The organism is Geothrix sp. 21YS21S-2 (assembly GCF_030846775.1).
GTDB lineage: Bacteria > Acidobacteriota > Holophagae > Holophagales > Holophagaceae > Mesoterricola.
Genome location: NZ_CP132910.1, coordinates 443914 through 501584, shown reverse-complemented (window position 1 = coordinate 501584; position 57671 = coordinate 443914). Strand labels below are relative to the sequence as shown.

50 protein-coding genes (2 of these 50 only partly in view) are annotated in these 57671 nt (G+C 60.5%); 29 read left to right on the top strand and 21 right to left on the bottom strand.

All coding sequences use genetic code 11. The features are described 5' to 3' along the window. On the bottom strand, positions 1–208 hold the 5' end (the start) of the coding sequence (locus RAH40_RS02245; protein ID WP_306600440.1) for a SpoIIE family protein phosphatase. The gene continues 1082 nt to the left of window position 1, outside the view; 208 of the gene's 1290 nt are visible here — the first part of the coding sequence; its start codon is at positions 206–208; the stop codon falls past the left edge of the window. 3 nt (positions 209–211) lie between these two features. Continuing rightward, positions 212–2221: an ATP-binding protein gene (locus tag RAH40_RS02240; protein ID WP_306600439.1), complete on the bottom strand. Its 2010-nt coding sequence runs from the start codon at positions 2219–2221 to the stop codon at positions 212–214. A 207-nt stretch (positions 2222–2428) separates the two neighbouring features. On the opposite strand from RAH40_RS02240, the gene RAH40_RS02235 reads away from it, so the two are divergent. Next, positions 2429–2809: a hypothetical protein gene (locus tag RAH40_RS02235; protein WP_306600438.1), complete on the top strand. Its 381-nt coding sequence runs from the start codon at positions 2429–2431 to the stop codon at positions 2807–2809. Here RAH40_RS02235 and RAH40_RS02230 read toward each other — a convergent pair. Continuing rightward, positions 2766–3056 carry a hypothetical protein gene (locus RAH40_RS02230; protein ID WP_306600437.1) on the bottom strand — a complete coding sequence of 97 codons (291 nt, stop codon included), beginning with the start codon at positions 3054–3056 and terminating at the stop codon, positions 2766–2768. The two genes, RAH40_RS02235 and RAH40_RS02230, sit on opposite strands and share 44 nt — an antisense overlap. Continuing rightward, entirely contained in the window at positions 3056–3250 is a 195-nt protein-coding gene (locus tag RAH40_RS02225; protein WP_306600436.1) for a hypothetical protein, read from the bottom strand. Before RAH40_RS02225 ends, RAH40_RS02230 begins: the two co-directional genes overlap by 1 nt. A gap of 216 nt (positions 3251–3466) precedes the next feature. Between RAH40_RS02225 and RAH40_RS02220 the strand changes: the two genes are divergently transcribed. From RAH40_RS02220 to RAH40_RS02195, 6 genes are all read left to right on the top strand, one after another. After that, complete coding sequence (locus RAH40_RS02220) at positions 3467–4129, top strand: GNAT family N-acetyltransferase (RefSeq protein WP_306600435.1); 663 nt, start codon at positions 3467–3469, stop codon at positions 4127–4129. After that, positions 4129–5088, top strand: a complete 960-nt coding sequence (locus RAH40_RS02215) for a nitrilase-related carbon-nitrogen hydrolase (RefSeq protein ID WP_306600433.1) — start codon at positions 4129–4131, stop codon at positions 5086–5088. The genes RAH40_RS02220 and RAH40_RS02215 overlap by 1 nt, the downstream gene beginning before the upstream one ends. Positions 5089–5195: 107 nt before the next feature. Next, on the top strand, positions 5196–7298 hold the full coding sequence (gene ppk1, locus RAH40_RS02210) for a polyphosphate kinase 1 (RefSeq protein ID WP_306600432.1): 2103 nt from the start codon (positions 5196–5198) through the stop codon (positions 7296–7298). Positions 7299–7576: 278 nt separating this feature from the next. Then, entirely contained in the window at positions 7577–7846 is a 270-nt protein-coding gene (locus tag RAH40_RS02205; protein WP_306598849.1) for a transposase, read from the top strand. Beyond that, entirely contained in the window at positions 7840–8829 is a 990-nt protein-coding gene (locus RAH40_RS02200; protein ID WP_306598848.1) for an IS3 family transposase, read from the top strand. The genes RAH40_RS02205 and RAH40_RS02200 overlap by 7 nt, the downstream gene beginning before the upstream one ends. Continuing rightward, on the top strand, positions 8826–10076 hold the full coding sequence (locus RAH40_RS02195; protein WP_306600431.1) for a porin: 1251 nt from the start codon (positions 8826–8828) through the stop codon (positions 10074–10076). Before RAH40_RS02200 ends, RAH40_RS02195 begins: the two co-directional genes overlap by 4 nt. 78 nt (positions 10077–10154) lie before the next feature. Here RAH40_RS02195 and RAH40_RS02190 read toward each other — a convergent pair whose 3' ends face one another. Then, entirely contained in the window at positions 10155–10322 is a 168-nt protein-coding gene (locus RAH40_RS02190; protein ID WP_306600430.1) for a hypothetical protein, read from the bottom strand. 420 nt (positions 10323–10742) lie between these two features. Between RAH40_RS02190 and RAH40_RS23005 the strand changes: the two genes are divergently transcribed. Next, the gene (locus RAH40_RS23005) at positions 10743–10961 is read left to right on the top strand and encodes a methyl-accepting chemotaxis protein (protein WP_373432544.1); all 219 of its coding nucleotides are present in this window, start codon (positions 10743–10745) and stop codon (positions 10959–10961) included. A 169-nt stretch (positions 10962–11130) separates the two neighbouring features. Here the strand turns inward: RAH40_RS23005 and RAH40_RS02185 are convergent, their stop codons facing one another. The 4 genes from RAH40_RS02185 to RAH40_RS02170 form a co-directional block, all read right to left on the bottom strand. Then, a complete protein-coding gene (locus RAH40_RS02185) occupies positions 11131–11379 on the bottom strand; it encodes a hypothetical protein (protein WP_306600429.1) in 249 nt (82 codons plus the stop codon). A 345-nt stretch (positions 11380–11724) separates the two neighbouring features. Continuing rightward, the gene (locus tag RAH40_RS02180; RefSeq protein WP_306600427.1) at positions 11725–12306 is read right to left on the bottom strand and encodes a DUF4337 domain-containing protein; all 582 of its coding nucleotides are present in this window, start codon (positions 12304–12306) and stop codon (positions 11725–11727) included. Positions 12307–12354: 48 nt separating this feature from the next. Next, positions 12355–12819, bottom strand: a complete 465-nt coding sequence (locus RAH40_RS02175) for a hypothetical protein (RefSeq protein WP_306600426.1) — start codon at positions 12817–12819, stop codon at positions 12355–12357. A gap of 320 nt (positions 12820–13139) precedes the next feature. Further along, positions 13140–15752 (bottom strand): ATP-binding protein, encoded by a 2613-nt coding sequence (locus RAH40_RS02170; protein ID WP_306600425.1) that lies wholly within the window; start codon positions 15750–15752, stop codon positions 13140–13142. 579 nt (positions 15753–16331) lie between these two features. Between RAH40_RS02170 and RAH40_RS02165 the strand changes: the two genes are divergently transcribed. Continuing rightward, the gene (locus RAH40_RS02165) at positions 16332–16604 is read left to right on the top strand and encodes a hypothetical protein (protein ID WP_306600424.1); all 273 of its coding nucleotides are present in this window, start codon (positions 16332–16334) and stop codon (positions 16602–16604) included. Positions 16605–16747: 143 nt separating this feature from the next. Here RAH40_RS02165 and RAH40_RS02160 read toward each other — a convergent pair whose 3' ends face one another. The 3 genes from RAH40_RS02160 to RAH40_RS02150 all read right to left on the bottom strand — a co-directional run bounded on the left by RAH40_RS02160 (position 16748) and on the right by RAH40_RS02150 (position 19478). Then, positions 16748–18106 carry a site-specific integrase gene (locus RAH40_RS02160; RefSeq protein WP_306600423.1) on the bottom strand — a complete coding sequence of 453 codons (1359 nt, stop codon included), beginning with the start codon at positions 18104–18106 and terminating at the stop codon, positions 16748–16750. A 325-nt stretch (positions 18107–18431) separates the two neighbouring features. Further along, positions 18432–18881 carry a putative zinc-binding protein gene (locus RAH40_RS02155; protein ID WP_306600422.1) on the bottom strand — a complete coding sequence of 150 codons (450 nt, stop codon included), beginning with the start codon at positions 18879–18881 and terminating at the stop codon, positions 18432–18434. Between the two features lie 57 nt (positions 18882–18938). After that, positions 18939–19478, bottom strand: a complete 540-nt coding sequence (locus RAH40_RS02150) for an RNA polymerase sigma factor (protein WP_306600420.1) — start codon at positions 19476–19478, stop codon at positions 18939–18941. 1199 nt (positions 19479–20677) lie between these two features. On the opposite strand from RAH40_RS02150, the gene RAH40_RS02145 reads away from it, so the two are divergent. Continuing rightward, on the top strand, positions 20678–23125 hold the full coding sequence (locus RAH40_RS02145; protein ID WP_306600419.1) for a hypothetical protein: 2448 nt from the start codon (positions 20678–20680) through the stop codon (positions 23123–23125). A gap of 1319 nt (positions 23126–24444) precedes the next feature. Here the strand turns inward: RAH40_RS02145 and RAH40_RS02140 are convergent. After that, positions 24445–25530 (bottom strand): beta-propeller fold lactonase family protein, encoded by a 1086-nt coding sequence (locus RAH40_RS02140; protein ID WP_306600417.1) that lies wholly within the window; start codon positions 25528–25530, stop codon positions 24445–24447. A gap of 386 nt (positions 25531–25916) precedes the next feature. On the opposite strand from RAH40_RS02140, the gene RAH40_RS02135 reads away from it, so the two are divergent. Further along, complete coding sequence (locus tag RAH40_RS02135; protein ID WP_306600416.1) at positions 25917–26666, top strand: CPBP family intramembrane glutamic endopeptidase; 750 nt, start codon at positions 25917–25919, stop codon at positions 26664–26666. 60 nt (positions 26667–26726) lie between these two features. Here the strand turns inward: RAH40_RS02135 and RAH40_RS02130 are convergent, their stop codons facing one another. From RAH40_RS02130 to RAH40_RS02120, 3 genes are all read right to left on the bottom strand, one after another. Next, positions 26727–28682: a methyl-accepting chemotaxis protein gene (locus tag RAH40_RS02130; protein ID WP_306600415.1), complete on the bottom strand. Its 1956-nt coding sequence runs from the start codon at positions 28680–28682 to the stop codon at positions 26727–26729. A 628-nt stretch (positions 28683–29310) separates the two neighbouring features. After that, the gene (locus tag RAH40_RS02125) at positions 29311–31407 is read right to left on the bottom strand and encodes a xanthine dehydrogenase family protein molybdopterin-binding subunit (RefSeq protein WP_306600414.1); all 2097 of its coding nucleotides are present in this window, start codon (positions 31405–31407) and stop codon (positions 29311–29313) included. Then, positions 31404–31880: a (2Fe-2S)-binding protein gene (locus RAH40_RS02120; protein WP_306600413.1), complete on the bottom strand. Its 477-nt coding sequence runs from the start codon at positions 31878–31880 to the stop codon at positions 31404–31406. Before RAH40_RS02120 ends, RAH40_RS02125 begins: the two co-directional genes overlap by 4 nt. A 774-nt stretch (positions 31881–32654) precedes the next feature. Between RAH40_RS02120 and RAH40_RS02115 the strand changes: the two genes are divergently transcribed. Further along, positions 32655–33926 carry an NAD(P)/FAD-dependent oxidoreductase gene (locus tag RAH40_RS02115; protein WP_306600411.1) on the top strand — a complete coding sequence of 424 codons (1272 nt, stop codon included), beginning with the start codon at positions 32655–32657 and terminating at the stop codon, positions 33924–33926. Between the two features lie 405 nt (positions 33927–34331). Further along, entirely contained in the window at positions 34332–34790 is a 459-nt protein-coding gene (locus RAH40_RS02110; protein WP_306600410.1) for a hypothetical protein, read from the top strand. Between the two features lie 1497 nt (positions 34791–36287). Here the strand turns inward: RAH40_RS02110 and RAH40_RS02105 are convergent. Genes RAH40_RS02105 through RAH40_RS02095 form a run of 3 tightly spaced genes read right to left on the bottom strand, consistent with a single transcriptional unit; the run spans position 36288 to position 38249 of the window. After that, complete coding sequence (locus RAH40_RS02105; protein ID WP_306598848.1) at positions 36288–37277, bottom strand: IS3 family transposase; 990 nt, start codon at positions 37275–37277, stop codon at positions 36288–36290. After that, the gene (locus RAH40_RS02100; protein ID WP_306598849.1) at positions 37271–37540 is read right to left on the bottom strand and encodes a transposase; all 270 of its coding nucleotides are present in this window, start codon (positions 37538–37540) and stop codon (positions 37271–37273) included. Before RAH40_RS02100 ends, RAH40_RS02105 begins: the two co-directional genes overlap by 7 nt. A gap of 28 nt (positions 37541–37568) precedes the next feature. Next, complete coding sequence (locus RAH40_RS02095) at positions 37569–38249, bottom strand: transposase (protein ID WP_306600409.1); 681 nt, start codon at positions 38247–38249, stop codon at positions 37569–37571. 484 nt (positions 38250–38733) lie between these two features. Here RAH40_RS02095 and RAH40_RS02090 point away from each other — a divergent pair, with 484 nt between their 5' ends. From RAH40_RS02090 to RAH40_RS02070, 6 genes are all read left to right on the top strand, one after another. Next, positions 38734–39183 carry a hypothetical protein gene (locus RAH40_RS02090; protein WP_306600407.1) on the top strand — a complete coding sequence of 150 codons (450 nt, stop codon included), beginning with the start codon at positions 38734–38736 and terminating at the stop codon, positions 39181–39183. A gap of 1587 nt (positions 39184–40770) precedes the next feature. Next, a complete protein-coding gene (locus RAH40_RS02085; protein WP_306600406.1) occupies positions 40771–41262 on the top strand; it encodes a hypothetical protein in 492 nt (163 codons plus the stop codon). 799 nt (positions 41263–42061) lie between these two features. After that, entirely contained in the window at positions 42062–42604 is a 543-nt protein-coding gene (locus tag RAH40_RS02080) for a hypothetical protein (RefSeq protein ID WP_306600405.1), read from the top strand. A 2063-nt stretch (positions 42605–44667) separates the two neighbouring features. Then, complete coding sequence (locus RAH40_RS02075; RefSeq protein WP_306600404.1) at positions 44668–46068, top strand: IS701 family transposase; 1401 nt, start codon at positions 44668–44670, stop codon at positions 46066–46068. 408 nt (positions 46069–46476) lie between these two features. Further along, positions 46477–46776 carry a BrnT family toxin gene (locus RAH40_RS23000; RefSeq protein ID WP_373432543.1) on the top strand — a complete coding sequence of 100 codons (300 nt, stop codon included), beginning with the start codon at positions 46477–46479 and terminating at the stop codon, positions 46774–46776. Next, positions 46773–47006 (top strand): BrnA antitoxin family protein, encoded by a 234-nt coding sequence (locus RAH40_RS02070; RefSeq protein ID WP_306600403.1) that lies wholly within the window; start codon positions 46773–46775, stop codon positions 47004–47006. The genes RAH40_RS23000 and RAH40_RS02070 overlap by 4 nt, the downstream gene beginning before the upstream one ends. A 511-nt stretch (positions 47007–47517) precedes the next feature. Here RAH40_RS02070 and istB read toward each other — a convergent pair. Both istB and RAH40_RS02060 read right to left on the bottom strand, forming a co-directional pair. Further along, positions 47518–48294: an IS21-like element helper ATPase IstB gene (gene istB / locus RAH40_RS02065; protein ID WP_306599086.1), complete on the bottom strand. Its 777-nt coding sequence runs from the start codon at positions 48292–48294 to the stop codon at positions 47518–47520. Next, positions 48291–49712: a hypothetical protein gene (locus tag RAH40_RS02060; RefSeq protein ID WP_306599087.1), complete on the bottom strand. Its 1422-nt coding sequence runs from the start codon at positions 49710–49712 to the stop codon at positions 48291–48293. The genes istB and RAH40_RS02060 overlap by 4 nt, the downstream gene beginning before the upstream one ends. A 513-nt stretch (positions 49713–50225) precedes the next feature. Between RAH40_RS02060 and RAH40_RS22995 the strand changes: the two genes are divergently transcribed. The 10 genes from RAH40_RS22995 to RAH40_RS02015 form a co-directional block, all read left to right on the top strand. Next, positions 50226–50510, top strand: a complete 285-nt coding sequence (locus RAH40_RS22995) for a PF20097 family protein (protein WP_373432542.1) — start codon at positions 50226–50228, stop codon at positions 50508–50510. Between the two features lie 2137 nt (positions 50511–52647). Beyond that, positions 52648–52980, top strand: coding sequence for a hypothetical protein (locus RAH40_RS02055; RefSeq protein WP_306600402.1), 333 nt, complete (start codon positions 52648–52650; stop codon positions 52978–52980). Between the two features lie 27 nt (positions 52981–53007). Further along, positions 53008–53304 carry a hypothetical protein gene (locus RAH40_RS02050; protein WP_306600400.1) on the top strand — a complete coding sequence of 99 codons (297 nt, stop codon included), beginning with the start codon at positions 53008–53010 and terminating at the stop codon, positions 53302–53304. Positions 53305–53506: 202 nt separating this feature from the next. Beyond that, positions 53507–53824 (top strand): hypothetical protein, encoded by a 318-nt coding sequence (locus RAH40_RS02045; RefSeq protein ID WP_306600399.1) that lies wholly within the window; start codon positions 53507–53509, stop codon positions 53822–53824. A gap of 204 nt (positions 53825–54028) precedes the next feature. Continuing rightward, the gene (locus RAH40_RS02040; RefSeq protein WP_306600397.1) at positions 54029–54490 is read left to right on the top strand and encodes a hypothetical protein; all 462 of its coding nucleotides are present in this window, start codon (positions 54029–54031) and stop codon (positions 54488–54490) included. Positions 54491–54608: 118 nt separating this feature from the next. Next, positions 54609–55172, top strand: a complete 564-nt coding sequence (locus RAH40_RS02035; RefSeq protein ID WP_306600396.1) for a VOC family protein — start codon at positions 54609–54611, stop codon at positions 55170–55172. Between the two features lie 247 nt (positions 55173–55419). Then, positions 55420–55938 carry an O-acetyl-ADP-ribose deacetylase gene (locus RAH40_RS02030; protein ID WP_306600395.1) on the top strand — a complete coding sequence of 173 codons (519 nt, stop codon included), beginning with the start codon at positions 55420–55422 and terminating at the stop codon, positions 55936–55938. A 123-nt stretch (positions 55939–56061) separates the two neighbouring features. Further along, positions 56062–56676: a hypothetical protein gene (locus tag RAH40_RS02025; RefSeq protein ID WP_306600393.1), complete on the top strand. Its 615-nt coding sequence runs from the start codon at positions 56062–56064 to the stop codon at positions 56674–56676. Positions 56677–57074: 398 nt separating this feature from the next. Next, positions 57075–57545, top strand: a complete 471-nt coding sequence (locus tag RAH40_RS02020) for a (2Fe-2S)-binding protein (protein WP_306600392.1) — start codon at positions 57075–57077, stop codon at positions 57543–57545. Then, positions 57542–57671, top strand: the start of a protein-coding gene (locus tag RAH40_RS02015) for a xanthine dehydrogenase family protein molybdopterin-binding subunit (protein ID WP_306600390.1). Its footprint extends 2009 nt past the window's final position; 130 of the gene's 2139 nt are visible here — the first part of the coding sequence; the start codon lies at positions 57542–57544; its stop codon lies beyond the right edge, outside the window. The genes RAH40_RS02020 and RAH40_RS02015 overlap by 4 nt, the downstream gene beginning before the upstream one ends.

The window sequence follows — 57671 nt, the reverse complement described above, 5'->3', positions numbered from 1 at the left end:
GGTTCTGTTCGTTGACGACAGCCACCACCTCCAGGTCCGGGTGGCCGGCCAGGAACACGCGAACTTCTTCGTTGGTGGTATCCAACTGGACCACAGGCCGTTCATGCAAGAGGTCCCGGGCCTGGTTGACGATGTCGATCGAGCGGTCCTCCAGGGTCGAAGCCAGGGACCTGGCCAGCATTGCGTGCAGTTGTTCCATCTTGGCCATGATCTAGCTCCGGGGGGACGTTGTCAGGGTTGGCTGGAGCAGGTCCCGGCACTGGGCCAGGAGTTCCTGGGGTGTAAAGGGCTTGCGGAGCACTGGAACTTCGAGTTCCAGGAGATCCTGGTCCAGGACGGCGCTGCCAGGGTCCCCAGTGATCACCAGCACCCGGCTGACCAGGGACGGGCGGAAGTCGCGGACCCAGTTCAGGATGGCGAACCCGTCGAGGCCGGGCATCCGAAGGTCCGTGATGATCAGGTCGAAGGAGGCGGTTTCCATCCGGTGGATGGCCTCCCGTCCGTCATGTACGCGTTCGACGCGCCATCCAAGAAAGCTTCGGAGCAACTCCTGCACCAAACTCGTGATGTACTCTTCATCATCGATGACCAGCACGTTGACGTCGGTACCCTTGGCCGGCTCTGGAGGCCTTGTGGCATGAGGATCAACCTTGCGGGTGGCTTCCAGGGATTCCGGGACGGTCTTTGGGTCGGAAGGCGCGAGGGGAAGCAGGACTTTGAATTCCGTTCCTTCCCCCTGGATGCTGTTCACCGAGATCTCTCCCCAGTGCTGCCGGACAATGCCAAGGCAGACGCTAAGTCCCAATCCGGTTCCCCGCTCCGAGCTCTTGGTGGTGTAGAAGGGATCGAAGATCCGGTTTAGTTTATCCGGGGGAATGCCATGACCCGTGTCCCGCACGGAAACGGCCGCCCACCCTCCCGGGACGGTTTCAACGCTGACCGTGAGGTCCTTGCGGCTCGAATGATCCATCGCATCCACCGCATTGATCAGGATATTTACGAATACCTGTTTGATCTGGGGCGCATCGGCCAGAATCCGGAGCCCCTCTTCAGGCAGGGTGAGATCAAGCTTGACGTCCGCTCCCCGGATCCTGAAGCGCATGATCGAGACCACTTCATCGAGGATGCCGTGGAGGTCCACAGGGTGGAGTTCCATGGTGGCCGGTCGGGACAGTTGGAGGAGCTGCCGGATGATGCGCACGCACTCCTGGGCGCTCCGCGTGATGGCGCCGCAGTAGTTCTCCAGGACATCCTGGCCTTCCAGGGCCCGCAACCGGACTTCCAGAAGCTCGGCGAACCCGAGTACCGGAGAAAGCTTGTTGTTCAACTCATGGGCGATGCCCCCAACCAGGGATTCCATCAGCGCAGCCTTGTCCTGGATGGCGAGTTTGCGTTCAACCACGCGCTGTTCGGTTATGTCGTGGAAGATGGTGCAGATCTGACCGGTCTCACGCACCAGGGAGGTATATAGCTTGAAAAGGCGTTCCCCTGGTCCCGGGAAGTTGATCGGGAACTCGTTGGCATGGTTGGCGGGAAGCATGGCGCCGGATTCGTGGAGACTGAGCAGTTCGAGGAAGGAACTGCGATGGTTCGGGGGAATCAAGTCGGCCAGGTTCAAACCTGGAGTGCCTGTTTCGGGCCTTGTCCCCAGGAGTTCCTGCAGTTTGCCGTTGTAGGCCTCGATCCGTCCGTCCCGCTGCAGAAGGGCGACTCCGACAGGGCTGTTCTGGAAGAGTGTCTCGTAGCGTCCCTGTGATTGGCGCAACTGGTGGACGCTCCGGAATAGATCCTGATTTCTCAGGAGAAGTTCCTGCCGCTGAGTCTCCGCGAGATTGAACTGTTCGGCGATAACCGAGGACTGCGCCCGGACCAGGGACGGCACCGGAATGATTCCGAGGAACCGCCGGTCCAGGTCCACCACGGGCACATCGTGGTAGAAGGCGTCCCCCGTCCGGCACAAGGCCGCTTCAAGCACGTCCATCAGGTTCATCGTCGAGGTTGCCACAAGGCTCTCAGGGAGCATGTGGTCCTGGATTGAATGCCGGCTGTGAAGGGTGAACCCGAAGCGGGTTCCAAGGAGGAAGCCCAGATGTCCACGGGAAATGAGGCCGATGTACGTCCCACCGTCAACCACGGCGGCAAAGTCCTGGGCATGATCCCGGAACCAGCCATAAGCTTGTTCGACGGTAAGGCCCATCGGGATGGATTCCTGATGGTCCACCAGGGAAACCCAATCCACTCGGCTCGGTGGATCCCCGGGGCGGGCTGAAACCAGGATTTCTCGTCTCTGCATTCAAGCATTTTCGTAGGGGAATTATTACGGAGATGCTTGATCAGGTTACGTTTATGTAAACGTTTTTAGGCTCCCTGGAATCACCCCACCGGGAGCCGGGTGTAAAATGGTTGTTGCAGTGCCTGAGGAGTCACCATGGAAATCGTCGCCGAGAGTTCCGTCATCCTGGTCCATCCTTCTGGAGAACGTGAGCCGGTCTCGATCCGGATCGGGAAACCCTACCGGGTAAACGATCATGAATGGGCCTGCCCGGTCAAAGCGCCGGCCCTTCAGATCGGCAACCATGATCTCCGGGGTTCGGATTCCTTTCATGCCCTCATGGTCGCCCAAGGTTTCCTGAGGCAGACCATGCAGATGAAGGTGGAAAGCGGCCTCACTTTCATGGACCCGGAGGATGGCTCGGTCGTGGACGTACCGTTCCTCTTCGGTTCAAGCGCCTCCACGCGGCGCAGGTCCCCGAGGACCCGGGGATTCAAACCGTCATCGGAGATTCCACCGGGGCCTGCTCAGCCGTAGCCGAGGAAGAACCTTCCGGGGCGGACTCGTCCGGGGTCCCGGCAGGCTCCGGCCTTCCGGGGAGAAAGGAATCGAGCGCCAGGTTGACGATGTCCGTGTACTTCAGAGGCGAGGAGACGCGCTCCGGCCCGTCGTTGTAGGCCTTCATGTAGCCGTCCAGCATCCTCCTCACTCCGGGGGCGATTTCGGTGACGACGCGTTTGGCTTGGGGTTTCTTCTTGGCTGCCACCTTCCGCTTGCCGGCCATCAGACGACCCTCCCGGAAAGGTAGTGCACAAGTGCCTGATTGATCACGTGGGCAGGCTTGAGTTTCGGGGTCAAACGGCCCGGGTCCTCGTTGTAGGCCTTGAGGAAGGCCTCCAGCCTGGCCCAGTTGGCCTTGGGGATCTCCACGTGGAGCTTCCCCGGTTTCTTCTTGCTGCTCTTCTCAAGTTTGGCCATTGGGTCCCTCCGCAGCACCAGCTATGGTTCAAATTAGATGGACCCGCACGTTTGTCAAACATTTTGTGCAATTAAAAATTGCAAACTTCGCAACCGGATCTTGCCGACAACGCCATCGACCCCAGTTGGCGACCGGGCCCGCCTGTTCCACGCCTGTCACACCGAAATCACCTTCGCCTCGTAGGCTTTGGAATCGTCCCCCCTGGAGGACCCGGCATGAACGTCGCACTGAAAGACAGAACCTTGGTCATGAAGCCCCTGCCGCAAGGCTGGGTCCTCCGGCCCCGCCGGGTGGACGACATCCCGGCGGTGGTGGAGCTGATGAAGCGCGTCTACATCCAGCCCCATGGGCCCGAGGCCGTGTGGCCGGCGGAAACCCTCCTCGAACATGCCAGGCATTTCCCCGAGGGGCAGTTCTCGATCCTTACCAGCCAGGGAAGGCTGGTCGCGGACGCCACCTCCATGATGGTATCTTCCGCAAAAGCCCTGACTCCCCACCGCTGGTCCGAGGTCACCGGGAAGGGGACGCTCTCCACCCACGACCCGGACGGCGACGCCTTCTATGGGGTGGATCTGGCCGTGGACCCCGAGTTCCAGGGGTTGGGACTGGCCCGCCAGCTCTATTCAGCCCGCATTACCATGGCCCTCCGCATGGGTTGCCGGCGCTTTGTCGCGGGGGCCCGGATTCCCGGCTACCACCTTGCGACCGACCTGCTCACCCCGGAAGGCTACCTCAAGCTGGTTGAAAGGCGGCTCATCTTCGACCCGACCCTCTCCACCCAACTCCGCCTGGGGTTCACCTTGCGCGGGCTCCTGCCAGACTATATCTCCGATCCGGAAAGCCGGAACTGCGCAGCCTTGATCGTGATGGAATTCTGATGCGGTTCTCCGCTCCCACTCCCGTCATGTCCAGGCCGGTGCGGGTCTGCGCGGTCCAGTATGCCCTGCGGTCCATCTCGAACTTCGAGGACTTCGCGCGGCACGTGGAATCCTACGTGGACGTAGGTGACGACTACGACGCCGACCTCATCGTCTTCCCCGAGCTGCTCGGGGCCCAGCTCCTGGGGCTCACCAGCGGGGAGGGTGAACCCGCGGAGGTGATGCGCAGGCTGGCCGAAGAGCAGGCCGGGGCCTTCGACGCCCTGTTCTGCCGGCTTGCCAACGAATACGAGCGGATCATCGTCGCAGGAACCATGCCCCGACTGGACGGAGCCCGCCTCCTGAACGTCTCCTCCATCTATTTCCCGGGCTACGACCCCCTTCATCAGGCCAAGCTCCATTTGACGCCGGCGGAGCGAACCTTGTGGAACTTCTCCCCAGGCCGGGATCTGCTGGTGGTCGACTCGGATTTCGGAAAATTCGCCGTGGCCGTCTGCTACGACGTGCAGTTCCCGGAACTGGCGAAGATCCTATGCAATCACCACGGCGTGCAATTGATCGTAGTGCCGTACATGACCGATGACCGGCGCGGCAGTTGCCGGGTCGGCACGTGCGCCCGGGCCAGAGCCATCGAGAACCAGATCTATACGGTCACCGCCGGCATGGTGGGAAGCCTGCCGCTCGTCACCTATTTCACCAGCCAGTACGCCCAGAGCGGAATGTACACCCCATCCGATTTTGCCTTTCCCGTGGACGGCATCGCCACGGAGGCGGCCGCCAATGTCGGCCAGGTGATCGTCGCCGACCTCGATCTGTCGATGCTGGACCGGGCCCGGCAGCACGGCAGCGTACAGACCTTCCGTGACAGCCAGAACGACACGCTCCATACCCGCTTCGACGGCGAGGTCCGGACCGTGAGCCGCCGCGTGGGTTTCAGGCTCACCCACGGAACCTCGTGAAACCACCCCCCGGGGGCCGCTGGACCCAACGACGACTTCCCGTCCTCCCCTTCGGGAGGGGCGGTTTGGTCCGCAGGAATGGGGCCAGGCGAGGCATACTCAAATACATGGATAAACATGTTCCTGGACCGGACGACCTCCTCAACCGGGAGCTGAGCTGGCTGGCGTACAACGAAAGGGTCCTGGAAGAAGCCGAGGACCCCTCCGTGCCCCTCCTGGAACGCGTGAAGTTCCTCGCCATTGTTTCATCCAACTGGGACGAATTTTTCATGGTTCGGGTGGCCGGAATTTATCGTCAGATCGATGCCGGAGTGACCCAGCCGGGCCCTGACGGACTGGCGCCACGTCAATTGCTGGACGCAGTGGCGAAGCGGATCCACATTCTGGCTTCCCGTCAGCATCGGGTTCTGCACCAGTCCATTGAACCCGCCATGAACGCGGAAGGCATCGCCATCCTCAAACCCGGGGATCTGGACCCGGCGCAAACGGAATTCCTCCAGGCTTACTTCGAACACAACCTCCTGCCCCTCATCTCCCCCCTGGCGGTGGACACGGGCCATCCCTTCCCCCGCCTTGGCAATCGGGTTCTGGTCCTCATGGCGGAACTGGAAGCTTCGGCCTACGCGGGCAAGGCACCCTTCCCCGCGTCCAGCCTTTCGATCATCCATGTGCCCACAACGCTGTCCACCCGTTTCCTTCGCGTCCCCTCTGCCAGGGGCACCCATGCTTTCGTGATGCTGGAGGATGTGGTCCGGATGAACTTGAAGCACGTCTTCCAGGGTTATGAAATCAGGAATTGCCACGCCCTTAGGGTCACCCGGGATTCGGATCTCCCCGTGGAGGAGAGCAGCGGTGAAGATCTCATGGATACGGTGGAGGAATTTCTTCGAAGCCGCCGAAGGGGCGCCGTGGTGCGCCTCCAGTACGAGGCAGGCCTGAGCCCGGGGCTCCTGAAGCTGCTCATCGACGAACTGGAACTGGCCCCAGAGGATTTGTACCCCACGGAGGGATTCGCGGCCTTCTCGGACCTGATGCAGCTCTATGCCCAACTGGATCTGCCCCACCTCAAGGACCTCGCCACCCCGCCACGGCCGGTGCCCCAGATCGAGGCTGTGCCATCCCTTTTCGAAGCCATCAGCCGGAATGACATCCTGCTCCTTCACCCCTACCAGAGCTTCGACGACAGCGTGGTGCGCTTCATCCGCGAGGCTGCGAATGACCCAAAGGTCCTTGCGATCAAGATCACGCTCTACAGGATCACGGAATCCAGCCCCATCGCCGTGGCTCTCGAACTGGCGGCTGAGCGCGGCAAACAGGTCGCGGCCATCATCGAACTCCGGGCCCGGTTCGACGAGGAAGGGAATATCGCCTGGGCCCGGCGCCTGGAAAAGGCGGGGGCCCACGTGGTCTATGGGATGCCCCGGTTCAAGATCCACGGAAAGGCCTGTCTGGTCATCCGCCAGGAAGCCACCGGGATGCGACGCTATTGCCACCTCTCGACGGGCAACTACAACGAGAAGACCTCGAGGTTGTATTGCGACCTGGGCCTGCTCACGGCGCGCCCGGAATTCGGGGAGGATCTTTCCAATCTTTTCAATCTGCTCACGGGTTATGCCCGCCTTCCGGAATGCCACCGGCTTCTCATCGCCCCCCAAGGACTTCGCCAGGGAATCTGGAACCGGATCCAGCGGGAACGGGACCATGCCCGGAATGGGCGTGAGGCCAGGATGATCCTCAAGATGAATGCCCTTGTGGATCCGGCGATGATCCAGGGCCTGTATGAGGCGAGCCGGGACGGTGTGAAGGTCGATCTGCTCGTGAGGGGTACCTGTTGCCTCCGGCCGGGCGTACCTGGCCTCTCCGAGAACATCCGCGCCATTTCCATCATCGACCGGTTCCTGGAGCACGCGTGCGTGTACCACTTCCAGAACGGCGGAGCCTCCGAAACCTTGCTCTCCTCCGGGGACCTGATGACCCGGAACCTGGACAACCGGGTGGAGATCGCCTTTCCCCTAGTGGATGCCGCCCTGGCATCCCAGGTGGTGGAAATGCTGGAGGACCAACTTCACGACACACTCAAGGGCCGTGCCCTGGGAAGGGATGGCAGCGTGATCGGCCGGGGCCTCGACACCACCTGGCCCCCCTTCCGGAGCCAGGCGCACATCTATGCCAAGGGGCGAACGGCCTCGGCGGCCCTTCGACGATCCTGAAACGGCTGGAGACGGCGACAGCAAGGGCACCGGAGAACCTTAACGGCGAATGAGCCAAGCAGGCACAGCGTCTTAACATCGGCCTGGGAATCTTACGATACCGACATTCGGTATTGGAGATTCAATGAAGAGACTCACTTCCCTGGCGTCCCTGGCTCTGCTTATCGCATCCGTCCCCCTGACCGCCCAGACCCCCACCGTGGGCGGCCTGTGGCCTTTCCCCAAATCTGAGTACCAAATGAAACGTTAGGGCTCATCCTGAACGAGGAGAACCCTGAATGCGCAAGCCCAAGCTCACCGACGAGCAGATCGTCGCCCTTCTGCGTGAGGCAGAACGAGGCGAAAACACCATCACCGAGCTTTGCAAAAAGGCCGGCGTCTCCGAGGTGACCTTCTACCGGTGGCGGAACAAGTTCTCCGGGAACACCGTGCAGGACGTCCGGAAGCTCAAGCAGTTGGAGAAGGACAACGCTCGCCTCCTGCGGCTCCTTGGGCAGCGGGACGTCGAGATCGACGCCATGAAGGAACTGCTCGCAAAAAAATGGTGAGCGCTCCTCAGAAACGCGAGGGGGTAAGGCTCTTGAAGGCTGAAGGGATTTCGGAGCGCAGGATCGCTGTGCTTCTGGGCATCACAAGGACTGGGCAGCGCTACCAAGCCCGGCCCAAGCCCCAGGACCACCAGGCTGACCTGATCAAGGCCCTGAGCGCCGAACACCCTCGCTACGGGCAGAACCGCGTCTGGGCCCTGCTCCGGCGCAGCGGCGTCGTCATCAACATCAAAGCCGTGAACCGCATCTGGCAGAAGTACGGCCTTCAGGTTTCTCGGCGGCCAAGGCGGAAGAAAATCAGGACCGGGGACAGCGTTCCTCGGAAGGCCGAGTTCATCAACCATGTCTGGACCTACGACTTCGTCTTCGACTGGTCGTTCAATGGCGTCTCCTTGAAGTTCCTGACCTTGGAAGACGAGTTCACTCGGGAGTCGCTGGCCATCGAGGTTGGGCACACCTTCAATTCCCTTCAGGTCCGTGGCGTGCTGGCCCGGGTCTTCCAGGAGCGCGGCGTACCCAAGTTCTTGCGCAGCGACAACGGCTCAGAGTTCATCGCCATCGACCTGAAATTATGGATCGGGGACCTGGGCATCGACACTCACCTCATCGACCCCGGCAAGCCCTGGCAGAACGGCTACGCCGAGAGCTTCAACGCCAGGTTCCGGGACGAATGCCTTAACCAGGAAACCTTCCACGGCGTGCGGGAGGCCGCCGTCATCATCAAGGCCTTCAGCAAGCGATACAACGAGTGCCACCCGCATTCCAGCCTCGGATTCTATACGCCCAGGGAGTTTGCCCGGCTTTCCAAGTCGGGGGCTCTGCCCCCGGACCCCCGGGATTTACCGCCTTGGGGCCTACCCGCGGTCAGCAAGAGGACCGCACGCGGCCCCCTTGCTCCTGCAGTGCAGGCCCCTGGGATGGCGCTCGAGTCGGATCCCTCCGGCGCTCTATCCTCCACCCAGGCAGCGGAGAAGGTATCATGAACCCGACCAAGCCTGCGGCTTGGCGGTCTTTTTGCCCCCAATTTAACCGAGGACTAACCTTCCACTTGGTTCTCAATTTGGGGAAAGGCCACCTGGTCCAGGTCTGGTACACGCAGATGATGGACAGCAACCTCCGCCTGAACAGCGTGGCCAACTACTACAACCTTCGCAGCGAATTCAAGGAGAATGGCTTCAACCTCCGCCGCACGGAGCTAAGCATCAAGGGGCCGATCCTCCCCGGGGTCGAGTACCAGGTGATGATCGATCCGTCGATCAACACCACGTCCGCGAACGCCACCAACAGCAACGCGTCCTACAATCCCACCGTTCTGCAGGATGTCTTCATCACCTACAGCTTCATGGGTGTTCAAGCCAAGGTGGGCCAGTTCAAGACGCTTCAGACTTATGAAGGTAACATCAGCTCCTCCGAACTGCTCTTCGCGGAACGCAGCCAACTGGGTCGTGTGTTCGGAGACAAGCGCGATCGGGGCCTGGTGCTGGCCGTGCCCTTCGGCGATGCCAAGGGCTTCGGAGGCAAGTTCTCCGCCGGCGCTTTCAACGGCGTATCCGACCTGGCTTCGGGCAAGGCCGGGGACACCAACGCGGGAAAGGACCTCGTCCTCCGCGCTGACTTCAATGTGGGCGCCAGCCATGCCTTCGGCGCCTACACCCTCCAAGGTTCCACGGATCAGACGGACAAGGGCGCCCTCCTGGGCAAGACGTTCTCGGGCGTCGCCGTTCCCACCAACGCCCTGGTCCTGGACAACAAGGACAAGACGACCAACATGGGGGCGTATTATACGTTCAAGTCCGGTGGCCTTCAGGTCTCGGCCGAATACATCACGGGCCTCCTGGGCCGTCGCTCTCCCAGCGTGGGCGCTCAGGCGGGCGTAGCCGGCCGTGAGCACTTGGATCAGAAGTTCGCCGGCTACTACGTCACCACGGGTTACACCTTCGGCCCTCATACGCTTCTGGCACGCTACGACCTGATGAACTACAACAGCGGCGACCAGTGGTACACGGCTGCCAGTCCCTACATCTCCACGGCCACCGACTACAGCCCCAAATTCACCGAGACCACAATCGGTTACACCTATGCGTTCAGTCCCGCCAAAGTTAAAGCCGCAAACCTGAAGCTGAATTACATCCTCCGCAGCAAGAACTTCCTCAAGCCCAACGCCGCGGCGGGCCAGACCTCCGAGCAGGGCGGGGATACGCTGATCGCCGCCTTCCAGGTGGCCTTCTAACCTGAATGACCAAGATAGAAAAGGGGCCGGCGAAAGCTGGCCCTTTTCTGTCCGTTCCACGTCCCAATTCCAGGGTGCCTAACGAAGGAACACGTGACCCTGGGGGTCGATCGCGCTCTGCCCCATCGCCCCGATGGCCAGCATGACGCCGGTCAGGAGAATCAGAATCGCCAAGAGCATCAGGTCCCGAAATGTCAACTTGCGTCGACCGAATTGCTTGAGGATGAATTCACGAGTGGTCTTCATCAAGCTTCCTGTGAGAATTAATTCCATTGAATCCGGAGTCAAGATGGGCTCCACGGATTTTGGTCAGGACAACAGGTCGATCGTTGTGCCTAGCGCGTATGCGATCAGGGCACCCAGTCCAATCAGTATCAACTCGTAGCCTCCCACTCCGCACAACGGCCTTGGGGAGAACCAGACAATTGGAGCCTTGCTGCTGCGCATGGCTGCCTCCAGCGGCCTGAGAAAGTGCATAGTTCCCGATTAATATGAGCCAAGCCTTGGCACTCCCTTGGAACGGCGTGTGAATCCTTTGTTACATTTTTTCTCACTGCTCCCTCTCCCCGTGGTTTCCTCCGGGAACCCGGTCGCCATTGCCATGGGTCGAGCCCGGTTGGCCATAGCATTGAAATCCCCGTTGTTCAGAAGTCCCAAGGTGGAACCTTGTACCTCGAACATGGCAGCCATCCAGGACGCCTTCCCACCATCGCGAAGGCCTCCCGGTTGATAGATGCCATCGTCAGGCAGACAAACCTCCTGTGCCACAACGCCTTCATCGAGGTCACGAAGGCAGGTCAGGCAGGGAAGGGTTTCGCGGTGGTTGTCGGGGATGTTGGCAATCTCGCCGAAAGCTCCGCCCATGCTGCCAGGAAGGTTCGGTAACGGGCCGAAGCCTGCGAAGAGAGCGTCACCAAGGAGAGGCCTCTGCGGGTAGGAATGATGCCCGTTTCAGCCCAGCACGACAGATCGAATTGCGTTCGTGGGCGAGGCTGGGCATTCCCCATGCTCAGCATTTACGGCACCACCTGGTGCATCATCGCCTGATCCATTCCTACTGTGGCATCGCCAAGCATTGGGAAGCATGACCATTTCGCTCGATTCGATCCATCTTCTCGAGGGAGCGGGCCTGTGCGAGCGATACGCGCTTTGCCTCGCAAGTGATTTGCTCTTCAAATAGCCATATTTGACTGGGGCGCCAGGCATCCTTGGCGGCCTCCATATCAATGGCGAGGCCATTGTGTTCCAACAGGTGACATGCTGCGCGGAAGTTCGCTTCAATCCGGAATTCAAGGACAATCATGGCGTTCACCCCCGAAAATAAGTGCTTCAATTTACGGCTTCATGGCAACGGGAACAATGGACTGCCCGGAACTACCTTGTAACTTCCATTCCCAGTGGTTGCAGGCCACATGATTTGGGATCTCCGAACGGTGAACCTCATGGACCCATGTCCCCTGGGGGTCGTTGTTTGGATGGCGCTGATTGCCTTCTGGGGGCTCAGATAGCCAAAGGCTTCTTGATAGTGCTGTGAGTGAGGTCCATGGCAAGGCTAAGGGCTCTCCCAATTCCTTGGCCTTCGGAGGCAGAATTCCCGGCCTGACAAGTCAGGTGATCCCTGTGGCGGTCCGGCCAGGAATTTGAGGGTTCAACCTAGGATCGCGAACAGGAAAAGACCGATTCCTGACAAACCAAGAATGATTGATCCACGCCACAAGGGTCGGCTTCGGGTCAAGGCCGCGAGAGCTCCCAAGGCTATGGAAACTTGAAATAGTGCTACGGTGTTGGCAAACCGGTGGTGGTGGTGCAGGAGGGCGTCTGCTTCTGAGGATTTTTCATCCCGTTCCTTTTCCTTTTCCTGGGCCGCTTTCATGATCTCCACCTGCTCATGAGCGTATTTGGAAATTTGTTCGAGGGTCTTCTGGGGAACCGTCTTGCCTGCAACTTCCCAGGTGGCACGAGTGGCTTCCTGGACCGTGGCCTTTACGCCTTTGGCCTGGTAATAGGACCACTGATCCGAAGCCTGGGCTTGCAGCCGGGTGGCTTCGGTCTTCAAGACAAGTGCCTCGTTCACCGTGGACCCTGCCTTCAAGGCCGCAACAGCCGCAAAGGCCGCCAGAACTGCCGTGCTCAGGGCAATCTGTTTAAGGAACGCCCCCCCTTCCTTTTCCATTTCCTCGTGAATCGCCTCGCTTAATTGATCGGTTTCAATTTCTGGGCCTTCGGGCATGACTTCCTCCATGTTCGTTACGAGCGGCAACAGCAGATCAATATAGACCTAGAATTCCTGATCCGCGAAAGTTTGCGGTAACAGTTCGCGGTGGATTTCAGCAGAGACCTCCTGCCCATCCTGGGCAGCAACGTCAGGCTCCACAGCGGAGCCGTCGTGGTGGCCCAGTCCCCGGAACCCGACGCCGTTACCCAGGCGCTTCGCCCAGCCGCCAAGTTCCAAAGGAACAGACAGCCTCAATGTGAAATCTCGGTAGACGATATCAAGGCGGCCTTTAGGTTCGTGTACGACCACGTGGTCGATAATAGTCCGGAGAAATCGATTCTTCTCGGGCAGGGTGAGCGCTGACCAGGATTCGCCCATGTGGTCCAAGATCCTGGAAAACCAGAGGAGGTGGTTTGGGACTTGGCCCGGTGGAAAGGTGATGTTCACTGTCGATTTCATTCGAACTACCTCACCGCCGTCTTCAACTGGAGCCGGCGATAATAAACGAAGTTGCTCCATGGTGAGCATCGGCTGCGACTCAATTATTGGATACCATGTGAGCCACATCAATGGATCCGGCTTTGGTCCAGGCATGGGCACCCCCGTCCAATATCCCCACGGTCTTGGCGGGTCTCTCGGCCATTCTGCGGTTCTCGGGCGCACCAGGCCCCCTGCCCTGCCTTTCCCCCACAGCATCCTCTACGGCGCTCCCTGGCGTGAGTTTGAGGAGAGTTGGTCTCACTTTGCACTCTTGAGGCTGTGCCAATGTTGTTCTTAACGCACACCCAAAGTCCCGGTTTCGCTCTTGGGAAAACAGCCTCTCCATCCTCCTTGAGATCCAATTTCCCCTAGCGTTGAATTACCTGGCCGAGACGAATTTGAAGTTCCTTAGTTGTGAACGGCTTAGGCAGGAGAGTTACGTCTGCATGGGCAATCATTAGGTCTAAGGCTGTATCATCAGCGCGGCCAGTGCAAAGCAAAACTGGCACGGCGGGAAGCAACTTTCGGAGCCGAGGAAGGGTTCCAAGTCCACCTAGACCTGGCATGTTCATGTCCAGGATCACAACCTCTGGCCGAAAGCCTGTTTCAAGCATTGCCAGTGCATCCTCCCCGCAAGAAACGGTGGTTGCGTGGTGCCCCAACATATCCAGGACTTCCACCATACTGCTCTGGATAAGCTCATCATCATCAATCAGAAGTATCTCCAGGGCTTTGACCTTTGGGGTAAATTGCGGTTCGGGATCAAACTTCTCCTCCTTAGCCCCAACCTCCGAGCATGGAAAACGAATATTCACTTTAGTCCCTATCCCGGGTTCACTTTGAATATCGATCATTCCCTTGTGCGCCATTACCGTTCGGTAAACCATTGCAAGGCCAAGCCCAGTGCCCTTCCCGACATCTTTGGTCGTGAAGAACGGATCCAGGGCCTTTTCCAATACAGCTTTGGGCATTCCCGTTCCCGTATCTTCAACCAGAACTTCAATCCATTTCTGATTAGAGACTCGCGTCCGAAGGGTCAGCGTCCCGCCTTCTCTCATGGCATCGACGGCATTGACACATAGGTTCATGAGTAGGTGGGATAAAGCGCTGGCATCACCACTGACGGGCCTAATCTCAGGAGTAAGGTCCAACTCTATACGAATCTTCGACATGGTTGTTCGTTCAAGGAGATGAGCCTCCTCGATCAAAAGTGTGTTGAAATTCACCTCTTTGATTTCTGCGGGTGTCTGGCGTGCAAAGGTCAATAGGCCTTTGACCATTTTCGCACCCCGTTCTGCAGCCCTAATAATGGTTTGGAAAGCATGAAGGGACGAACTTCCCTGTTCCTGTGTCTCTACGTTGGCTGAGGCCAAGGCGAGGATCGCTCCCAAGACATTATTCATATCATGGGCCACACCACCTGCAAGGTTGCCAAGGTTTTCCATTTTTTGCGCCTGATGAAGTTTGGCTTGGAGATGCTGCCGGGTCTCCTCTGCCTGGACCCGATCAGTGGTATCCCGGACTATAGCCATCACCTCGTCGGGACCACTAGGAACCATGCGCGCCTCGAAATGGCAATGGGTCCCATCCTTTCCCATTCGCTGGAAATCGAAGGTATGAAGAGAGTCGCTAGCGAGGGTTTCCGTGATCTTGCTTTTGATCAATATCGTCTGTTCGCTAGTCAAATCCTCAAGGAGATTTTCACCAAAACGATCCCGAGGAATAGAGCCAGTATCGTTACCAACCTCTGCTTTGAAGTCCAGAATGGAACCGGTTCGATCCAAGTGGAGCATCAGATCGGGGATTGCATCAAGCAGACCGGAGGCTCTTCGTTCATTCTCATGCAGAGCAAGAACGGCACTTTCGTGCTTGCGCCAAAAATGCCAAATCACCAAGAAGGTAATTCCGATTGCCAGGACAAAGGCAGCCATCACAACGATGGTGACATTGCGATCTTGCCTCCACTGCGAAAGGTAGTCATCCTCGGCGAGGCCCGCCAGAACAATTAGTGGGGCGTTTTGGAGTTTCCGAACGGTGAAGGTGCGCAGGGTTTGATCGAACGGAGTCCTGGTGAAATAGGTTGCTTGGGCAGTCCCAGAGCGAGCGAATTCTCTCAATTCAGGAGAGACAATCTTCTCCCCAATGTTTAAGGTCTGCCCCTTCAGAACTATGGGGCTTCGGGTCATGAAACCGAGTTCGTTGTCCCGGAGTGTGAGAGTTCCCCCAACCCCGACCTCGAACCCCTGCAGAAGCTTCTGGAAGTGGTCAAGGGAAACTGGGATTGCGACAACGCCACCAAAGCTACTGTCGGGGATTCCATAGCGCCGCTCACAGATTAATACCCATCTGTTCGTGAGGGGATCCAGAATGGGTCTTGAAATGAAGGGCTCAACCCGAGACCGGTCCTGGAACCGCCTGGGGTTGTAAAATGCAGAAAGGCCCTTCTGAGGTTTTACCCTGCTATTCCCAACTAATACGCGACCATCGTCGTCGATGACCCGAATGAGCATTGCTTCCGGAATCAGCTTCTCCTCGGATTCAGTAAAATTCCTTAACCGCTGCAGGGACAGGCCTCCGCTGGCCTGCTCCCGCTCAACTTCATTGACCACACTCTGGAGGACGATATCGATGATCTTAATGGTTCCCGAAATATTTTGATCGATGGACTGAGCAAGGTTCCGTGTCCGAACCTCCGCGAGAATCACATCGCTCTTTCGACTTGACACAAGACCGCGAATCCCAAAGGCCACCAGTCCAGTGCAGGTGACAAAGGACACTACAATGAGTAGTAATCCAAATCGGGGCAAGGCGACATTTCGCAGGTCTTTACTCATGGAAGAAATCTCTCTTTGCCCCATGGCCCAACCTTTGGTTGTGGCCAAGCGGTCTGCGGTTGCATGCGGAGGCAAACGGGCCCAAAAGGATTGTAAACCCGAATGGTGCCCTCCGAGTCCATACCGACCCCTGGAGGTGAGCGCCATCACATGCCTCCATTAGAGAAGAAGCTTCTATGGGAAGGCCCGACCAGTGGTGCCGGTGGCGAAGAAGCCACGGTAATGGAACGGGAGCACGCCTTGTGCTACTCTTCGCCTGTAAGACAAGATTTTATAAGCGGTTCCTAGATTTATCACCTAATAATCTTCGCATGGGATATCCATTAAAGGCTCAGCCCCAGGATTAGATATAAAAATCGACAAACAGGAACCTGGATGGTGGTGCTTGGATCGAATCCATTCCGACCAGGGGAACACAGGATGATCTAACCGCTCAGGGTGAATCCGATGGACCTTGATCTCTCAATTCCAGAACCTTCCAGAGCAGCGAGTGCATGACCTCAAGACTTTCATAAATCATGAAGGCCCGCTCTACATGCCTTGATCTCTGATCATCAGGGCAGGCGTGGCGGCGCGCCACCAACGCTTTCCTTCTCGGCCTCACCCAGCACGATCCAGGTCTCCGGATCCAATTCCAACAGTCATTTACCGGCCACCATCCTCCTAACCCTTTCAGGGTCGGTGCCTGCCGCTGGGGTCTATTACGGGTGGCAGGACACTTCCAACATGATTGCGAACATCTCTGGAACTCAGACGGCGAACAACCAGGCCACGTTGACCGTCACCTTCAGCTCTCCCTCCACCAAGCCCTTCGGGGCCTACGTGGACACCATCGATGTGGCCATGGCTTATGACAAGGCAGGCACCCAATACAAGCGAGAAGTGGACCGCGAGGCTGAATGCCAAAGTGGAAGAACTGAGCAAGGCACTGCACCTAGCAAAGTCCATGGAAGGTTTATTGCCAATTTGTGCCTGGTGCAAACAGATGCGAGAGGATGATTCCAGGTGGGTGCCTCTGGAGGAATACGTGGGAGCCAGGGTCTCTGCCTCCTTCACTCACGCAATCTGTCCAAACTGTGCCAAGCACCTCAAACCTCAAACGGGGCCATAAACCGATCGTGGAAAGTGGCGCATATCGGTGGTCATGACCTGGCCTTTACGGCCTGCAACCGCTTGATCCGAGACGTGGAGATTTCCTGCACCTTCTCCTGCTGTTGCCGTTCCCGTGCGTGCATGTACCGCATGGCCGTCTGCATCGTCTTCCAGCCCATGGTTTCCTTCAGCTCGCGGGCGTTGAGGTTCGACTGATCGCCAAGTTCAGAGGCCCAGGTATGACGGAAATCATGAAGGCGGACAGCGGGGAGCTTCAAGTGCTTTCGGATCCGCTCCCACGCATCCTGAAGGTTCTCGAGGTGCCCCGATTCGCTCTTCTTGCTTTTCCCCTGGGAGGGGAAGACCCACTCGCTAATCTTGGGAATTCGGTCGAGCACTTCCTGGATCTCCTTTGTGATGAATACGGCCTTCAATTCGGCCTTGGCGTCCGGGTCACCGCCCCGTTTCGAGATCGGCACCTGGAGCGTACCTGTCACTTTGCTCACATCGTCCCACTTCAGGGCCAAGACTTCGCAGTGCCGCATGCCCGTCAGGAAGGCCAGCAGGAATGCATCCAGTACGATGTCGGCCAACACATTCGGGGGCCGCTTGATGGGCTTTCGTTTGGTCTTGGCCAGTTTGGCTTCCTTCCTCGCGCGCCATTCCGCGGGCCACCAGACTGAGATGCGATTGTGCCGGGCTGTGAGGAAGGCCAGCAAGCGCGCCTGGTCCTGTTCCTCCATCCAGATTCCACGCTCGTATTCCATGTTCCGCGACACCCCATCCGCCAGGTTCTCCTTCAGCCCGAACCGGTCCTCCTCATCCCGCTCGAGGACCCAACTGAACATCGAGCAAAGCATCGCTAGGGTCCGGTTGGCTTCAACCGGGGTCGGCTTGGCCGGATTGCGCTTTGAGATCGACTTGTGGAGCGTTTCGAAATGGGACCGCTTCAAGCTCACGACCGACAGTTCCTTGAGCTTGGTGGACACGTTCCTTTCCCACTGACGTTCGTATTTGGTGAGGGTGACCTGGCTCCGCCGGTCCTTCTCGACTTCATCCTTGAAGTATTGAAAGAACGCCTTCGCCACATCCTTGAATTTCCTGAGCGACGCGTGTTTGGGAGCCCGGTGGGCGAATGGGTCCAGCCCATTCTCGACGTTGAGTTTGATGATGCGGGCTTCCTCCCTGGCGCCATCCGCGTCCCAGGGGTCCCCGTGGGGCCCGATGGTCAGCCAACGGGCAGCATTCCCCACCATGGCGATCCGCACGCCATAGACCTTGGTCCCGTTGTAGTAAACCTTCAGACCGAACCCAGTGCTCTTCTTGTCGAAGTAGAAGGTCGCCTTCTGGTCCTTGGTGGGGCGGGCAACGCGAAGGGCGAAGGAGTCGGTGATGCTGGTGAGCTTCATGGAAGAACCCTCGAAAGAAGGTGGCCAAGCCGCATCGAGTTGAGAAGGTTTCGCAGAATAGGGTACAGTCTAGGGGTACAGTTTGATCGTTGAAAAATGGGGTTTTAGAATACCACCCTTCTCTTATCGGAGGCGGAATGGCTCCACTTAAGTATCTATTTTCAAATAACTAAAGAGGCTTTAGAAGCTCTTCTGATTCATCTCGAGCGAGGGTCTCATAATCCCTAGGTCCGCGGTTCGAGTCCGCGCCCAGCCACCACATAGAAAAGCCCCGTGAACCTTGAGTTCTCGGGGCTCTCCCTTTTTACCTGCGTGCAAGTAGCCGCTAAAGGTTCAGAGCGACAGCCTGCGCGATGTCAATCGCGCAGGCTTTCCGTTGCGCCTCCGGGAGCTCCCGGATGGAAAAGAGCTTCGGATCGAACCGGGCGCCCTCCAGGTGGAACACTTCCACCTGCAAACCCGGCAGGACGGCGCGCATCATGCGGGAGCCGCAGTCGGTGGGGCAGCCTTCAATGGCCACGACCCGCTCCGCCCGGCGGGCCAGGTTGCGTTGTCCCGTGTCCTTGGTGAAGGCCCCTCCCAGGCAGAGCCGGGCCGTGCGTTCGGGGGCCAGCTCATCGCAGATCTGATTGGCCGCGAGCCGGGCCAATTCTCCCCGCAGACAGGCGCCTTCGCAGGACATGACGACGATGGGCTTGACGGACTCGCGTGTTGCGTAGGCCTCGCAAAGGCTGCAAGAGGCCTTGGCGGGCTCAAGAGTGATGGTTTCGGACATGGTGTCCTCCTTTCACCCTTTGAGACGGGACCGACGGGTGAAAGGATACGGGGTTTTTCAGGGGGCCTTGCGGTCGCACTGGAGTTCCGCCCGCTCGTCCAGCAGGATGCGGCAGCCCTTCTCCATGCGCGTCCGGAGCAGGGCCCGGGCCCGGTGCAGGCGGATCTTGGCGGCGCCGTCCGTGATGCCCAGGAGGGCAGCGATCTCCCCGATGCGGAACTCCTTGAGTTCGCAGAGGCCCAGGATGACCCGGTAGTCCTCGGGAAGGGCATCGATCATATCCCGGACGCAGGTGTTCATCTCTTCCTTCATGGGTGTGACGGCGGCGTCGGCATCGGCACATTCGAAATCAGGGAGTGCCTGGACGCAAGGGGCCGGCCGCAGGCGAAGGTAGTCCAGGCCGTGCCGCGCCGCGATCCGGAAAACCCAGGTGGACACTTTGCTATCCCCCCGGAAACCAGGGAGTCCATGATGAACCTTGAGAAAGACCTCCTGAGCCAGATCCTCGGCCTCTTCAGGCCCCACCAGGCGACGAAGGAGGGACACGACCCTGGGTCGAAGGTCGGCGTGGATCGTTTCGAAATCTTGGATATTCATACATGGGTTATTATGCCAACGTTTCACGGCAAAGTCAGTTTTGGCCCAACAAGGCGCCCATGAGTTAGCCCTTCTCGACGATCTTGGCCTGGACCGTGGTCATGAACGTTGGGCAAGAGCTATGGGCGGCCTCCAGGGCATCGTAAGAGCGCGTGCCAAATGGCATTTAATAATTTATCATATTGCCATCCAGCGCCATCATCTGCAGGCAGGCCATGACTCACATTCGTTCTCGACCCCGCCTCCTCATCCTTGGACTTCTTGCCCCCTTGTTCCTGGTTCTAGCCCTGGCCGGGGCATGCAAGGGGCCAAATCCACACCCAAGGCCCCCACAGGCCGTTCCGAAGTAACCTGGACCATAGGACCAGAACCTAGGGCGACCGATTTTCCATCGTTCGATTCATCCCATTCCCCTTTTTGGATGTCATGGTCACCGCGGACGCCTTTACTGCCGGCAAGTTGCCAATGAAATTCCTTCTAATGTGGTTTCTTGCCCTTAGCCCGGGCCTTTCCGGAGTGCCGAGCTCAATTCCTCCGGCACCTCGGGTTTGGATTTGGGCATGGGACAGGCCGGAAGACTTGAGGTTTCTTGCCCCCGATGATGCCGGGGTTGCCATTTTCGTACTAGGCATTCACGTTGGACCCGAGGGCCTGGCCCTTCGCCATCGAACTGCCCCGCTGCGCCTTTCCCCGGGGATGCACCGGATTTCCGTTGTCCGGTTGGACATCGTCCCCCCTTACCTTGACGATGTGCACCTGGAAGAGGTTGTGGCGGCCATCCGGATGGAGGCACTGGTTGAGGGAGTTGAAGGCCTCCAGGTGGATTTCGATGCCAGCCGGAGCCAGCGGCCCCTGTATCGAAGGTTGATCACGAGGCTCCGAGGCGATGGCGCCATCAAGGTTCCCATCACCATGACCGCACTGGCCTCGTGGTGCATGGGCGACCGTTGGATCATGGACCTGCCTGTGGATGGTGCGGTTGTCATGCTTTTTCAGATGGGCCAGGGCACATCTGAGGCTCTCGCCTGGCTTCGGCGTGGGCGACCATTGGCGGGACCAGTGGGGAAGTCATTGTCCTGGGGCATCTCCACCAACCAACCCCTTCCGGCCTCGCCACCCGAGAATGCCCGGACCTTCGTCTTCAACCCCTTCCCCTGGACCCCGGCAGCATTTAAAAGGGCCCTCTTCTTGGTGACGAAATGAGACCCCGCATCCTGCTCAAGATGGCCCCAATCGTCCTCATGGGCATCCTGGCCGCGATCCCCATCATCCGCGCGTGTGCGCCGGAGGGGCCATCCCTGGCCTTTACCTGGGAGAAGCACCCAGACCTGCCTTTGAATGGCTTCGCCGCCGGGAGGCTGGGCATCCTTCAACCGAGCTATGCCAGGACCTACCTGGTGGTCGCATACCGGTACCTCACCGGCGCCCCGCTGACCAAGGCAGAGCGCAATGGGGTTCTATCGCTCTGGGATGATCGTCTCCAGGGCGGTGTCCAGCTCGTGCGCGGTTCCAAGGTGGCGGCGGTTCCTGAAGAAAGGGCCCCGCGGGGATGGAAAGGAACCAGAGCAAAATTCACTCGAGAGCCGCAGCCCGAGCCCAATCGATTCCGTTGGGACATCAACTTCTATCGGCCCGTAATTTCTGATAGTGCCATGGAGGTCGCGTCGGGCACCCTCCTGGACCGGACAAAACGGTGGAAGCCGGAGTGGGTTCAGGAGTGGATTAAGACACAGGACAAGGTGTTCTCGGCCAGTGGAAACGCCAAGATGGCGCCGGAGCCCATTCCGGCCGGGCGGGACCAGCTCTTCAGGCAGGACCGAACTTATCAGGTGGCCAGCGCCCATTTCTACTCCGGTGACTTCAAGGCGGCCCGAGATTCCTTCCTCGCCATCAGTCAGGACGCCTCGAGCCCCTGGCGGCGACTCGCCGCATACCTGGTGGGGCGATGTTGGCTCAGGGAAGGTACCGTTGCCTCAAATGGGGAGGAGGCCTCCCGTTGTTTCCAGGAAGCTCATCGGACTTTCGACGAGCTGAAGAAGCGGGGTCTCCCTTCCCGGCCAACCTGCGCTGTCCCAGAGCCCATTCCGGAGAAAGAGCTCGTCGAGTCCATCGACGTTGGGGCCTATCAGGCCTTGGCGAGATGGGCGCCGGTGGCTGCCGGGGACGCCCTGGTCTCCGAGCTCCTGGGCCGAGTGCCTTGTCATGATTACGGGGATACCCTCGGTCGGTATTCAAACCTCCTGGACGCGAATATCGTCGGGGAGAATGTCTGGGGGGGTGACCGAGACAAGCCGCGGGGCATCGAGCCCGGCCTTCTGAAAAACGACCTGACCGAGTGGATTTACAGGTTCAGGGACACGGGCCCGAAGGCCTACTCCATCGCCTTCGCCAGGTGGACCAAGAAGCGAAGTCAGCCGTGGCTTCTCATGGCATTGGCGAACGGTGAACCTTCCTCCAAGGGCATCGAGGAAGTGTTGGAGGCCGGCGCCAAGGTCAAGGTGGACGACCCGGGGTATGAAACAATTGCCTTTCATCGGGCTCGCATTCTATCGGCCGGTGGCAAGGACATTGAAGCCAAGGGGCTGATCGCAGAGTTCCTGGATCGAACAGGTGGAAATACCACCCCCTCATCTCTCAACCTCTGGCGTGCTCTCAGAATGCCGATGGCCGAATCCCCCACTGCGTTCCTGGCGGATGCCTTGCGAATCCCCGCCGGATCTTACGGCCTGGGTGGGGAGGATTCCCTAGCCCGCAGCAGCTTGACCACCTGGAACGTCGGGACCCAGGCGACCCACCCTGAAGTCCGCAAAATGTTGAAGGATGTTCAGGCTCCTCCTCAGTTCATCCAGGGTGATGCCGCCAGGATCCTGAACCTGCACACGCCGACGGAGGTGATTCTTGGCCTTGCCAGGAACAAGGCCCTGCCGGGCCACCTCCGGCGAGAGTGGACCCGTGCAGCTTGGGTTCGGGCGGTCCTTCTCGAGCGGTGGGATCTTGCCGCCGAGGCGACCCCGGACCTGGTCGATGCGGAACCAGGAATGGGTCCCGCCCTCGCCGGATTCATCCGGGCCTCCCAGGAGGAAAAGGAGCACTTGGCCCTGATGGCCCTTCTGTCTCACCCAGGCCTTCGGTGGATGGTTTTCCAGGGCATCAACCGGCGAACCTTCACCGAGCCGGGCGCTAAACCTATCCCCCTTCACCAAAGGGACACCTACCTGGCGGCGAGCTGGTGGCCAGGCCCGAAATGGAACAGAGGACGGGGGCAGACGGAGAAGGTGGAGGAATCCTATGTGTGGGGATCCTACTTCTACTACCCACAGCCTCATGCCATGGAGGTCCCCCTTTTCAACCTGATTGGGAGCCGAGTGCCCAACCTGTCCTGGCTCACCCCGACCCAACAACACCAAGGTGAGGCAGAAGGGAAGGCGCTCATGGCCCTGGCGGATGGTCCGGACTGGCTGAATGAGCGGGCCCTGGCCTGGGCCAAGAAGGAGCCGGAAGACCCACGAATTCCCGAGGCCCTGCACTATGCCGTCGTCGCCGAAAAAGTCGGTGGGGAAAAAGGCCTTGGGAGAACGTGCTTCAAGCTGCTCCACGGAAAATACAGATCAAGCCCCTGGGCAGGCAAGACGCCGATCCATTACTAGGGTCCTGCCAGCTCCGACCGAGGGGCTCGCCAGAACGCGGCCCGAGGCAAACCCGCAGCAGACTGTTCATGAAGAAGGTCAAACCTGCCCCCTGGCTGGCCCCGACCAGGACGATCCTGTTCCGCGGCACTCCCTGGGCCGCAAGATGGCGGACAACCGCCGCCGCGTCCTCCCGCTCCCAACCTCTCAAGGTGGAGGGTGTCCCCGGCGCCAGGCCCGGTTGCGGAAGGTGAAGACCATCGCATCCAACTCCGGCCGGTCCTTGAGCCGGGAGGCGCCACCCCAGGCATCGTCCCCGAACCCGTGCAGGAGGACCGCGAAGCCCCTGGAGGCGGGCCGATGCAACCGCAAGACCGTTATCGGCCGGCCCTCGCCCACCCATGAACCTTCCGGAAGGCGACAGGATGGGACGTGAAACCAGGATGGCCGGTTGCTTATTGGCAGAACGACTGGCCGGCACGTATTCGATGAAGGCGCAATTTTCCAAAACCGGCGTTCGCTCCGGTCGCAACCTCGAATTGCTTGGGATCCCGATCACCCGCTCATCCGCAGCCGCGATGAAGATGCATCGCCTGTTCACGAAACCCAGCCCATAAACCCCAGGCCTTGTACCCACCTTTTCCCGGACGAGGACCGACAACCGCTTTTGAGTCCCGGGGTCCGAACTGGACGCATCGAGTTCGGCAGGCGTCACCTTGGTTGTGATATCTCTCAGCACGTAGTCGGTGCTGGTGATCGTTGTTCCATACCATTGCGTCATGAGCTTGGCGGTCTGAAGGGCCAAGACGGATCGCTCCGCCAGGATGGAGCGCCGACTGGCATGGAGATCCCTCGCCATCCAGATCCCGGCACCCGCAAAGAGAAGAACAAGGAGGCCATAGGGTAAAATTAGCGACCCGGTGGTGCGAGGCTCGAATTCATGCGACGCCGCCATGAAGGAAGCCGAATACCGGAATGCCGGTTCTGGCGGCCATCGCGGACTTCATGAAGGCCTACCCCGAGGCGAACGTGGCCCTGGACGGCCCCTGCGACGAACGGAGCACCGTGGAGTACAAGCTTGCCTTGGGCGAGCGCCGGGCGCATTCCTCCCTGAAGCAAAGGGGTAGACCGAGGCGCCTGGTCCCCGCCGGGACCGGGCGCCTCGACCGCATTCGGACAGAGGTCCCATCGAGATGCGAACGCTATCTGTGTCCGTGCGAGAATGGTGCCCGCCATTCTGCTGCCCTGCGATTCCGTCCCCATGATTTCCCGGATCCCATCAGGACACCAGGCTGGCTGGAGAGCCCGGACCACGCCTGGGCCCAAAGACATCGACCTCGTCAGCGCGCCGCCAAGCCGACCGCCGTGACGGGAAGGCCGCTGGCGCCGAGGAGGGGGGCCAGGCTCCCATCCCCACGGACCCGGTAGGCAAGAATCTGGTTCGTGCCCGCAGCCAGGGCGTAGACGAAGCGGGAAGCGGAAGCGATGTCCAGCACGGGGATGCTGGGCGTGGGCGTGAGCCCGAGGAAGTTCAATGCGCCTTCCCTTCCGACCGAGAAGCCGGCAATGGTTCCGACGTGGGCGTTGGTGGCATAGGCGAAGCTTCCGTCCGGAGTTGCCGCAATCCAGCACGGCGCGGCGCCCTGGCTGGGCACGCTGGCACTTTCGGTGGCCAGGGTGTTGCCATCCAGATCGTAGGAAGACACGGCATTGGACCCTGCTTCCGTGACCAGCAGTTCATCCCGTCCGGTAAACGTGAAACCGTACGGAACCGCGCCATTGGACGGATGGGTCGTCGGACCGACGGCCAAGCCCTGGTCCCGGACCTTGTACGTGTCAAGGGTCATGGTGTTCTTCTCGGACACCACCAGGGTTTCCTGGTTCGGGCTGAAGGCCACTTCCGCGGCTCCGGCGGCCGAGCTGCTCAACGGCAGGGTCGACCCGGGTATCGCCTTCAAGTGGCCGCGGGCGCCGACCCAGAATCCCGTGATATTGCCGGTTCCGCCCTGGTTCAAGACATAGAGGAGGTGGCCGCGAACCGTCAGGCTTACGGGCGTCGTGCCGCCGGAAGGGGCCGTATCCGCAAGCACCAGACCACCCGGATGCACGGAGAAGGAGGAGATGGAGTTGCTGCCGGCATTGACTGCGAACAGCCATGCGCGGTCATCGCTGAGGACTACGGCGCCCTGCGATCCCAGATTGGCGCCCGTTCCCGTCCCTCCCGACGCCACGGCTCCCGAATAGGTCAGGGATCCGTCCACGGAACGGCGGTATTCCAGGATCTGGTTGCCCGAAACAGCGTTGCTGAGCGTATAGACGGCACCGGGCCCCGTCCACGGGACACGGGCTTCGGCCTGCTGGCCCAAACCGATGAACATTGAACTGCCGAGCACGATCGCCGGGAAGGAGGTCCATCTTGCTTTCATTTTTTTCTCCCTAGGCCGAAGGCCGATGGCGACCCGAAGGGGTCGCTTTGGATTGAGTCGCGCCAGTTGGCGCCCGAACAGGTTTTGTACAGGACCGGCCTGGGCATGCTCCAGGACCGGCCTCCCATTGGTATGAAGGGGGTTTAATCCCAACGAGATTGGGGTGCTGGTTTGGCCGCCGGTGTGACATCGTCTCAACTCCCGGATTCAAGGCTATGGTTGGGGAAACCCCACTGGGCTATCCGACCCGTTGGACGCGGTCTGGGCATCATCCCCATGCCATTAGTGGCTTATGCAGCCCTGCCGCCTTGTGGATGATGCTGACAGTCCATAAAATTCCTTCGCTGCCTCTACCTTCTCCAAAGGGTCTGTGGATGAACGTTCGCATGGTTGTCGAAGTCGGCATGCTGCTGGCGGCCCTGGGCTTTGGTGCTTTTGCTTTCATCCGGTGGCGGCGCAACGGAATTCGGATCCTGGACGGTCTTGGCTTGCGCGGAGGCCGCGCAGCGCTGGCCGACTTTCTGGCCGGGCTGCTTATCGCCGGCGTCGCGATGGTCGGGATCTTCCTGATCGAGTCGGGTCTTTCGGGTATCCGGGCCAGCCACGACCACGCCGTTTCCTCAGCATTCCTGCTATTCCGGCAGGCCTCCGGCATGCTGCTAACGGCACTGAAGGAAGAGTTGTTGATGCGTGGCCTGCTCCTGTCGGGGCTCGTGCTGGCATTGAGGGGGCGCCTCGCATGGGCCGTGGCGCTGAGCGCGGCATCGTTTGGACTGATCCACCTGTGCAACCCGGGTGCTTCTGCGATGTCTGTGTTCGGCAATGCCCTGGGTGGCCTGATCTACGGCATGGCGTTCGTGTCAAGCCGGCAACTGTGGCTGTCGTTCGGCCTGCATTTCGGATGGAATTTCGCGCAGGGCCCGCTCATCGGATTTCCAGTCAGTGGCCTGCCGGCGGGCGGACTGCAGCGGCTTGCGGACCTCGGTCCGGCTTGGCTGACCGGCGGCGCCTACGGTCCCGAAGCAGGTTTGATCGGAATCTGCTTCCGTTTCGTCATCATTGCCCTGGTGGTCCTGTACCTTCGCAGCCGCCCGCCCTGGATGGGCAGGATGACCGGGATGGCCGGCCCTCCCTGACCCGAGGACTCGATCCGCCGGCCATCGGCTGGAGGACTTGCCAGGGCCGGCCCCTCCGGCTCAGAATCGCCTGAACTCGCCGGCCCCCGCGTCCACCGTGGTTGCCGCCGACTTCCGGACCTGGGGGAGGGGCCGCCCTGGCGAGGTCCTCCCCGGGTGAACCCTGGTGTCCCCCAGGTGGAAAAAGGCCATGGTGGCCTGAAGTTCCAGAGCCTGGGCGCTCACCTCCTCCGATGTGGAGGCCAGCTCCTCGGAAGCGGCCGCGCTCTGGGCCACGGACCTGCTGATCTGGCCAACCGCCTGACTGATCTGGTTGATGGCGCCATTGATTTGGGCCACCCCTGAATTCTGTTCGGAGGAAGCCGCGGCAATCTCGAGGACCAGATCCGAGGTCTTCTGAATGGAAGGGACGATGATTCCCAGGCGTTTCCCGGCCTTTTCCGCCAGGTCCACACTTCCTGAGGCCAGATCGCTGATCTCCTCCGCGGCCACCTGGCTTCGTTCGGCGAGCTTCCGCACCTCCGCCGCCACCACGGCGAAGCCCTTGCCGTGTTCCCCGGCCCGGCCGGCCTCGATGGCCGCGTTCAAGGCCAGCAGGTTGGTCTGGTACGCGATATCGTCGATGATCGCGATTTTTTTCGCGATCTGCTTCATGGCGCCGACAGTCTCCTTCACGGCCTGCCCCCCTTCAACCGCCTCGGTGGCCGTTCGGGTGGCGATATCTCCCGTCACTTTGGCGTTCTCATTGTTCTGGGCGATGGATGCACTCATCTCTTCCATGGATGCGCTGGTCTCTTCCAACGATGCGCTGGTCTCTTCCACGCTTGCAGCCTGTTCACTCGCTCCCATGCTTAGGGATTGTGCCGTCGCGCTGAGCTGGTCCGAGGCTCCCACGAGGTTCGCGGAGGCCTCGAGAACCTCCCCGATGGTGGAGGCCAACTTCTGCACCGTCGAATTGGACGCATCCTTGAGCCGCCCGAATTCCCCGGCGTAGGCGACCGTGATCGACTCCGTAAGATCGCCCCGGGCCATGGCCTCGAGGACCCTGACGATATCCCCGAGGCCTCGCTGGCAGGTTTCGGAAAACCGGTTCATGGCCGTTCCCAGCTCCAGGATGTACCCCCGGGTTCCCGCCACGGCCACCCGCTGGCTGAAATCACCTTGGCCCGCGGCCTCCACCACCCGCTGGGTCTCCGTGAGCACGCCTGAAAGGGAGGCGACCATGACCTTCATGGCGGCCATCATGCTTGTGGTGTCGCCCTCCTCAAGTTGGACCTCCACCGAAAGGTCGCCCCCTGCCACCCGGCGGGCAATGGCCGTCGCCTCGGAAGGCTCGCCGCCAAGGCCCCGGGTGATGCTCCTCGTCACGAAGTAGGAGGCGGCAATCCCCGCCGCCAAGGCAAGGACCACCAGCAGGACCTGGAGACGCTGGGCGGAGGCCACGGTGTCCTGGATGGCCACGGCCTTCTCGCCGTTCTCCCGCAGGAAGAAGGCCCCGAGGTCGTCCAGCGACCCGCCCCAGGCCACATAGATGGGCCGAAGGGTGCCCAGGATGACCTCGCCGGCTTCGGCTTTCCTGCCCTGGCCAAGAAGGTCCAGCACATGGTCGATGGCGGGGAAGGCCTTCTCCTGGTTCACCCGGATCCGGTCCAGCAAAGCCACCTCCGCACGGCCCATGGTTTCCCTCCGCTTTTCATTTATCCGGGCAAGTTTTGACTCGGCATCCCCGTAAGCGGCCCGGCTCCTCTGGTACAGGTCCTTCGCCCGCTCGTAGGTTCCCGCATCCCCGGAAAGGACCATGTCCCGATACCCCACGCGCATCCGGTCAGCCGCCACGATCATCTCCTGGGCGGCCGTCGAGGCAGCCTGGTTGACCTGGAACATCTCCATCGTCCGGGCTTTCATGCTTGCCATCTGCCGGTTGTCAACGACCACCACCCCGATCATCAGGGAGAGCACCAGCCCGAAAGCCAAGGAGAGACGGGAGGACAGGTTGAGATCCGACAGGAATGACATGGCGCCGCCTTTCGAAAAGCCCTGGTGGCCCGAGAACAGACGAGGCTTGTGGAAATTCCCGGGCAGGAGGAGGGAAAACCCGGAAGGAGCCAGGATCGGCCCGACCGCCCTTACCTAGGCCAATGTAGGGGAATGGTTGACAATATCAATAGACGCTATGATATTTATCATCAATAACTTAAAATCAAATGGTTGGGATCCCAGCAATTGCCCTCCACGGGACGGGCCGGGAATTTCACAGGGGGCCCTCGATCGGCGTCAGGGTGAAAGGACGCCACCGTCGTCGCGCGGCTGAATCCCTCCGAGGTATCCGGACCCGCAAAGGAGGGGATTGAAATGGCGGCTCGGAAAAGTGATCCCCTGGCGACTGGATTCTTGACCCACCCAGTGCCAGACGAACGGAATCCTGAACACACGTACGGAAAGGGTGGCGGGATGGCGCGAGGGCAACCACCGTGGCGCCCGGTTCCGGATCGACAGTCGTCTCCCGGTCTTCAACCCGCATCCGGATCGGAAGGGTGTCATCCAACGCGATCCGGAGTGCTTCGTCATGGGGGCGGGAGGCTCAAGCCGCTTCCCGTGGGCGAGAAAAGGGACATGTCCTCCGAATGGAGGTTTGCGTGCGCGCCTATTTCCCTGGCACCCGCGCCAGGGCCTCGAGGACCCGCGCGGGCGTGAACGGCACGTGGGTCACCCGGGCACCGGTGGCGTCGAACACGGCGTTGGCCAGGGCCGCGGCCACCGGCACCACGGGAGGTTCGCCGATGCCCTGGGTGGCCATGCCGGCGTTCTCCGCGAACACGACCTGGATGGGCGGGATGGCGGAGAACCGGGGCAGGAGGTAGGTGTCGAAGTTCTTGTCCAGGATCCGGCCGCCCTTGAAGCGGATCTCCTCGCTGAGGGCCTGCCCGATGCACATGGTGATCGCGCCCTCCACCTGCTGGCGGGCCCCGTCGGGGTTCACCACCAGGCCCACGTCGACGGCCTCCAGGAAGCGCTCCACGCGGACCTTGCCCGTGGCCTTGTCCACGGCCACCTGGGCCACGGCCACGACCAGGGCCTGCCGCCAGGCGCCGCAGGCCAGCCCGATGCCTCGGCCGGTGGGGCCGGGCGCAGGTTCCCAGCCGAAGGATTCCAGCGCCAGGTCGATGAGGCGCAGGAGCCGGGCATCGGTCACCAGACGGCGGCGCAGGGTCACGGGGTCCACCCCCGCCTTGGAGGCCAGCGCGTCCAGCTGGCTTTCCCTCGCGAAGGCGTTGGTATGGGCATTGGGGGCCCGCCAGGCGCCGACGCGCAGGGGATGCAGGCCCGGAACGGCCGGAGCCTGGAACCGCGTCGTCTGCATGTCATAGGGGAACTCGGCCTCGCCCTGGGAGACGCCGGCCACGATGTTGTCCCAGAAGGTGACGGCCCCGCGCCCCGCATCCAGGCCGGAACGGATCTTCACCACGGCGGCGGGACGGAAGGTGTCCATGAAGAAGTCCTCCTCCCGGTTCCAGGCCAGCTGGACGGGGACGCCGGGAACCTTGAGGGCGATGCGGGCAGCCTCGGCGGCCCCGGGGCCCACCAGCTTGCCGCCGAACCCGCCCCCCACGAACTGGGAGATGATGCGGACCTTGTCCTCGCCCAGCTTGATGGCCTTGGCCACCTCCTCCCGGATGACGAAGGGGGACTGGGTGGAGGCCCATACCGTCATGCGTCCGCCCTCCCACCTGGCCACGGAGGTGTGGGGCTCTAGGGTGGCGTGGCTTTCGTAGGCGTTGCGGTATTCCCCTTCGACGACCGTGGCGGCCCGCTTCTCTCCGCCGGCAAGGTCGCCGCGGGAGAGCATGACACGCTGGCCGGTGGCGGCCTTGTCCACCAGGTGCTGGTAGATCCGGACGTCGTCCACATCGGGTTCCGTGCCCTCGAAGGTGCCCTTCACCAGGGCAAGGGCCTTTCGGGCGGTGTCGGGCTGTGGATGGAGCACGGCCAGGAGGGCGCCGTCCCGCACGATGCGCACGCCCGCGATCCGCTCCGCGGCCGCGGTGTCGGCGGAGGCCAGGGTGAGGCCATGGGCGGGGGGCCGGAGCACGCAGGCGTGGAGCGTCCCCGGAAGCCGAAGGTCGCCGGCGTACTTGGCGGCGCCTGTGATCTTGGGAAGGGCGTCCTTGCGGGGGACGCGGCGGCCGATCACGGTGCACTGGGAGAGGGACTTGGGCTTGACCTTGCCCAGGTTCCGTTCCATCTTCCGCCCCTGGACGAGGGCCCCGAACGTGGTGCGGCGTTTGGGGTCGGCCTTCACCCAGATGGCGCCGTCCTTCAGCGCCAGGGCCGCGACCGGCACGCCCAGGGCCTTGGACGCCATGCCCAGGAGCACCGCCCGCGCCTCCGCGGCGGCGCCCCGGATGACGGGGGCGGTGTGCCACATGGTGAGGGAGCCGCCGGTGGGCAGGTCCCAGGGGCAGAGGTCCGTGTCGCCCAGGAGCATGTCCACCTGGGCCGGATCCAGCTCCAGTTCCTCGGCGACGAGCATGGCCAGGACGGTCATGACGCCCTGCCCCAGCTCCGCCTTCCCCACGAAGCAGCCCACGCGGCCGTCGGCGGAGATCTTCAGGTAGGCGTTGAAGTCCTCGGGGTAGGCGCCCGGGCGCGTGGGCTCGATGGGCGCGGCGCCGGCGGCGCCCTTGAAGAAGAGCGTGAGGGTGCCTACGGCCGCGCCCTGGAGGAAGGTCCGCCTTTTCATCGCACACCTCCCATGGCCTTGCCGGCCGATTCGACGGCATCGAGGATCCTCACGTGGGCCCCGCAGCGGCAGATGTTGCCCTCCATGGCCTCCACGATCTCGGCCCGGGTCGCCCTGGGCTTCTTCTTCAGGAAGGCCCAGGCCGCCAGGATCATGCCGGACGTGCAGTAGCCGCACTGGAAGGCGTGGTGGTCCTGGAAGGCCTTCTGGACCGGATCCAGGGCGCCGTCCTTCGCCAGGCCCTCGATGGTGAGCACCGACTTCCCGGCCACGTCCCCCACCTCGGTGGAGCAGGAAGGAACCGCCTCGAAGTCCACGAGCACGGTGCAGGCCCCGCAGAGACCCGCCTCGCAGCCCACCTTGGTGCCGGTGAGCCCCAGTTCGTCCCGCAGCACCCACACGAGCATGCGGTCCGGGGGGCTCGTGACGGTGACAGGTTTGCCGTTGAGCCTGAACGAGACGGTGGCGTTCATCGGGAATCCTCCAGGAGCGGGGCATGGCGCAGGGATGCCACATTATATTCTTGAAACCCAGGATCAGTGCCGAGGAGGGAGGATTGAAACCACCCGACTCCCTCCAGTCGGGCCGCTCGACAGGCATCGATGACTGAATCCAGCTTGAACCCTTTCCCGGCCCTGGACTTGCCCAGTCCTCCGAAATTCTTTCCCATTCATGCGGATGGCGGTTCAACGAATCCGTGCTGGATGAGGGAGCGATCGGTGGTGGGTGGTTTCCCAGGGCCCGTGACCCCGAGCGGGCGGAGCCGGCATCGCCCCGGGCTTCAAGCCCTTGAGCGAACGGATGGAGAGGAACGTCCCGACCCATGCGCAAACGGAACTCACGACGAATCCCTCGGCCCTGCAGGACTCGGGTCCTGTCGGGGCATGGGTGCATCCCCGCCAATGCGAACGTGAGCACCGCCGATCGGGGTCAAGGCGATGAACCTAACTTCCCAAAAGGGCGAAGGCCAATCAAGAGCCGGCAAGGCTGGTGAGCATCCTGGAATGACCCTCGGAAGTGGGGGGCAGGCCGCATCAAGTTGAGAAGCCATCGCAAAAAGAACGCCGTTCGATCGTCATGACGAGAGCGGCCCAGGAACCACGCGTTCCTGGGGCTTTCCCTTTGCGATCACCTTCAACGCTTGCATTGGATGGGAGACGATAGGATGAAGGTCCGAACGCATTTGGAAGGATTCGGCCACAGCGGCCGAAGCCCCGCACAACCCTTTGAATTGCCATGGTGAATCGATGAATGAAGCTTGCCCCCAGAATGGTGACCGGTTCGACCTCTGCGTCGTGGGGGGCGGCATCAGCGGCCTGGCTCTCGCGCAGTTGGCGTCCTCCCGCCTGAGCATGCAGGCCCTGGTCCTGGAAAAGGAAAAGCAGCCCGGCGGCTGCCTTGCCACGGTGCCGATCGGCCCGGACGACGCCCCCGGGGGCTGGCTCGAACTCGGCGCCCACACCTGCTACAACTCGTATGCCGGCTTCCTTGACCTCGTGGCCGGCACCGACCTCCTGGACCGGACCGTGTCACGCAAGAGCCTCGGTTTCAGGATCATGGCCGATGGCTCCCTTCGTTCGATCCCCTCCTGCCTGAATGTTCTGGAGGCGGCCCTCTGTCTGCCCCGGCTGCTCCTGGGGGAGAAAAAGGCCGGCCAGACCGCCGCCTCCTACTATTCCCGGATCCTCGGCAAGGGGAACTGGTCCAAGGTCATGCACCCCATGCTCAACGCCGTGGCCTCCCAGGAAACGGAAGCCTTCCCCGCGGACGCCCTGTTCAAGCCCCGGCCCTCCCGGCGAAAGGACGTGCTCCGGAGTTTCGCCCTTCGCGGCGGCCTGGGCGGCGCGGCCCGGACCCTGGCGGCCCAACCCGGGATCACGTGCGCCACGGGTCAGGAAGCCGTGGCGGTGGAGCGGTCCGGGGAGGGCTTCGCGGTCCGCCTGAGGTCCGGAAGCGTCATCCAGGCCGGCCATGTGGCCTTGGCGGTGCCTGCGGATGCCGCCCGGGCCCTCCTGTCACCTTCCTTCCCGGATACTGCCGAATGGCTCGGCCGGATCGAGACCCGCACCGTCAGGTCCCTGGGCGTGGTGTTCGGCGCGCCGTTGGCCCACCTGCCCAGACTGACCGGCCTCATCTTCCCCGGGAGCCCATGCTTTTCCGCCGTTTCAGCCGACACCTTCCCTGTCCCCGGCAAGCGTGCCTGGACCTTCCATTTCGATGCCTCCCGGATGGAGGATTCCGAGGATGCGATGCTGGACTATGCCTGCGGAGCCATGGGGTGCACCCGTGCGTCCGTGGAAGGCCATTTCCGCCGGGACCACGCCATGCCCGCCATCCGCCTGGGACACGAAGCATGGGTCGAGGCCTTGGACCTCAGCCTTGAGGGCACAGGCCTGATGCTCCTGGGCAACTACCTTTCCGGTCTCTCGATCGAGGACTGCGCGAACCGGGCGAAGCACGAATTCGAGCGGGTACTGCTCCCCCGGTCCGGCCAACGGACCGTCCCATCCAGACCCTGACCCTCCCCAACCCCGGTTGCGCTCCTTACGGAGACCCCGTTGGGTCAGGCATCCCTGTTGGCCCTGATCCAGGTGGCGGAAGCCTGGAGGTTTCGGCGTACGGCCCGATCGATGAAGCGAAGGACCTACAATGGAATTCGGGCGGATCGGGCAAAGGGGGAATCATCAAAAACCCTTCCCGGCCTGGAAGCCGGTACCGGTTGCCTGTTCCTCGCGCCAAAGGGAGTGGATAACTCCTATCCGACCAAAATTGGTACTCCGAAGCCGAGGCTCGAGGTAGAATCCAAAGCAATTCAAGCTCTATGCATCCTTCGCCCAGATTAGGTCAACCTTGGCCTACATTTTGAAGTTGGGCTAATTAGCGTTAGGCATCATATGGCCAACCAACGAACCTCGAAGGTCCGATTGGCTCTTCTTGTAGCCAGCATCCTCATCGTTGGTTCTTGCGCTCCGTATGCCGATTCCAGGAAGCACGTATGGATTCAAGAAACCTCCGCCTTGACGGTCACAAAAAGGAGTGGGGAAGCAGAAAACCGCAAGGGATTTGCGTTTGCAAAGGGCAACTTACCAATCGAGGCCGAATTCCGCGGGAATGGCTTCAAGGTGGTTATTTCCACCCCTGTGAATCCTGAGCCTGTCGTTTTCCTTGAGGTGAAGACCGCTCATGGAGAACCCGGAATGCTTAGTGGTCCACACCTCATCGCAGTGCAACCCAATTTCCATTTCTCCTTCCTCGTCCGTGAAGCCAAAGGCGAACCGCTTGCCTTTTCCGTATTCGATTCACGGGGGCATATGCTTGGCTCCGCAACAATCCGGTACAGAATGCGCAGCCGTGGGCTTTCCTATGGCATTGAAGCCATTTAGGCCCAACCAAACCCCTGTTGCAGTGCGCCTCGCGCCGTCCCAACGAGGTAATATTCACGCGCCGGTCCTAACCCAGCGTTCGAGGTCGGACCCCAACCTGACCTTCTCCCCTTGGTGGTATCGTCTTTCCAATCCTCCTTCTCCCCCGTTCGCGCCGCCAGGTTGGGGCCGACTCAACTTCGGCGTTAGGCATCACCCAGATGGACCCCGAACTCTACCGGAAGATCCTTGAGCATAATTCAGACGCTGTCCGCCTCCGTGACAGGTGGTCCTGGATCGGGCTTATCTCAAGTCCGGCACTGTTAGGCATGGGCATCTATCTGCTCTTCCACCCAATCCAAGCAACGACTAACTGGGGTCTGTACTATTCCGGCGCCTTCTTCGCAGAGAGGTTCCCGACTTGGCTCATTGCCGCAGGCCTCGTCTTTCCATACTTCTCAATTCGATGGCTTCGAAGAAGTCCAAAACCACCTCTTCGTTAGACAGTCCACTCCATTTATAGTGAATTCCCTAGCCAGGGAAGCGCCGTCTCAACGAGGAAATATTCACGCGCCGGGCCTAACACAGCGTTCGAGGTCGGACCCCAACCTGACCTCCTCCCTTTGAGGTAGCATCTATCCAATCCTCCTTCTCCCCCGTTCGCGCCGCCAGGTTGGGGCCGACTCAACTTCGGCGTTAGGGCTCCCCATGTCAGTCGAGATTCCAGTCTTCCTAGAGCGATTGAATTTGCCGTCACCAAAACAATGGGCGGAGGCCATCTCACATTCAGGGTTCCCAACTGAAATCAGCTCCGAATTCCAATTTGAAACCCACTCGGGGTTTCTTCCCGCCACATTCGAGGCCAGCCCTACTGGATTTGAGCTGTTTCTTTCCGCCCCAACCAGAGAAGAAATCATAGGTTTTGCCCTCAGCATGAATGATCCAGTCTGCGTTCGCCTTGTAACCCACGCTGACCTTATCGAATTCCTATCATCCGTCACAGCTGCCGCAGTGCTCTGTTCTATTTGCAGTGGAACTTTACTCGACCCCGAGGAAGGGCAACCAGTAGCCAGTTCTTCCGCCATAGAATGGGCCAAACAGTTGCTCACTCAACCCCAAAAGTTGCCTCAGCCCTCACCGGCAAAACCTTGGTGGAAACGCTGGTAGCCCTTACCCTCCGCTCAACTCTGACCCAGCGCCAGCGCCTAGGTCCTTCGCCCTATTAATACAATTTCATCGTCTCTGCATATAGTTTCGGCCCCCGCTGGGTCGGTCATCCCACCGCGCCGTTCCAACGAGGAAATATCCGCGCGCCGGTCCTAACCCAGCGTTCGAGGTCGGACCCCAACCTGCACTTCTCCCCTTGGTGGTATCGTCTTTCCAATCCCCCTTCTCCCCCGTTCGCGCCGCCAGGTTGGGGCCGACTCTGGCCTTTCCCCAAATTGAGAACCAAGTGGAAGGTTAGTCCTCGGTTAAATTGGGGGCAAAAAGACCGCCAAGCCGCAGGCTTGGTCGGGTTCATGATACCTTCTCCGCTGCCTGGGTGGAGGATAGAGCGCCGGAGGGATCCGACTCGAGCGCCATCCCAGGGGCCTGCACTGCAGGAGCAAGGGGGCCGCGTGCGGTCCTCTTGCTGACCGCGGGTAGGCCCCAAGGCGGTAAATCCCGGGGGTCCGGGGGCAGAGCCCCCGACTTGGAAAGCCGGGCAAACTCCCTGGGCGTATAGAATCCGAGGCTGGAATGCGGGTGGCACTCGTTGTATCGCTTGCTGAAGGCCTTGATGATGACGGCGGCCTCCCGCACGCCGTGGAAGGTTTCCTGGTTAAGGCATTCGTCCCGGAACCTGGCGTTGAAGCTCTCGGCGTAGCCGTTCTGCCAGGGCTTGCCGGGGTCGATGAGGTGAGTGTCGATGCCCAGGTCCCCGATCCATAATTTCAGGTCGATGGCGATGAACTCTGAGCCGTTGTCGCTGCGCAAGAACTTGGGTACGCCGCGCTCCTGGAAGACCCGGGCCAGCACGCCACGGACCTGAAGGGAATTGAAGGTGTGCCCAACCTCGATGGCCAGCGACTCCCGAGTGAACTCGTCTTCCAAGGTCAGGAACTTCAAGGAGACGCCATTGAACGACCAGTCGAAGACGAAGTCGTAGGTCCAGACATGGTTGATGAACTCGGCCTTCCGAGGAACGCTGTCCCCGGTCCTGATTTTCTTCCGCCTTGGCCGCCGAGAAACCTGAAGGCCGTACTTCTGCCAGATGCGGTTCACGGCTTTGATGTTGATGACGACGCCGCTGCGCCGGAGCAGGGCCCAGACGCGGTTCTGCCCGTAGCGAGGGTGTTCGGCGCTCAGGGCCTTGATCAGGTCAGCCTGGTGGTCCTGGGGCTTGGGCCGGGCTTGGTAGCGCTGCCCAGTCCTTGTGATGCCCAGAAGCACAGCGATCCTGCGCTCCGAAATCCCTTCAGCCTTCAAGAGCCTTACCCCCTCGCGTTTCTGAGGAGCGCTCACCATTTTTTTGCGAGCAGTTCCTTCATGGCGTCGATCTCGACGTCCCGCTGCCCAAGGAGCCGCAGGAGGCGAGCGTTGTCCTTCTCCAACTGCTTGAGCTTCCGGACGTCCTGCACGGTGTTCCCGGAGAACTTGTTCCGCCACCGGTAGAAGGTCACCTCGGAGACGCCGGCCTTTTTGCAAAGCTCGGTGATGGTGTTTTCGCCTCGTTCTGCCTCACGCAGAAGGGCGACGATCTGCTCGTCGGTGAGCTTGGGCTTGCGCATTCAGGGTTCTCCTCGTTCAGGATGAGCCCTAACGTTTCATTTGGTACTCAGATTTGGGGAAAGGCCAGGGCTCGGCCGCCAGGATCTGGGTGTCCAGGGCCTTGACCCGGACCCCCATGGCCAGGACCAGGTCCACGTATTCCTGGAACACGATCTGCTGCACAGGGCGGTCGAACTTGATCGTCTCCAGCCAACGGAAGTGCGCCTGGGTCCAGTGGCTCTTTTCCGGATAGCGCTTGCCGTGGCGCAGCAAGAAGCCCAGCAACCGCTGCTTGGCTTGCTTATGCACGCGCATCAGGTCCTCCCGGGCCCGGGTCAGGTCGCGCAGCGCTTCCTGGGGTTCGCCCGGCACCCAGACTGCGGTCAAGTGGCCGGAGCGAAACAAATCCGCAAGCGACAGGCTGTCCCGGCGGTCGTTCTTGATCCGGCAGCCGGGCTTTTTCGGGATCAGCGACGGCGCCACCACCTGGCACTCCTGGCCCAGGCTGCGCAACTGCCTGTATAGCCCGAACCCGCACGGACCGGCCTCGTAGCAGAACCGGAGCGGGGCGTGGTCCTTCTTCAGCTTCCGGACCAACTGGGCCACCGCTTCCGGGGTGTTTGGGATCTCCCCCAGATAGCAGGGCACTCCGCCCGCACCTTCCGCCACAGCAGCGGCGATCGTTGCTTTGTGGACATCCAACCCGACGAATTTGCAGTAGACTTCCATCGCCTGCCCTCCTCATTTACGGCTCTGAGCCGGTTGGTTGAAAAGCGACCCGAGCTTAATCCACGAACGCTGCGGACGGGCAGGCCCTTTTCCTCTCTTGCGAACCCACCGCGAGGGACTCACCCTTCGTTCAGCCGGGCGGAAGACAAGGCTCCGCAGGGATGCGACCTGAGCGCCGGCCCGGGCCCGGAAACTGATGGGCCGGGAGCTTCCCGGCCCCCTTTTTCAGTGATGCCCCAGTTTCTGGGCGTCAGGCGATAAACCCCGGGGGCCCGGGGGCAGAGCCCCCGGAGTAACCTGGAGAATCGATCCCTTCAAATTCGCCGGGCCAATACATGATGTCTCGAGGTCTGGCCCCAACCTGCACTTCTCCCCTTGGTGGTATCGTCTTTCCAATCATCCTTCTCCCCCCGTTCGCGCCGCCAGGTTGTGGCCGACTCAACTTCGGCGTAAGGCATCTCAACGCACTAGGCAAAGGCCTCCTATGAACCTGACGCTTATCCTATGCATCGCGGCGGCCCTGGTGGGCCTTTTCCTGTTCCTGAAATACCGTACAGCCAAGGAATGGCAAATCTCTTCGTCTGAGATCCCGACCCTTATCACCAAGCTTCGTTCAAGCCCTGGGCCCTTGGCCTGGGCCCAGTTAATCTCTGACGAAAACGATGGCCTAGCCCTGGACTACGCAGTCAATAATGGCCAATTCGAATTCAACTGGTGCCTACTTTGCCCAAAGAACATCGAAGACAAAGGCAGGTTCATCGAATTCCTCGACAAGCATGGCTATGCCCACACTGAAATCAAGGCTGCAAACGGCTGCCCCCTGATTGATGTGCAGGGCTCCGACCTTGAGGGCCTTGCCAATCGGGTTTTGTCGGAGATGTACCACTCCACAGGTAGTCTCCGAATGCTCGGCGAGGGCTTCGAATGGCCTTAAATTTCGGCCATCGCGCCGCATAATGCGGTGACATCCTCAAACATCCGTCTGCCTAGCCCCACGCTCGACCCCGGACCTCAAAGTGCCTTCATCCCACCGTCATTTCTCGAACCCCATCCACCAACCCCGCCGAACCGCGCCGCCACTTTGAGTCCGATCAGCCGGGCCGTTAGGCATCTCAAGGCCGCAATCCTCGCTTTCTCGATTGCCCCCCCAAACGAATCTAGGCCGCCATGATCTCAAAGATCCACATCCTTCTCATCACTGCTGGCTTCGTTGCTTGCAAGGCATCCCCTCCTTCTGCGGTTCCGCTAGTAGCCACATCGACCAATGAACAGGAAATCACCATTTCGCAGATGGATGGTCTGATTTTGTCCGGAAAGGCTGTTGAGGCTGGGAACACACACTCTGGTTCAACCTGGGTCAAGATCACAGGTGGCCAGATCTTAGTCACCAAAAGAGGCCGACCCGATTTCCAGGATTTCGTAAAGAAGAATGCCCCGAAACCAGTTCCTTACTATATCGAGTGAGATTAGGAACAGCCCGCGGGGCCCAGCATTGCGCTGCGGTATGAGGCGACTCCCCCGATGACCACGGTAGGCGGGTCTCACCGCGTCGGCCGCGGTGGGCGAGAAGCCCAGAGCTTCATCACCAGGGCAAGCCGCAACCCGGTGGGCGATCAGCGCCCTTCTCCTCCGAGCGTTTCAACTGAACGCCCATCCCACCGCGCCGTCCCAACGAGGTAATATTCACGCGCCGGTCCAAACCCAGCGTTCGAGGTCGGACCCCAACATGCGCTTCTCCCCTTGGTGGTATCGTCTTTCCAATCTCCCTTCTCCCCTGTTCGCGCCGCCAGGTTGGGGCCGACTCAACTTCGGCGTTAGGCATCCCAAGATTGCAGAGTCTCAGTGTTAAGCATCCCTATGCTCCTCCCGAAAACCACCCATCCAAGACTCCGGGTCGTATTAATTTTCGACGCGTTTCTTTTCATGGCGTGGGGAATTATCAATATCCGTTTCGGGTTCCAAGGCCACTGGTTCAATGGACTACTCGGTATTTTCTTCTGGCTTCCCCTCGCATTAGGTCTATGGCACATGAAGAAAATCGCACAAGTTGCTGCCTTAGTAGTTCATGGGATCCTATTTTTCACAATCCACTTCATGGCGCTCAGCCCCTATTCCAATTTTGACCGCCCCTACCATCCCCCGGTACCTCTTTGGCCCTATTTTTCCTTGGGGATCATCCTTGGCATTTGCAATTGCTACGCAATTTACATCCTAGACAAGTACAGAGACCAGTTCCTTCCATTGAGAAGAACCCATCCGACGCTTTGACCTGAAGCAGTCTCGGGTTCGTCTTAGAAGCGCCGCCCCAGTGCGACATGATTGATGCCCCGGTCCTAACCCAGCGTTGAGGCCGGACCCCAACCGGACCTTCTTCCTTTGAGGTAACATCTTTCCAATCCTCCTTCTCCTCCCTTCGCGCCGCCAGGTTGGGGCCGACTCAACTTCGGCGTTAGGCATCTTAAGGCACCATGAACAAGCGTCGGGTCTCTCCCATGCCGCAACAACTCTACCCAAGGCACCCATGACAGGTCAGGTTCGAAAAATTCTACCTCTCTGGCATTACGGTTGGTGCGACCACGATTGCCTCCCCGTACCTCCTTCCCACAGTCCAGAAGAGGTCATTGCCCACTACATTCAAAGCGACGAATTTGGAACCAGCTTTGTGGGTCCGAAGCGTGACTCCTTAGTAGACATCCATGGCCCATTCTTAAGGGCAGCGATTTCGCACTCTGATTTCGAGCTAATTTCTCACAAGGAATTTAGTTACCTCCTTGCATCCATCCGTCAGCCCAGCGGGTTCTCATCTCCAGCATCGGATGACGATTGGAAACCAGTTCTCTACCTGGCCTCTGAAGTGGTAAAGCGAAACGAATGTTGTTTCAAATTGCGTTTCACCGAAAATGACTTCGAAAAATTCCACGAATGGGGTTCGGTTCTCGACGTTTTTCGTGAATTCATATTCGTTAAGGCTGGTTGCGAAGCTTTTGAACGTTTGGTATTTGGCTTTGATTAAGTAGTCCTACTGCACCGCGGCCTTCCGCCGAATCAACAAACGCTCGTCGGCCTCTTAAGAAACACATTCTCATGTATTGATATGAAGTAACTTACAAGCGCATTCGTGAAATGAAGATCGAATCATACAGGCTGTCCCGCAGTGTTTCTTCGGGGCGATTTTCGGCCAGCGGTTCGATTATGGCGCTAAGCCCGCGCTCGACCCCGGACCTCAAAGTGCATCCACCCCACCATCATTCCTCTAACCCCTTCCACCTTCCCTGCCGACCTCACCGCTACTTTGAGGCCGGTCAACTGGGCCGCTAGGCACTCCAAGACACTATGAACGAGAAGCCCACCCTATTCGTAATTGAGGACGAAATCCATGCTGAAATGCTTGGTGATTTTGCCTCATACGAACTTGCCATTGCCGAACTCAGACGACTCCAAGCCATCCCTTGGGATGTTTCGCCCAATCGTGCACCATGTTCTAACTGGGTAACTTGCGGTCGGCGCTATGAGATCGTGGAATACGACTCAGCCCAAGCCCCATGGGTAGAGCTAGCCCGAGTGTCGATCCTCGAGGTGTCCGCGTCTGAAATCAAATGGCTAGGGTACTTCCCCTCCGAACGCAGTATCTGAACCCCTCTGCCCCTCGCGCCGTCCCAACGAGGTAATATTGGCGCGCCGGTCCTAACCCAGCGTTGAGGTCGGACCCCAACCTGCACTTCTCCCCTTGGTGGTATCGTCTTTCCAATCCTCCTTCTCTCCCGTTCGCGCCGCCAGGTTGGGGCCGACTCAACTTCGGCGTTAGGAATCCCATGAAAAGGAGCCTCACTTTCAGCCTTCTCCTTTTACTCAGCTCGACGATTTGTCGAGGGGAGATCGAGAAGATCGCGATTCCATCCCAGGATGGTTTGAATCTCTTGTGGTGGCCAAAGGTAAACCCCCCTCCGGGATTCGTGTTTGACCAGGCCGTCTCCCATCAAACCGCCGTTAAGATGTTCATCCCTATCGGATGCACGTTTTCCAACGCTGAAACCGTGATCTATGCCAAAGCTGCTTTCAAACCGGGAATCCCTGACGTGAAAACTCTTCAGGCCCTGATTGAAAATGATGTGGTTGCGTTCAGGCAACGTGACCCAAACCTGATTGTTCAATCAGGCCCGGCCATCAAGGATGGAGATGCCAAGCAGGCAATAGTGTTCACCTTTGCCCCATCTGGGTCAGGAAATTGGGAATCTGTTGCGTACAGTGAAGAGGGCGAATTCTACTTGTTGTTCACCCTCAGTTCTCGTTCCAAGAAGGGCTACGAAGCATCGCTGCCACTCTTCACAACGATGATTGCGAGCTATCATAAGTAGTCCACCCGTATCCCAGCGCGTCGCGAACCCGGGCATCATCAACCAACGTCCATCTGCCTAACCCCGCGCTCGACCCCGGACCTCAAAGTGCCATCATCCCACCGTCGTTCCTCAGACCCCACCGACCCTCCCCGCCGACCGCGCCGCCACTTTGAGTCCGGTCAGCTCGGCCGTTAGGCAGCCCCGAATATAATCAAATCTATGCCAACGAAAAATCGAATCCATATGAATTTACGTTTCCTCGAAACCACTCTCGAGTGGCCGGGAGCTTGGGCAAAGACGGAGGAAGACCTTCCGCTTGCTACCGCAATCCGTGATGCCATGCAGCCTTTCCTTGAAAGCCTTTTTGAGGAGGGGCGTTCCGAGACCACTCTCCGTCGCTACTTCGGAAGCCTATGGTTGCTCGGAGGCGAAATAGTATGGGATCAGAGCGGTCGTCCATTCCCAGGCCTGAGAACAGGTCGCGACATCCTTATGGATTCGATTGATTACTATGGCGGTCCGTTGCTCGGAGAAAGTTACTCAGAGCAAGAACAGAGGACATTCGATGCATGTTGCAAAAAATTACTAATATACCTGTCCCATCATCCAGACCCGCCTCCCCATTTGAATGGAAAGCGAAGGCCCCGCGCTTAGCTCTTCCAGTCATTTTCCCTCTCATCCTATAGCGGCGCGAATTCGAGGTATATATTTCGCGCCGTGCCCAACCCCGTGTTCGACCCCGGACCACAGCCAGAAGAGGATCTAACCGTTTTTTCCGCGTCTTCAATCTCCCTCCTCCACCGTTCGCGCCGCCTAGCTGTGGACGGTCAACTCGTGCATTAGGCCCAAGCCGGGCGCCGACCCACCGAAAAGCACAAAGAGGCGGCGCGACAGATAATCCGGTAAACGGAATCCTCTGCCATCCTTTGGTCTGGCACCTACCTGTAGCTGGGAATATTTCGCAACGACCGATTCAACTCAGGTTGATCCGGAAGGTCTATAGGATATATCTGAGCATTTAATTCCTACCAGATAGATCATCTCTCGGAAGGACGAATCATGCCCCAAACGGGATTCTTCATCTTTCTCCCTACCTTGGCCATTCTGACCGGATCCTTGGGCTGTGTTGCACCGCAACTACCACCAGTCCCATCGGAGGCGACCAGCAGCAACTTGGTTCGTGTGATGCCTATTGGTAGGGACCAGGTGTTTCCGAAGGTTGTAGGGGTACTCATGGGCATGGGCTACCAGGTACGGTCCGTAAATCAGGAGGTGGGCCAAGTGAACATTTTCCGAACCTGGGATGTTTCGACTGGCCTCGGCGGCAGGTTATCTTTGACCATGGAAGGAACCCTATTCTTTCAGGGAGAAGGTTCCGGTTCGACTCGCGTCCGAATCATTGTGACCGAAACCAATCGTGTTAACGGCCGCGAGATCCTGGATCCTGCTCTTTGCCAGGAACTTCTTAAACAGCTCGAAAGCGCCCTCCGGTAATCCACGCGCACTGAAGTTGACAGCGAAAGCCTTTTCGAGGTTGCAATACTCCCCGAATCAATCGCGCCGCGGGTTTCAGTGAAGAGCAGTTCCATCTTGCCTACCCGGGCATTCCACCCCGGGCACGGCCCTCGTGCTGCCCCAATATTTGGTAAACCAGCACAAGCATTATCTCTTCCGCTATCGCGCGTTTGGGGCCGTACCCGCCAATGCTGCCGTTAGGGCATGGTGCGCGAAGAAACCCAGGGCCCAGCAGTGCGCCGCGTCCTGCAGCGGCTCCCCCGAAGGCCACGGTAGGCTGGTTTCTCCGCGCCGGCCTCAGAAACTGAAAAGCCCAGAGCTACATCACCAGGGCAAGCCGCAGCCCGATGGGCAATGAGCGCCCTTCTCCTCCGAGCGCTTCCGGAACGCCCCTCCCACCGCGCCGTCCCAACGAGGCAATATGGGCGCGCCGGTCCTAATTTGACTGGGCGGGCCGGCTCCATCCCTGCCGTCCCGGTATAGGCCCGCATGCTCAGGCCTTCGAGCGCCAAGTCCATTGCAACCGTTCTCCCCGGAGGCGCACAGCTCTAAAGGAGAGGTGTGCCATGGTCCAGGCAGAAGGCTTCAGCGATCGGTTCAAGGAATATATCGACAGGCTTGCCAATGAGTTACACCGCGCTGATTGGTGTGGGCGGGATGAGGTTCTTCTGGGGTATTGCCGGGGCCTCCTGATTCCGAACGGCCGAAAGAGCATGGAACCGATTGCGGTTCGGATGGATCCGGGGCATGCCCAAGCAAGTCGCGAAGCCGTCCAGCAATTCATCACCGATTCCAAATGGAGCCACGAAGCCCTTCTCCGGGGCGTTCGGGAATACGCCCTGCCTATCCTACTTCGGACGGGTCCCATGGAAGCCTGGATCGTTGATGACACCGCCTTCCCCAAGAGTGGCAAGCATTCGGTAGGAGTCGCCCGGCAGTATTGCGGGTTAAAGGGGAAGCAGGACAATTGCCAGGATGCTGTGAGCGTATCCGTCGCCAACCAGGAAACAAGCCTTCCGTGCGCTTTCCGCCTCTACCTTCCTGAATCCTGGGCGAAGGATGCTGTCGCAAGGAAGAAGGTAGGCGTCCCGGAGGAAATCCGGTTCCAGACCAAGTGGGAAATGGCTCTGGGAATGATCGAGGGGCTCCGCAAGGAGGGTATGGCTCCTGCTCCTGTGCTGGCGGATGCCGGCTACGGGAACGCCTCGGAGTTCTGCGAGGGGTTGACGAGGCTGGGTATGACCTACGTGGCCGGCATCCAATCCAACACCACGGTCTGGGCTCCCGGAACCAGGCCTCTGCCTCCCAAGCCCAAGCCAGCCAGGGGTGCCAGGTCCCACCGGCTGCAGGTGGACCCGGACCACCCGCCCAAGACGGTGAAGGAAATAGCTTTGTCCAGGCGCCCGGAAACCTGGAAGGAGATCACCTGGTGGGAGGAGGGATCCAAGGGGCCCCTGACCTCGCGGTTCACCATTCTCAGGGTCCGCAGCGCACACCGGACGCAACGACAAACCAGAGTCCCGTCTCTGGAGTGGCTTCTGATCGAGTGGCCCAAGGGGGAGGCCGAACCCACCCACTACTGGTTATCAACCTTGCCCGCCACAACCCCGTTACAGGAACTGATCCGGATGGCCAAGTTGCGCTGGCGTATCGAGAGGGACTATCAGGTTCTGAAAGACCAACTCGGGCTTGACCATTTCGAGGGAAGGACCTGGAGGGGATTCCACCATCACTTCAGCCTGGCCATCGCGGCCTACGCGTTCCTGACCGCCGAGGAAGCTCGGCTTTTCCCCCCTACGATCTGGGAGGCCCTCCAACGAATCCAATTTGCCCTCTCCAGAAGTCATCCCTGGGCAGCCTCTCCCCGCCCGCGTGGATCGCCATGTGCCGAGCTCCCTGGAGACCCTTCAAATCCTCATCGCCCAGGCTCTCATCGTCGGGATGACCCGGTGCCCCTGCTGCGGTAGGACAGGTTGTGCCGAAGCAAAAGCCGGGTAGGCAAGCCCGGGCGTGGGGAGGGACGAAGCTCAGCCTAGGCTAAAGCCCTGGTGTCAGCGTGCCCTGGCGGGCCCATCCAAGGGCGAACCCAGGAACCGCCGGGCCCTAGCACCCAATGGCCACGCTAATGGACGGGCATCAATGATGACCGACGGCCAAGCCCTTCTTTCAATCCTCCCTGTGGTCGCCGGGGGAGCCGGCCCACCCAGTCAAACTAACCCAGCGTTTAGGTCGGACCCAAACCTGACCTTCTCCCTTTGAGGTAGCATCCATCCAATCCTCCCTCTCCCCCGTTCGCGCCGCCAGGTTGGGGCCGACTCAACTTTGGCGTTAGGCATCCCATGGCGCGTTATCAGGAATGCACTACAATGTAGTGTATGGCCGTCGACTTGCAGTTCGAATGGGATCCAGGGAAAAACACCCTCAACATCAGGAGGCATAAAGTCTCATTTGACGAGGCTTCGACCTCCTTCCTTGATGAAAATGCTCTGTTGATCGATGACCCCGACCACTCGGAGGAGGAAGACAGGTTCATCCTCCTTGGCCTAAGTTCGTCGCTCCGGATACTCCTCGTCTGCCACTGCTATCGAGCCAAAGAAGGTCTCATCCGGATTATTTCAGCCCGGAAGGCCGACCGCCAGGAGCGTCAAGACTACCTACGGAGGTTTACTTCATGAGACAGCATTACGATTTCTCCAACGCCCGCCCAAATCCCTACTCCAGGATGCTTAAGCGCCAAATCACTTTGCGTGTTGATGAATCGACGCTGGAGTATTTCAAAGCTCTGTCCACCGAAATGGCCATTCCTTACCAGACTCTGATCAACCTCTATCTCCGAGAATGTGCTGCCTCGAAAAAGCATTTGAGGCTAACTTGGGAAGCGCCGAAAAGCGCCAAACCCGCTTAGTTGCCCGACGTCAACGCCAATTCCCCATCGACGACAATTACAATTCCCCATCGAGGGGCCGCTGCGTAGCAGCCGGCTTACCAAGTTCTTGGGCGCTTGGACTTGGAATTTCGGTCGGGTCATTACGTGAGGCAATCGTGTGCCCTCGGTCGAATTTCAGATGAGGTAAATTCCGGCCCAACGACAATTACAATTCCCCATCGCCAGGGCCGCGGCGGAGCCGCTGGCTTACCTGTTCTTCCCTGGCATCGCCATGGGCACGGGTGGTAAAAGCAGACCCGACGACAATTACAAATGGACACCTGCTGCTGCTGCGCCCTTGGCGCCGGACCCTGTGGGAACCGCGCATGCGGTTTTCAGCCGCAGGCCGAGGGAGGCGGGTTTCCCGTGGAACGGGGGGCGGGGCCCGTGGGAAACCGCGCCCTTTGCGGTTTTCCATGGGAGGGGCCCCGCCTTCCATGGGAAATCCGCGCCCGAGCAGGGACCGGCGCCGGGGGGGTCTGGGGGGGGGTCAGGCTGATGCGGATTCCTCAGGCTGGGGCATCCGTGCCTTGGCCGCATCGGCCCGGTAGCTGGTGCCGTTCAGTTCCAGGATCACGCAGTGGTGGATGATTCGGTCGATGGCCGCCGCCGTCGTCATGGGGTCCTTGAATATCCGGTCCCACTGGGAAAACACCAGGTTCGAGGTGATGATCACGGTACGCCGCTCATAGCGCTCAGCCAGGAGGGTGAACAGAACCTCGGTCTCGTCTCGGGTCTGCTGGATATAGCCGATGTCGTCGATGATGATCGCGTCGAATGCGTCCAGTCGGCGCATCTCGCGCTCCAGGCCCAGGCCCTGCTTGGCGATCAGCAGGCGCTGGACCAGGGCGTAGGCTGGCGTGAAATACACCTTGTAGCCCCGCTGGATCAATTCCGCCCCCAGAGCGCAGACGAGGTGCGTCTTGCCCCGGCCCGGGAGGCCAAAGGCCAGCAGGTTCTCGCCCCGGTCGACGAACCCGCCTTCGATCAGGGTCGCCATCTGCCGGCGGACCTTCACGGGCAGGAGGTCCTGCTTGAGGGTGGCCAGGGTCTTGCCGACCGGGAGCTTGGCGGCCTTGAGTACCCGTTCCAGGCGCTTCTGGCGCCGCTGCTCCAGTTCCAGTTCCATCAGGTGGTGCAGGAACCGATCGAAAGCCCAGCCCTCCTTCTCAGCCCGTTTCCCGGCTTCCCCGTAAGTCGCCGCCACCCCGGTCAGGTTGAGCTCCCGCAGCATGTCCCCCAGTTGCCGACGCGCTTCCTTGCTCATACCGCCTCCTCCAGCCGCTCCGTCAGCAACGCGTCAAACCCGCCCAGGTCCACCACCAGGGCCGGCATGTCCGGAATCTCGGTGGGTCTACCCAGCCCCATCAGGTCCTGCACGCGCGCCGGCTCCGGGATGATGCCCTCCGCCATCAGCAGCACCAGGGCCGCCTCGACATCGCACTCCATTTCCTCGGCGGCCAGGTTGAGGTTGCGCAGGTAGGCCACTTCGCCCCGGCGCTCGCCCAGTCCCTTCTGTAGAGCTTCCAGGGCTTGGTGCCAGACCGGCCCCGGGAACAGGTCCGCCCGGTGCCGGTATTGGGCAAAGGCGCCCGGTTTCTTGAGCATCGCCTTGACCACGTGGCGGTAGTCGATGCGGGTCCGGTACTCCCCCAGCAGCCTGGGGATCACCAGCAACCGCCGGTCTGCGAACCAGACCTCCAGCGTCATCTCGTAGAGCCGCACCCGCACCCACTTGCCCAGCAACTTCGGAGGCACCGAGTAGGTGTTCCGCTTCACCAGCAGGGTGCTTTCCTCGCTTACCTTGATCCGCCATTCGTCGAACTCGGCGAACGCCTCCACCCGCAGGGGCCGCATGGCGGCCAGTTCTTCGGGAACCCGCTTGCGGCGGGCGTTCGCCATTACGCAGGCCCCCTGGGCCCAGGCTTCCCACGCCTCCACCGAAGGGAAATCCCGGTGGCCGCGCAGCAGCAGGTGCTGGTGCAGGCGCCGCTTGAGGGCATTGTTCGAGGCTTCCACGTCGCCGTTCTGCTCAGACTTGCCCACGCTGATGGTCCGCACCTGGACATCGTAGTGCCCGGTCATCATGTCCCAGTAGTCGTCGTTATAGGCCCGGGGTTTCCGGCTGCGGGTCCTGTGAATCGTGGACTTCTCCTCTCCCGACCCCGTGATCTCCACCTCGACCGCAGCGCTGGCGGCGATCTTATGGGTCGCGGAAGTGGAGTTGTCGGTCTGGCTGAACAGTGGGATCCGGCCCAGCTGGGCCAGGGCCGCCGGGATCCCCCGCCGCAGGGCCAGCATGGACTCCGACTGGCACACGGTGATCCAGCCCCAGTTGGAGTAGGGCAGCACTACATGGCAGAGCATGTGGGGGAACGGCTCGCCATGGATCGTCACGTTCAGCTCCGTTGCCCAGGTGAAATCCGTCTGCATGGCTTCGCCCGGCACGTGGTCCTGGGGAAAGAACACCTCCTTGTCGGGGCCGAACTGGGCCTGCCAGACCTGGATCCGCCGCTGGAAGGTCCGGAGTTGGCCCTCCTGGTAGACCCCTGGCCGCTGGCGCATCAGGTGCTCGAACAGGCCCTTGGCCTCCAATTCCGGGGCCTCGGCTAGGCGGCCAGCAACCTCCGGCCAGTCCGCCGCGAACGGATCCGCCCGGGTCTGCCAGGCCCGTTCCGTCGGCATCTCCGAAGGAAACTGCTTGGCCCGTATGTAACTCCGCGCCGTCTTACGGTCCATATTGGCCATCATCGCCGCCCTGCCGACCTGGCCATGCTTCGCCATTTCCTCGTTCAAACGCCTCACCTGCTGATCCGTGACCCGACCCATGGCACCGCCTTCCCCAAGGCCAGGTGGCCATGGGGTACCGTGCCGACATCTGAGTCCCCTTGGCTATCCCGGAATGGGCAAGCCGATGGGGAAGTGTAATTGTCCGCAGTGGGGACTACTCAGTGTCGTCGGGCACTTAGTTCCCAAACGGAGAACAGGTCCCACCTGCGCCGTCCCAACGAGGGGATATTCACGCGCCGGTCCCAACTCAGCGTTCGAGGTCGGACCCCAACCTGACATTCTCCCTTTGAGGTAACATCTTTCCAATCTCCCTTCTCCCCCGTTCGCGCCGTCAGATTGGGGCCGACTCACCTTCGGCGTTAGGCATCCCAAGGCTCCAAAACCAACGTGAGCGCGGCACCCTAGGTGATGGTCCACCGACAACGCCGGAATACCTATACTGGTCCCATGCCCTCAGATAGCCCCCTCTGCCCCTTTTGCAATAGCCCAATGACCAAGGGGCTTTTAAGCACGCAGGGGCCGGTTCAATGGTTCGATGGAAAGCCAGGGTTCTTCCAAGAATTACTTGGCGGTGGAGACATCATCAATTCAGAAGTCGACATGATTCGCGGCAGCCACATCGAAGGGTGGCGCTGCAACGCATGCTGCAAGCTGCTCCTTGATTTCCATGCCACCCCATCTGGCCAGGTGTAAACCCGATGCGCTATGTTATCCAGCAACATCATCAATCGTCCGTCTGCCTATCCCGCGCTCGACCCCGGACCTCAAAGTACCTTCATCCACCCGTCAATTCTCGAGCCCCTTCCACCTTCCCAGCCGACCGCGCCGCCACTTTGAGTCCGGTCAGCTGGGCCGTTAGGCATTTCCTAAACCCGCACCCACTGGTCGTCAGCCCCAGCCGTGGAACTCGACCTCTCTTCCGTTCATAGGCCTGGACCGGCGTATCAGCAGATGAACGCTAGTCCAGGCCTTCAACCATTAGAACATTACAAAAGTCGCTTCAGCGCGGTCGGTGGCAATGCGCCATGGCCATCGGTGGCGCGTTATGGCAAACGGCAAGGGGCATAGCCGGGAGAACCTGCGTAGGATTGAGAATGCGCTCCGTTGTATAACCTATGCCACCGAGCAGCGCGCCCCCAACTGCACCGGGCACAGCCCCAATCCCACCCACGGCCATCCACCCAAGGCCTCCTGTCACGGCCCCCACGCCCATGAGTGCGCCCATCGCTTTCGGGTTCACGGAGTAATCATATACAGGTCCCGTCTGGGGTCGGAAGGGGTACATTCCTCCGCATATCTGGTCAAGAGAGTCCTCGGAGAGGATGTTTGCAGGCCTTTGAATAACATTCATCAGATTCTCCAATTCAGTATGGAAGGGCATCCTTGATGCCCATTTTTAAAGGACAGGGATGCAATGCGTCTATGGCAGGAGCCTGCCAGTGCGGGATACTTTTGAAGCCCACTCGGGGCAACGCCAGCCACCCCAAAAGAGTTGTCGAATGGATCTGGGCATTCGGAATCTAGGCAGTGTGCAGTGGCATTTCGGGCAATGCCTTACCGGTTCGAGCGCCATCACGAGGAGGGTCACCACAACTACGATCGTGATACATATGGCAATTCCTTGGACAGAATGATCCATGTCCACCCCCTCTTCCCAAAGCGGCCCCGATGCCCCAGGGAATGCGTCCCCGTCCCATCAAATATCCGGACGACGCAGAAGGTTCCTTGCTCCGTAATATGGGGTCTATCACGCTCTTTCGCCTTGACCAGCCAAAGTGTGTTGCGCCGCGAGTTTAACAGTAAAAAAAGCGCTCGTCCCCCTATCCTTGCGTTCAACCGGGGCCCCGCCTTTTGGATGCCTTCAAATCGTTTTCTTGCTCAATCTTCCCTTCTCCCACGTTCCCGTCGCCAAGTTGGGGCTCCCCCGAAGGCCACGGTAGGCAGGCTTCTCCGCGCCGGTATCAGCTGGCGAAAAACCCAGAGCTACATCACCAGGGCAAGCCGCAGCCCGATGGGCAATCAGCGCGCTTCTCCTCCGAGCGTTTCAACTGGGGGCCCATCCCACCGCGCCGTCCCAACGAGGTAATATCCACGCGCCGGTCCAAACCCAGCGTTCGGGATCGGACCCCAACCTGCGGTTCTCCCGGTGGTATCGTCTTTCCGGATGCCCTTCTCCCCCGTTCGCGGCGCAAGGCCCAGGCCAGATCAACTTCGGGGTTGGGGCATGGGGCGCGCGGCTCCTTGCTGCAACAACGGCGGCCCGCGCCGTGCGCCGACTCCAGGGTAGGGCTCGGTAGGCAACTGCGCGGGACACGACCTAGCCTAGATACGTTGAAGTTTTCTTTGCTGTAATGGTGAAATCTATAAAGCATGGCCGATGATCTCGAGATCCACCACCGCTTAGATACCGCCTCGTTCCTTTCAATATTCCATTATTCTCCAATGTCAGTTTGAACCAACAGGCATCCATGCCATCCGTGGCATAACCATCGATGATCAAGGTTTTTGTCTCAGAATCCCAATGCCCCAGAAGCCTTGGAAAGGCGGTGTTTCCTTGCACAGTAATAGTTACCGATCCGTCATTGTCAGGATGCATATGCCAAATATAGGTATTAGTTCCCCCGGGCGCTGCATCCACACAATTGCAATCGCCCTCAATACCAGTTACCTGCCAAACCCCCTGCAGAGGGTGCAGTTCTTGACAGGATGCCGAAGCGGACACAAGACAGGGAACGACAAGGACCAGCCTAGTCAACATAGATCTTCTCCTAATCCAGTAGGTTGGAAGGGTGAACGGGGTGACGCTTCCACTGCTTGCCAACAAAATGCAGTGGATAGCGTATTGGTTTCACCAAGATTCGACTTTTCGCGCGCCAATCCTACCCCGGCGTTCGAGGTCGCACCCCAATACCTGCCTGGCGTGATCTCCGGGGATGGCGAAGAACTCGATGCCGATGTTCTCGCCGTGCTTGAACCCATTCAAACCTTCCATGGACGTTGCATTGCCATTGTCCACCGGCTCGAGGAAGACGATGACAAAGTCGAAGTCGTCCCAGAGGGCATCGATTTATCTGATTCACAAATTCGAGAAATGACCTATTTTCAAGAACAGTATTTCTCTTCCGTCCTAATCCGCAAATGTCCCAAACCCGGTTTGACCTGAACGGAACACGACCTTCCTGGAGAGGCGATGAAGATCCTCGCGCTTGAGAATGAACTTCCCGGATTGTCCGCCAAGGATTTTGCGCCGTATCTTGAAGCAGAGGCCCAAAGGGTCTGGGAGCTCCAGCAAGCGGACCTCATCCGTGAAATCTATTTCCGCCCTGACCTGCATTCGGCGGTGCTGGTCCTGGAATGCGAGAGCCTCCCGGAAGCCGAATCAATTCTGGCTTCACTTCCACTTGTCTCAAACAGCCTCATCCGTTTTGAACTGGTTCCCCTGGCGCCATATTCCGGCTATTCGAGGCTCTTCTCCAAGCAAGGCTGATGGCAGGGTTGGCCCGCATGGAAATACTGAGCCATCCCAACGAGGTCTGATTGGCCCGCCGGTCCCAGTCCGGCGTCCGAGGTCGGACCCCAACCTGACCTCCGCCCTTTGAGGCAGGATCCATCCCATCCTCCTTTTCCCCCATTCGCGCCCCCAGGTTGGGGCCGACGCAACTTCGGCGTCAGGATTTCCGGGTGGTCTCATGAAGGTCAATCAGCCAACCAACCCATCCGCCCGCAATTGGATCCTGGCGTTTGTTGCCGTTACATTGGCATCCCTCGCCCTTGCCACCAGTGGCCACGTTGCCTACGCTGCCCTTGGGTTTGGCGGTATCGATTCTGCTCAATGGGAATTCGCCGTTCCAAGCACATTGGCTCTCCTGGTCGTGGCCGGCCTCCTCGGTCGTTTTGCTTACCGAAGGGCGCCAACAAGGGCCATGGCATGGACAATCGCGCTCGCCTTATTTGCAAATATTGCACCGTGGGCCGTTATCGTCTACAAGCTCCACTTGATCCTGTGACCCGGGATCAGGTCTCAACACGCGCGTTCCATCCGCTCATCCCACCGACGGCAGGTTCGCGGGCCGGTCCTGAGAGGTCGAACCCCGGCCTGCGCTTCTCCCTTGGTGGTATCGTCTTTCCGATCTCCCTTCTCCCCCTTCGCGCCGCCAGGTTGGGACCGACTCGACCTCGGCTCCAGGTATCACCCAGCATGAGGTGCCGAAATGGAGCGAAAGCGCATTGCACTCGCCGGTTTGATTCTGTTCGGGGTCGCATTGGCGTGGAATGCCCTTCTTCACCTTGTCCTTCTGGCCAAGGTCAATGCCTTGGTGCTGCACCTTCGCCGCCCCAACCAGCCATGGGTGATTCCGACCTCCCTCCTTCTGACGGCTGGCATTGTCACGCTCTTCCTGCTCGGTTATCTGCGCTTTTCCAGGCGTCCAACCCTGAGGGAGGGCCTGACCTACGGCTTGTCCTTCGGGCTCCTGGCGGGTCTACTGGTCGATCTCAATCAATTCCTCCTTTACCCCATCCCCGCCAAGGTTGCTGCCTGCTGGTTTGCCGGCGGCCTTCTCGAGTTCAGCTTTTACGGCATCCTTCTCGCCAAGATCATCCCTCCCAAAGGGCCAATGCCGGAGTCGATGCGGTCCAAAGGGCCGTCCCACCGCGCCGTCCCAACGAGGTGATATTCACGCGCCGGTCCCAACCCCGCGTTCGAGGTCTGACCCCAACCTGCACTTCCCCCCTTGGCTGTATCGTCTATCCGATCCTCCTTCTCCCCCGTTTGTGGCGCCAGGTGGCCCTTTGCGTCGGCGCCGAATACGGCGAGCACGAATTCTTCTTCGGTGCCAAGACACCGCTCCCCTTGGTGGTATCGTCTTTCCCCTATCCCCCGATCGGGGCCGACCCGGCTTCGGCGCCAGATCGCAACCCCATCGAAAAACCTGCCAGGCCAAAGGAGGACGGCATGATCAACCAGGTTTTCCTGACCTTCCCGTCGCCGACCTCGAGAGGTCGGTCGCCTTCTTCAAGGCGCTTGGATTTGCTCACAACCCGCAGTTCAGCGACGAGACGGCTGCGTGCATCATCATCAATGAAACCATTTCCGTGATGCTGGGAACCCACGCGAAGTTTCGTGAGTTCACGCCCAAGGCCGTCTGCGACACAAGTCAGGCCGCCGAGGTCCTGATTTCCCTCAGCTGTGAGAGCCGCGAGCAGGTGGATGAACTGGTTGCCAAGGCCCTTGCCGCGGGTGGTTCAACCTACGATAAACCCGAGGATTTCGGGTTCATGTACACCCACAGCTTCGTCGACCTGGATGGTCATGGGTGGGGGGTGCTCCACATGGTTTCCAATCCTGAGTCCTAGGGGTGCTTTGGTTTCAGCCGCGGCGGGTCCGGCTGGCTTCGGGCACGAGGATCCCATGGGCCCAGCGGTGCTCCGCGTCCTGATGCGGCGCCCCTGAAGGCCCCGGTAGACAACTGCCGTTTGGAAATCCGTTCAACGGCCCTTTTCCATCAACCTGGAGAAGCCGGTCCCCAACCTGCACTTCTCCCCGTGGTGGTATCGTCTTTGCGATTCCCCTCCTCCCCCTTCACGGCGCCAGGACCACCCGATGAACTCGACGATTCGCGCCCAGCTCGGCGACATCACCCACCTGGATGTGGACGCCATCGTCAACGCCGCCAATTCGTCCCTGCTTGGCGGAGGTGGGGTCGACGGAGCCATCCACCGTGCGGCTGGGCCCGACCTGGTTCATGAATGCCGGTTGCTGGGGGGCTGCAGGCCGGGCGAAGCGAAGATGACCAAGGGGTACCGGCTCCCGGCTCGACACGTGATCCATACGGTGGGCCCCGTCTGGCGGGGCGGGGCCTGGCAGGAAGCGGACGTGCTCTCGTCATGCTATCTCCGGTGCCTGGAGCTGGCCTCGGAGCATTCCATCCACTCCATCGCCTTCCCGAGCATCAGCACGGGCATCTTCGGCTACCCCATCGAAAGCGCCTGCCGGATTGCCGTGTCGACCACGCGCGCCTTCCTCGCCAGACCCAGCTCCATCGTCGAAGTCGTCTTCTGCTGCTTCAGCCCGTCCGACCTGGAGGTCTACGAAGGCGTTCTCAGGGGCCTTCCCACCTAGTCCCACATCGATCGGTCCCCACCCGTCCTCGGCCTCCATCACCCATGGGGGCGGCCACGGGCCGCGTTCCGCCGCGGGCAGGGGGCCGGGAGCGACCGCTTTGAAATGAGCTATAGTCGAGCCATGCTTCCCGATACCTTCGCAATAATCGGTGCGGTCATTGGCTCGCTCGGCGGATTCTATTACGTGTTTGAAACCATGGCCGGCCGGGCCCAGCCCAACCGCATCACCTGGCTGCTTTGGGGAATCTTCCCGATGGTCATCTTCGTGGCGCAGAGGGTGCAGGGGGTTCCGGGCGTTTCGTGGGCGTCCTTTGCCGCCGGCCTGACGCCGCTGCTGGTCGTCGCAGCATCCTTCTTCAACAGGAATGCCTACTGGAAGACCGAACCGCGGGACTACGGCCTGATGGCGGCGGCCATCCTCGGCATCCTCCTCTGGGGCATCACCCGCAATCCGAACCTGGCCCTGCTCTTCTCCCTGCTGGCCGATATGCTGGCGAGCGTCCCGACCCTCCTCAAGGCCCGTCGCCACCCCCGCTCCGAAAGCTGGGTGGCCTACGCGATCAGCGCCACCGGGTTCGGAATCAGCCTTCTTTCGGTTCAGACCTTCAACTTCCAGAGTGCGGCGTTCGTGGCCTACGTTTTCCTCCTCAACGCCGCCCTGGCGATGCTGGCCTCGATGCGCGCATCCTCGGGAACCCCAACCCCGGGGCCGGGAGGCGCGCATGACAATGCCTAGTCCTTTCGGGCCGTTCCATCGCTGACCTCCACGCTCCTTGAAAAGGGGCTTGCGGTTGAAGGTCAGCACGAAGGCCTTCCCGTCAGGGGGTCGGCTCCAGCCCGTACCGGGTCGCCCGGCCCTTGAAGGAAGGTCAGGTCCCCCTCCAGACCTGGAGAGCCGTCAGCCCCAGGATCGCTCCGGGCGCGGGCGACCGCTCCGCCTCGCCTGGCATGGCGCCCGGCAGCCTCTTCGAGGTTGGACCCGGCGGGGCGGAGCCGGCCGGGTTTCAGGACGGATTTCCATTTCTTGAAAATACGACTGATATGAACCACCCCTCAAATCCCGGGATGGGGATCCGTCACCGATCGGCCTGCTGGGCATCCAAGGGAGGTTCCAGGACGTACGGAGGTGAAGCGATGCTGAAGCTGACCGTGAACGGGAAGGCCCGGACCGTGGATGCCCGGCCGGACATGCCGCTGCTCTGGGTGCTCCGGGACAGGCTGGGGCTCACGGGCACCAAGCTGGGGTGCGGCATGGCCCAGTGCGGCGCCTGCACGGTGCACCTGGACGGGGAGGCCGTCCGCTCCTGCGTGACTCCGGTGTCCCGGGCGGTGGGCAAACAGGTGGTGACCATCGAGGGCCTTTCCCCGGACAACCGCCATCCCCTTCAGCTGGCCTGGCTCGAGGCGGACGTGCCCCAGTGCGGCTACTGCCAGTCCGGCCAGATCATGGCCGCCGCGGTGCTCCTGCGGGAAAAGGCCGACCCCACGGACGAGGACATCGATCGATGTTTGGCTGGCAACCTTTGCCGCTGTGGCACCTACCAGCGCATCCGCGCCGCCGTCCACCGGGCTGCCGAACTCGCCGCCAAGGGAGGTGGCCGATGACCGGGACCCTGACCCGCCGCGATTTCCTCAAGGCCGGTGGCGCCGCGGCAGGAGGACTGACGGTCGCCTTCCTGGTGCCGGCCGCCTCCCGGGCCGCCCAGGCCGTGGAGCCCGCCGCCCCCTTCG

Excerpts from the sequence above, each read along its gene's own strand:
- RAH40_RS02100 (WP_306598849.1), bottom strand. The coding sequence starts at position 37,540 with ATGCGCAAGCCCAAGCTCACCGACGAGCAGATCGTCGCCCTTCTGCGT.
- RAH40_RS02160 (WP_306600423.1), bottom strand. The coding sequence starts at position 18,106 with ATGAAGCTCACCAGCATCACCGACTCCTTCGCCCTTCGCGTTGCCCGC.
- RAH40_RS02125 (WP_306600414.1), bottom strand. The coding sequence starts at position 31,407 with ATGAAAAGGCGGACCTTCCTCCAGGGCGCGGCCGTAGGCACCCTCACG.
- RAH40_RS02085 (WP_306600406.1), top strand. The coding sequence starts at position 40,771 with ATGACAGGTCAGGTTCGAAAAATTCTACCTCTCTGGCATTACGGTTGG.
- RAH40_RS23000 (WP_373432543.1), top strand. The coding sequence starts at position 46,477 with ATGGCCGTCGACTTGCAGTTCGAATGGGATCCAGGGAAAAACACCCTC.
- RAH40_RS02030 (WP_306600395.1), top strand. The coding sequence starts at position 55,420 with ATGAACTCGACGATTCGCGCCCAGCTCGGCGACATCACCCACCTGGAT.
- RAH40_RS02045 (WP_306600399.1), top strand. The coding sequence starts at position 53,507 with ATGAAGGTCAATCAGCCAACCAACCCATCCGCCCGCAATTGGATCCTG.
- RAH40_RS02070 (WP_306600403.1), top strand. The coding sequence starts at position 46,773 with ATGAGACAGCATTACGATTTCTCCAACGCCCGCCCAAATCCCTACTCC.
- RAH40_RS02025 (WP_306600393.1), top strand. The coding sequence starts at position 56,062 with ATGCTTCCCGATACCTTCGCAATAATCGGTGCGGTCATTGGCTCGCTC.
- RAH40_RS02215 (WP_306600433.1), top strand. The coding sequence starts at position 4,129 with ATGCGGTTCTCCGCTCCCACTCCCGTCATGTCCAGGCCGGTGCGGGTC.
- RAH40_RS02095 (WP_306600409.1), bottom strand. The coding sequence starts at position 38,249 with ATGGAAGTCTACTGCAAATTCGTCGGGTTGGATGTCCACAAAGCAACG.
- RAH40_RS02235 (WP_306600438.1), top strand. The coding sequence starts at position 2,429 with ATGGAAATCGTCGCCGAGAGTTCCGTCATCCTGGTCCATCCTTCTGGA.
- RAH40_RS02165 (WP_306600424.1), top strand. The coding sequence starts at position 16,332 with ATGATTGCGAACATCTCTGGAACTCAGACGGCGAACAACCAGGCCACG.
- RAH40_RS02135 (WP_306600416.1), top strand. The coding sequence starts at position 25,917 with ATGGTTGTCGAAGTCGGCATGCTGCTGGCGGCCCTGGGCTTTGGTGCT.
- RAH40_RS02180 (WP_306600427.1), bottom strand. The coding sequence starts at position 12,306 with ATGCCCGAAGGCCCAGAAATTGAAACCGATCAATTAAGCGAGGCGATT.
- RAH40_RS02150 (WP_306600420.1), bottom strand. The coding sequence starts at position 19,478 with ATGAATATCCAAGATTTCGAAACGATCCACGCCGACCTTCGACCCAGG.
- RAH40_RS02115 (WP_306600411.1), top strand. The coding sequence starts at position 32,655 with ATGAATGAAGCTTGCCCCCAGAATGGTGACCGGTTCGACCTCTGCGTC.
- RAH40_RS02080 (WP_306600405.1), top strand. The coding sequence starts at position 42,062 with ATGAAAAGGAGCCTCACTTTCAGCCTTCTCCTTTTACTCAGCTCGACG.
- RAH40_RS02075 (WP_306600404.1), top strand. The coding sequence starts at position 44,668 with ATGGTCCAGGCAGAAGGCTTCAGCGATCGGTTCAAGGAATATATCGAC.
- istB (WP_306599086.1), bottom strand. The coding sequence starts at position 48,294 with ATGAGCAAGGAAGCGCGTCGGCAACTGGGGGACATGCTGCGGGAGCTC.
- RAH40_RS02020 (WP_306600392.1), top strand. The coding sequence starts at position 57,075 with ATGCTGAAGCTGACCGTGAACGGGAAGGCCCGGACCGTGGATGCCCGG.
- RAH40_RS02185 (WP_306600429.1), bottom strand. The coding sequence starts at position 11,379 with ATGATTGTCCTTGAATTCCGGATTGAAGCGAACTTCCGCGCAGCATGT.
- RAH40_RS02155 (WP_306600422.1), bottom strand. The coding sequence starts at position 18,881 with ATGTCCGAAACCATCACTCTTGAGCCCGCCAAGGCCTCTTGCAGCCTT.
- RAH40_RS02105 (WP_306598848.1), bottom strand. The coding sequence starts at position 37,277 with ATGGTGAGCGCTCCTCAGAAACGCGAGGGGGTAAGGCTCTTGAAGGCT.
- RAH40_RS02200 (WP_306598848.1), top strand. The coding sequence starts at position 7,840 with ATGGTGAGCGCTCCTCAGAAACGCGAGGGGGTAAGGCTCTTGAAGGCT.
- ppk1 (WP_306600432.1), top strand. The coding sequence starts at position 5,196 with ATGGATAAACATGTTCCTGGACCGGACGACCTCCTCAACCGGGAGCTG.
- RAH40_RS02230 (WP_306600437.1), bottom strand. The coding sequence starts at position 3,056 with ATGGCCGGCAAGCGGAAGGTGGCAGCCAAGAAGAAACCCCAAGCCAAA.
- RAH40_RS02050 (WP_306600400.1), top strand. The coding sequence starts at position 53,008 with ATGAAGATCCTCGCGCTTGAGAATGAACTTCCCGGATTGTCCGCCAAG.
- RAH40_RS02060 (WP_306599087.1), bottom strand. The coding sequence starts at position 49,712 with ATGCCGACGGAACGGGCCTGGCAGACCCGGGCGGATCCGTTCGCGGCG.
- RAH40_RS02120 (WP_306600413.1), bottom strand. The coding sequence starts at position 31,880 with ATGAACGCCACCGTCTCGTTCAGGCTCAACGGCAAACCTGTCACCGTC.
- RAH40_RS02220 (WP_306600435.1), top strand. The coding sequence starts at position 3,467 with ATGAACGTCGCACTGAAAGACAGAACCTTGGTCATGAAGCCCCTGCCG.
- RAH40_RS02130 (WP_306600415.1), bottom strand. The coding sequence starts at position 28,682 with ATGTCATTCCTGTCGGATCTCAACCTGTCCTCCCGTCTCTCCTTGGCT.
- RAH40_RS02175 (WP_306600426.1), bottom strand. The coding sequence starts at position 12,819 with ATGCTCACCATGGAGCAACTTCGTTTATTATCGCCGGCTCCAGTTGAA.
- RAH40_RS22995 (WP_373432542.1), top strand. The coding sequence starts at position 50,226 with ATGGTCCACCGACAACGCCGGAATACCTATACTGGTCCCATGCCCTCA.
- RAH40_RS02190 (WP_306600430.1), bottom strand. The coding sequence starts at position 10,322 with ATGAAGACCACTCGTGAATTCATCCTCAAGCAATTCGGTCGACGCAAG.
- RAH40_RS02040 (WP_306600397.1), top strand. The coding sequence starts at position 54,029 with ATGGAGCGAAAGCGCATTGCACTCGCCGGTTTGATTCTGTTCGGGGTC.
- RAH40_RS02145 (WP_306600419.1), top strand. The coding sequence starts at position 20,678 with ATGAGACCCCGCATCCTGCTCAAGATGGCCCCAATCGTCCTCATGGGC.
- RAH40_RS02140 (WP_306600417.1), bottom strand. The coding sequence starts at position 25,530 with ATGAAAGCAAGATGGACCTCCTTCCCGGCGATCGTGCTCGGCAGTTCA.
- RAH40_RS02225 (WP_306600436.1), bottom strand. The coding sequence starts at position 3,250 with ATGGCCAAACTTGAGAAGAGCAGCAAGAAGAAACCGGGGAAGCTCCAC.
- RAH40_RS02090 (WP_306600407.1), top strand. The coding sequence starts at position 38,734 with ATGAACCTGACGCTTATCCTATGCATCGCGGCGGCCCTGGTGGGCCTT.
- RAH40_RS02195 (WP_306600431.1), top strand. The coding sequence starts at position 8,826 with ATGAACCCGACCAAGCCTGCGGCTTGGCGGTCTTTTTGCCCCCAATTT.
- RAH40_RS02205 (WP_306598849.1), top strand. The coding sequence starts at position 7,577 with ATGCGCAAGCCCAAGCTCACCGACGAGCAGATCGTCGCCCTTCTGCGT.
- RAH40_RS02170 (WP_306600425.1), bottom strand. The coding sequence starts at position 15,752 with ATGGCGCTCACCTCCAGGGGTCGGTATGGACTCGGAGGGCACCATTCG.